The sequence below is a fragment of the Aequorivita sediminis genome (genome assembly GCF_032080575.2).
GTDB lineage: Bacteria > Bacteroidota > Bacteroidia > Flavobacteriales > Flavobacteriaceae > Aequorivita > Aequorivita sediminis.
In genome coordinates, this window is the sequence record NZ_JAVLSO020000003.1 from 288,357 (window position 1) to 346,027 (window position 57,671).

The window sequence follows — 57,671 nt, forward strand, 5'->3', positions numbered from 1 at the left end:
TTGCCTTGGCCTGAATTTCAGAAAGCTTGAAAGCTTCAATAAGTTTTTCTCTTGCTTCATCTGCATTAGAAGACGCACGGATTAATCTAATTACTTCATCGATATTATCAGATGCAATAATTAAACCTTCCAAAATATGTGCGCGCTCCTCAGCTTTGCGAAGTAAGTATTCTGTACGTCGTACCACCACCTCGTGACGGTGTTCAACGAAATAATGAATTAATTCTTTTAAATTTAATAATTGTGGTCTTCCTTTTACTAGTGCAATATTGTTAACACTAAAGCTAGATTGCAAGGCTGTATACTTATATAATGTATTAAGAACGATATTTGGAATAGCATCCCGTTTCAATATATATACAATGCGCATTCCTTTTCTGTCACTCTCGTCACGAATATTGGCTATACCCTCAATTTTCTTTTCGTTCACCATATCAGCGGTTTTCTTAATCATATCCGCTTTATTTACCTGGTAAGGAATTTCAGTGACAATTATACACTCTCTACCATTAACTTCCTCAAAAGTTGCTTTTGCACGCATAACTACACGTCCGCGACCAGTATGGAAAGCTTCACGAACCCCTTCGTATCCGTAAATTATTCCTCCTGTCGGGAAGTCTGGTGCTTTAATATGTTGCATCAACCCATCGATGTCTATATCGTTATTGTTTATATAGGCAATAGTTCCGTCTACAACTTCAGTTAAGTTATGTGGAGGCATATTTGTTGCCATACCTACAGCAATTCCAGAGGCACCATTAATTAACAGTCCAGGAACTCGTGTAGGTAAAACAGTAGGTTCTTTTAATGTATCGTCAAAGTTTAATTGATGATCTACAGTTTCTTTATCGATATCAGCAAGCATATCTTCAGAAATTTTCTGCATTCTTGCTTCTGTATAACGCATTGCAGCTGGACTATCACCATCTACAGATCCGAAGTTACCTTGACCGTCTACCAATAAATAGCGTAAACTCCATTCCTGGGCCATACGCACCATTGCATCATATACAGAGGTATCACCGTGTGGGTGATATTTACCTAGCACCTCTCCTACAATTCTCGCAGATTTTTTGTGAGCCCCAGTTGCTCTAATACCTAATTCGTGCATACCAAATAAAACCCTTCTGTGAACAGGCTTCATTCCATCACGAACATCTGGCAGTGCACGTGACACTATGACCGACATCGAATAATCGATGTAGGCAGATTTCATTTCATCTTCAATGTTTATAGGGATCACTTTCTCACCTTCCGTCATAAAAAATAGAATTAATTATCGTTATTAAACTAATGCAGCAAGATACGCATTTTCGCAGGTTTAACAGGGGTTTTTGATATGGTTTATTCACGAATTTATTAACAAATTTACGCCTATTAATCGTTAATAAGTATCGTTAATTATCTTTTGAAATTCCCTTTATATTTTGTCCTTTTACTAAAACCATATTAAAGAGGAACAGTATTTGCCTTAATTTGGTTAATTTAGTATCTAAAAGAAGAGAGGATTTAAAATATGGATGATAATTTTTCACCTAGAGTTAAAGATGTAATTGCTTATAGCAAGGAAGAAGCCTTACGTTTAGGCCACGATTTTATTGGCACAGAGCATTTAATGCTTGGGCTTTTAAGAGATGGTAATGGTAAGGCGGTAACTATACTTAATGCACTTACCGTAGATCTTAACCACTTAAGAAGAAAAGTAGAAATATTAAGCCCAGCAAACCCGGGCGTAATTACAAATACTAACGACAAAAAAAACCTTCATCTCACCCGTCAGGCAGAAAGAGCATTGAAGACAACATTTTTAGAAGCCAAGCTTTTTCAAAGCAATTCTATAAATACAGCACATTTGTTACTTTGTATTCTACGGAATGAAAACGACCCTACAACCAAATTATTAAATAAAATGAAAGTTGATTATGACGGGGTTAAAAATCAATTTAAACTTATGATTACAAATGATGACGAATATATAGATACGCCAAGTGCCGATGCATTTCCAAATGAGGATAATGATTCTTCACAGGATGGTGGTAAGGAGAATTTATTTACAGGTTCTTCTGCTAAATCCAATAAAAAGTCGAAAACACCAGTTTTGGACAACTTTGGTAGAGATTTAACCGCTATGGCGGAAGAAGGAAAACTCGACCCTGTTGTAGGCCGTGAAGATGAAATTCAACGCGTTTCACAAATATTGAGTAGAAGAAAGAAAAACAACCCTTTACTTATTGGTGAACCAGGTGTTGGTAAATCTGCTATTGCTGAAGGTTTAGCCCTAAGAATTATACAAAGAAAAGTTTCAAGAATTCTATACGATAAAAGGGTGGTTACTTTAGATTTGGCTAGTCTTGTTGCTGGTACCAAATACCGCGGACAGTTTGAAGAGCGAATGAAAGCTGTAATGAACGAACTTGAAAAGAATGATGACATTATTCTATTCATCGATGAGATTCACACTATTGTGGGTGCAGGGGGAGCAACCGGTTCCTTAGATGCGTCAAATATGTTTAAACCAGCATTAGCTCGTGGAGAGATACAATGCATTGGAGCAACTACATTAGATGAATACAGACAGTATATCGAAAAAGACGGTGCATTAGAAAGACGTTTTCAAAAAGTGTTGGTTGAACCAACTACTGTTGAAGAAACAATCGAAATTCTCGAAAATATTAAAGATAAATACGAGTCGCATCACAATGTAACCTATACTCAAAATGCAATTGAGGCGTGTGTAAAGCTTACTAATAGGTATATGACAGATCGTTTTCTTCCAGATAAAGCAATTGATGCGTTAGATGAGGCTGGGTCACGTGTGCACATTACCAATATTCACGTTCCAGATAGAATCTTAGAACTTGAAAAACAATTAGAAGAAGTTCGCGAACTTAAAAACACTGTAGTTAAAAAACAGAAATATGAAGAAGCGGCAAAACTTCGAGATGACGAAAAAAATCTTGAAAAAGAGCTCGCTACGGAACAAGAAAAGTGGGAAGAAGATTCAAAACTTCACAGAGAAACTGTTTCTGAAGACAATGTTGCTGAAGTAGTTTCTATGATGACTGGTGTACCAGTAAATAGAATTGCACAGACCGAAACAACCAAATTAGCCGCACTACCTGATAGAATTAAAGGTAAAGTTATTGGTCAAGACGAGGCTGTTTCTAAAGTTGTGAAAGCAATTCAAAGAAACCGAGCAGGATTAAAAGATCCAAACAAACCTATTGGGTCATTTATTTTCTTAGGTCAAACTGGAGTTGGTAAAACACAACTTGCAAAAGTATTAGCACGAGAGTTATTCGATTCAGATAATGCTTTGATTCGTATTGACATGAGTGAGTATATGGAGAAATTCGCTATTTCTCGTTTGGTTGGAGCACCTCCAGGATACGTTGGTTACGAAGAAGGTGGTCAGCTTACTGAGAAAATTAGAAGAAAACCTTATGCAGTTGTGCTTTTAGATGAAATTGAAAAAGCGCATCCAGATGTATTCAATATGCTTCTACAGGTTTTAGATGATGGATATTTAACGGACAGCCTTGGTAGAAAAATTGATTTTAGAAACACCATTATTATTATGACTTCTAATGTTGGTGCCCGTCAGATCAAAGATTTTGGTCAAGGTGTTGGTTTTGGTACTTCTGCAAAGAAAAGTCAAGAAGAAGCACATACTAAGAGTGTTATTGAAAATGCTTTAAAGAAAACTTTTGCGCCAGAATTCTTAAACCGTATTGATGATGTTATGGTCTTTAACGCTCTTGAAAGAGAGGATATTCATAAAATCATTGATATTGAACTGAACAAACTATTCCTACGTATTTCAGATTTAGGTTACGACCTAAAATTAACCGATAAAGCCAAGGATTATATTGCTGACAAAGGTTTTGACAAACAATATGGAGCGCGTCCTTTAAACAGAGCGATTCAAAAGTATATAGAAGATGCCCTTGCTGAAGAAATCATCAACAGCAATTTAGATGAAGGCGATTCTATAATTATGGATCTGGATGAAAAGAAAGATGAGCTTACCATAAAAATTAATAAGCAAAAGAAAACGACCGAGTCGTAAAATGATATAGCTTTAAACTAAAAACTCTTCGTTGAATAATCAGCGAAGAGTTTTTTTATGACAAAATCTTTATTGTACTATTTACTTTAATACTTTAAATGACTTCTTAGCATCTCCATACCCATTCGCTAATAGAATGTATAAACCATCTTGATAGGCCGATAAATCTACAGTAACTGAGGCATTTCCGTTGTTATTGATTTTACTCAATAGCTTGCCTGACAGATTAAAAACTTTTACGCTTTCCACTTTCTGAGTGTTACTTAGGATGCAAGTATTACTGTTTAATTGTTTTGTAACAAATACTTCTTCCAAATAATTTTTTGTTATACCTAGATGAATCGGAATACAGTCTTGAATTGAGTCCAAATTGGCATAAAAAACTTCAGTATCTTTAAAAAAACAACTAAGTTCCCCTACTTCATTGATATTTGGTTTACCTCCAGGAGCATTTATTAACGATAAAGATCCTACACCTTCAACCCAAACGGCATTATTGTTACTAGTAGTATTCCCCGGGGCAGGTGAAAAATAATAATGCTTATAATTGTTTCCATCTTCTAAAGGTCTTGCTATAATAGAATCTACTACAAAAAGCCCTCCATCACGTGGAAAAGGAGTGACAGGGTTTTTCATATCAAAAACATCTCCCTCACTCAATGAAAAATCATATAACAGATACTCATCACTAGGTTCAGAAGTTGCAAACTTTATGTAAACTTTTTGGGTGGCTATATCTTCACGAAGTAAGAATGTACGGGATATATAGTGATAGCCGTCCAAAATCTTATAATTTTTACCATTTACAATAGTATCACCATCAGTATAATAAGCATCCGTTAAGCATCCAGAGAAGCAAGTTGTAAAATGCCATTCATTAATATTATCTAACAAAGGTTTATAACTCTGGGCAAATACAGAAATATTTAAAATAAAAATAACTAGAATTGATAATATACTTTTCATAATTCAGTATTTGGTTAAAAGCTTACGTTATTTTAATCGAATATTATTTCAGAATCAACATCTAAGGATTGGATGAATGCAATAGTTGCGTGAATATCGTCTGCCATAATTCTATCGTTTTCAATAAAGGGTACAATAGAACGGTAAGGCTTTAAGAATGATTCAATAAATGGTGACGAAGATTTTGGTTCTCTAAACTTTAAAGCTTGAGAAGCGTTCATCAATTCAATAGCCAAAATAGTTTCAATATTTTCAATTACACGTAAACATTTAGTTGCTCCATTAGCCCCCATACTTACGTGGTCTTCTTGACCATTAGATGAAACAATAGAATCTACTGAAGCTGGAGTTGCCAATTGTTTATTTTGGCTTACTATACTTGCAGCAGTATATTGAGGAATCATAAACCCACTGTTTAATCCTGGGTTATTAACTAAGAAGGCTGGTAAATTTCTTAATCCAGAAACTAATTGGTAGGTTCTTCTTTCAGAAATATTCCCAAGTTCAGACATTGCGATTGCCAAATAATCTAGTGCTAAGGCTAATGGCTGACCGTGAAAATTACCGCCAGAAATAATTAAATCGTCTTTTACAAAAATGTTTGGATTGTCGGTAACTGAGTTTATTTCAGTTTTAAAAGTTTTGTTTACAAAATGAATTGTGTCTTTAGTTGCTCCGTGAACTTGAGGAATACAACGGAAAGAATATGGATCTTGAACGTTTTTCTTTTCAGATACTCCTATTTCACTACCTTCTAGAAAGTCTAAAATTTGCTCCGCAGTTTTTACTTGTCCTCTATGCGGTCTTACTAAATGCACAAGGGCATTATATGGACTCATATTACAATCAAACGCATCTATAGAAATAGCACTAATCAAATCGGCTAAATAGGATAATTTGTAACTTTTAAGTAAACAATACACCCCATAAGCACTCATAAATTGAGTTCCATTTAATAATGCTAAACCTTCTTTAGCTTGTAACTTTATAGGTTGCCAATTAAATTTTTTCAAAATCTTTTCTGTTGTCAAACGCTCTCCTCCATAATAAACTTCTCCTTTCCCTAATAAAGGTAGAGATAGGTGTGCTAATGGTGCTAAATCTCCTGAAGCTCCTAAACTTCCTTGATTGTAAATTACAGGTAAAATATCGTTATTATAAAAATCGATTAACCTTTTAACGGTTTCCAGTTGCACGCCACTATAACCATAACTTAAGGATTGTATTTTCAACAAAAGCATAAGCTTTATAATAGGTTTTGGAACGTATTCCCCAGTACCACAAGCGTGACTCATAACAAGGTTTTCTTGTAATTTCGAAAGATTTTCCGAAGATATCTTTACATTACATAGGGATCCGAATCCAGTATTTATACCGTAAACTGGAGTTTCATTATCCTTTATTTTATTTGCTAAATATTCACGGGATTTGTTAATATTAAGTTGAGCCTCTTCAGAAAGATCAAGCTTTTTGTGATTATCTATTATATCCTTAATTAACTCTAAATCAAGAATTTCAGAGCTTATGTAATGTATGTCTTGCATTATAAATGTTTTGTTTTCACAAAAATACTGATTTTTGCTCTCCTTACCACCTTTTCTATCTTTCAAAAACCCTAATTTTGTAAGTCATAATTTTAAATTATTAAAAATGAAAAAATTAAGTTGGATTGTTATTGTGTTGCTTATCATTTCTTGTAATACTGAAGAAAAGCCCACTTACACCATAATTAATGGTACCGTTACAAATAACACTGGTGAAACAGCATTTGTTCGTGGTAATGGTTTTGAATCAAGAGTGCCAATCTCCGAAACGGGGAGTTTTGTAGATACCTTAGACATTAAAAAAGATGGGTTTTATGAACTTTATGTTGGTCGTGAACGCACTGAAATATACTTAGAAAAAGGCAAAAACTTATCGGTTACTTTAAATGCAGAAGAATTTGATGAAAGCTTGAAATATAGCGGAGATTTAGCTGATATTAATAATTTCTTGGCTGCAAAATATCTGTGGAACGAGCAAAATGTAGATTTAAAAGAGTTATTTTCTAAGGATGAAAAGGCATTTTTAAAACAAATAGACGAAAATCAGAAAAGTTTAGATTCTCTTTTTAGCGAGAGTAAAATTGCTAATGATAATTTTAAGAAAAACTTAGCCGATGAAGACAGATATGCGCGAGCTATTATGATAGAAAATTATAAAAGTGGGCATCGCCATTTTTCTGGAAATCAAGAATTTGAAGTTTCTAAAGAATTCTACAATGAACTTAATGACATAAATTTTAAAGATACCTTAGCGTTTAGAAATTCTACTGCTTATCAAAACTTGCTTCAAGTACATTACAACAGATTAGTTTCAGAAGAAGCTTCACAAAATACAGATGCGAACGAAACTATACTTTTCCTAAATAAAATAAACGAAGCTCTTCCAAACGGATATGCTAAGGACAGAATGATGAGTTCTTATTTACAGTTTGGCCTTAAGGCCGATGAAGGTTTAGAAGAAGCCTATAATATTTATAAAAACAGTAATCCAAATCCTGAAAATTTAGCTAAGCTTACGGAGCAATACAACAAATTAAGAGAAATTACTAAGGGTAAGCCTTCTCCTACGTTTAACTATGAAAATTATAAAGGAGGCACTACATCTCTAGAAAGTTTAAGAGGTAAATATGTTTATGTGGATGTTTGGGCAACTTGGTGCGGACCTTGTTTACGTGAAATTCCTTTCTTAAAAGAAGTTGAGAATGACTACAAAGGAAAAAACATTCAATTTGTAAGTATTTCTATTGATGAACCAAAAGATTACGACAAGTGGAAAAATATGGTAGCTGAGAAAGAATTAGTAGGTATTCAACTGATGGCAGATAACAATTGGAAATCTAAATTTGTTGAGGACTACGCGATTCTTGGAATCCCCAGGTTTATTTTGATAGATACCGAAGGAAATATTGTTTCAGCTGATGCGCCTAGACCTTCAGATCCTGAATTAAGACAAATGTTTGATGAGTTAATCTAAAAAAAGTTTATCTCATTATAATAGACCACGAATACAAGACTCTACTTTTAAGTAAAACTTGAATTCGTGGTTTTTTAATTAATTGTTTTTCACTTCAGCTTGGTCTTTTGCAAATAGCATCATATAAGCTTCACCTATATTATTAACTATATCATTCGCCATAACAGCTTCATATCCCATTTGATTTACAGCTAGATCTCCTGCAAAACCGTGCATATATACTCCAAACACACAAGATGTTAATATATCATATCCCTGAGATAATAATCCTGTAATAACACCGCTAAGCGCATCTCCACTACCTGCTGTAGCCATACCCGGATTCCCTGAGTTGTTAATGTAAAGTGTTTCACCAAATACTATTATGGAATACGATCCCTTTATTACAACCAACACCTCGTGTTTAACTGAGAACTTAATTACTTTCTCGATTTTATCGTAATCATCTTTCCACTTACCAACAAGCCTTTGTAATTCACCAGGGTGTGGCGTAAGAATTGAATTTTTTGGAAGTAGTTTTAGCAACTCTTTATTTTCGGAAATTAAGTTTATTGCATCAGCATCTATCACCATTGGCGATTTGTAGTTTTTAAATAAGCTTTTTAATGCTTCAGCGGTGAGTTTATTTTTCCCCATACCCATTCCAACTCCTATCGCAGCGGGTTCAAAATCAACATTAATTTTACTTATAAAATTTTCTTCTGTATCTGTAGCAACCATTGCTTCGGGGACAGTAGTTTGTAAAATAGGATATCCACATTTAGGGATAAAAGTTGTAACCATACCAGCTCCAATTCTAAAAGTTGCAGTTGTTGAAATAGCAGCAGCTCCAATTTTTCCGTAACTCCCAGCAACAATCAACGCGTGACCGAAATTTCCTTTGTGTGCAAATCGCTCGCGATGTTTGTATAAATTTTGTGCTTCAGGCTTAGAAATTATTTGCGCTATTGGCTTCGTATTTACAAGAAACTCTCTATCTAATCCAATATCTAATATGTCATAACTTGGAGCAAATTGAGCTGTTTCAGGTAAGAAGAAAGCAAACTTAGGAGTTTGAAATGTCAGCGTATGGTTTGCTCTTAAAACAGCCTTTTCATCCTTTAGAGCTTTATTAGGAAACAGACCACTTGGGATATCAATAGCTAATTTAAAAGCAGGACTAGAATTTAAATGTTGAATCAATTTCTTTACCCATCCATCAGGACAACGGTTTAGACCTATTCCAAAAATAGCATCTACAATTATATCCTCAGGATCAACTTCTGGAAAGTCATTTTCATCCTTCATTAATATTGGCCAATCCTTGGTTACATTTTTAATTAAATTATAATTGTAAAGAAAGCCTTTAGATCGTTTATCGCTACAATTAACCACATACACTATAACATTATAGCCTGATTCAATCAATAATCTGCCCAAAACCAAGCCATCCCCACCATTGTTACCAATTCCACAAAAAATACGTATAGGTACCGAAGCACCATCTAAACGTTCGTGTAACCAATTAAAAATTTGAGCGCCGGCACGCTCCATTAATTCTTCGGTGGTAATTTGTTGTTGTTCTAAAGTAATTTTATCTGCTTCGTATAATTGTTCTGCGGAGAATATTTTCATATAATATTATAATTTTCATCTTTATTTTATAAGTTTTTCTAAACCATAAATATAACACCCAAATATAGAGGAGGTCAAAGTTTCTTCAAATATAATAACATTATTTCCTATTGTTGAAAGAACGTTTATAACTAATTGAGAAATGCATCAGTATGGACTTGTTATTTTATAACTTTAAGAAAAACACATTATGGAAACTCGTGATAGTTTACTGCTTTTAATGCGTCCAGAAATTTCTTCGGCTAAAGTCAACCCTCAAATGTCTGACGATGAATGTTTTCAAAACAAAACAATCAGGCCAATTATCAAACTACAAAGCGATTTGTTATTAGCTGTATTTCGCAATTATATTGCCAAGCATAAAAATGTATTTTATGATCTCAACGTCGAGAAAAAACTAGAATACATTGATAATTCCATCAATAAGGATATTAAGTTTCGAAACTCTCTAAAAGGAGTTATTATCGGACAGTTTACCTTAAATGAATATCAAAAATATATTGAAAATTCATCCGCTTTGAATAAACGAATGATGGATATTGTGAAGGAAAGGATAAAAAGTAATATTCAATTATTAGAATTTGAATATGTTTAAATTATTAAACTAATATAATAAAAAAGCGCTTCATTTTGATTTGAAGCGCTTGGAGTAATAATTTATTCAACAATGCGCTTTCTACATTTAAGCATCCTCCATTATTCGTTTCGATTTTCTATATAAATAGTTTGGATATATAGTTCGTTTAGCAAAACGGTTTAATTTATCACTATTTACCATTTTTATATAGATAGATCTAGTTACTCCGAAGAATTCATAAGTGCTACCATCTAAGTAAGTAATTTCTAAAAGCATTCCTTTGTGTTGGAAATCATCAATTCCAGCATTTGTAAATGTTTGGGTAAATTCATTAAGATTTGCAGCCTTAGTTTCTGGTGCTATACTTACTAAAAAATGATATCCGTCAATAATTTTACGGGAATTTAACTCTGCTTCTTCACGTAGCGGATCACCTTCTTGAAATTTATCTGGGTGCCACTCTTTTACTAGATTGCGGTAACTAGTTTTTAAAGCTTTTAATTCTATTTCTTTTTCAACTCCAAAGAGTTTTTTGTATTCTTTTATGCGTTTCATATCCTCGCTATTTTTGCGGCCGCGAAAGTACGTCTTAATATCTTATAATTAGCATTTTATAAAATTTCATTTTATAAATCTATTATTGAGAAGAAATGACTAAGGTTAATATCTATTAATTAAAGAATATATATTCTTACTTTTTTCTTTTTAAGTCGGCTGTTGTTTAATTTTTTCACCAAATCATTTGCTAACTCTAAGGGCACAGCTACAAAGGCACAGTCTTGTTTTAATTCAATATTCCCCAACTGTTCTTGACTTATATTTCCTTGTTTTATAAATAAGCCGGCAATATCGCTTTTAGATATTTTGTCTTTTCTTCCTCCTGAAATAAAAAGCGTTTCCAGTTGCTGTTGAACTTGTGGGGTAACTCTAGGGATTTTTATAGTATCTATTTTTTCGATAAAATCGGGCAAACGCTGATTTTTCCATTTTAGCACATATGCTGTACCTTTTTCGTTAACTCTAGCTGTTCTTCCGTTTCTATGCGTAAACTCTACAGCCGAATGAGGAAGCTCGTAATGAATTATATATTTTAATTCAGGGATATCAATTCCTCTGGCAGCAAGATCGGTAGATACCAGTATCTGACTGGTACCATTTCTAAATTTTATAAGTGCTCTTTCTCTATCCTTTTGTTCCATACCCCCTGAAAAACAAGTATGACCTACCCTATTATCATTTAGAAAATCACTAACCATATCGATACTTTCGCGAAAATTGCAAAAAATAATTCCTGGCTGATTTCCCAAATATTCTACAAGATTCAATAAGGTTTGGAGCTTGTTTTTTTCTTCTGAAACCACAGTTTTAATTAACAGCTTTGGGTTTGTAGTTTCAGTTAAAAAATCTAAAACAATTGGATTGGTTAAATTCACAAATTTTGGAACCCCAACTCCTTGTGTTGCAGATGTTAGAATGCGTTTACTTAAATTATTTAATTCACTTAAAATTTCACTCATCTCACTTTCAAATCCTATCTCTAGGGACTTGTCAAACTCGTCTAAAACTAGAGTATTTATACTTGTTTTAGAAAAGCGGTCATCGTCAAAATGATCTAAAATTCTACCAGGTGTACCAATCAATATTGCAGGGGTATGTTTAAGTTCTATTTTATCTTTACTCTTCGACCTACCTCCGTAAACTGCGTTTACTTTAAACCCTGACCCCATATTTCTGACCACCTGCTCAATTTGAATAGCCAATTCTCGTGTAGGAACCACAATTAATGCTTGAATTTCTGAATTATCTACATCTAAACTATCTAAAATAGGCAACAAGAAAGCCAAGGTTTTCCCTGTACCCGTTGGGGATAAGAGGATTGTATTTGAATTGTTCTTTATTGTTTTAATAGCTTTCTCCTGCATAGGATTTAAGGCTGAAATGTTCAGCTTTGCCAGAATATCCTGTCGGTCTTTTATTTCGTTTGCCATTATTTCTTTTTCTTCTTTTTCTTTGTTGTTGCTTCTTCCTTTGGCGCTGCAATAGTAGTTTGAGCCAGTTGATGGGCAAGAATTTTATCAATTAATTCCTCTTTGGTCAAATGATGAAATACAGTTCCTATTTTCTCTCTAAATTCAGATGATATTGTTCGGTTTGGTTTTGTTTTAAAAATTTTCTTGGCCCATAATAAAGTGTTGTTTTCTTCAGTGCTTTGGGCATCAGGCTTTTTCATTTCGTCAAAAACAATTCCTAATTCTTCTTCAAACTCAGGAATTTCAAACGCTTCTTCTTGTTGTAAAATAGTAACTGAAAGCCCCTTTGCTCCCGCTCTAGCTGTTCTACCACTTCTATGAACGTAAGTTTCATAAGTATCGGGTAAGTGATAATTTACTACGTAACTAATTTCTTTTACATCAAGTCCTCGTGCCACAAGATCTGTTGCAACAAGTATATCGATATGTCCTTCTCTAAACTGCCCTATTACTCGATCTCGAATAGGTTGGGAAAGACTTCCATGTATGGCTCCTGACGAAAATTTATTTAGGGCTAAATTCTTTGCTAGTTTATTTACGGCAGCTTTAGTTTTACAAAATATAATTCCTCGTTCTCCTTCTTTCGAACTTAAAAAGTGAAGCAGAATATCAAGCTTTTCTATTGGCTCTACTACTAAAAACTGATGCTCTATTCCTTGATGTCCTACGGTTTCCATTTCTGCCTCAATATGAACTACATTTTTGTTCATATAATTTTGAACTAACTGTTTAACAGTTCCAGGCATGGTAGCGGTAAACAATAATGTTCTTCTATTCTTTGGAATTTTCTGAATGATTAAATCCAAATCGGTTTTAAGTGCACTTACCATCTCATCCGCTTCATCTAAAACTAAATACGAAGTATTTGTTAGGTCAATGGCTTTTCTATTTATTAAGTCAACCAAACGTCCTGGAGTGGCAACAACAATATGAGTTGGGCTTTTTAAGCGCTCTATCTGTGGTTTTATAGGGATACCACCACATACTGAGGCAATACTAATTTCAGGGCTATGTGAGCTAAAAGAAACTAAATTAGTGCGTATTTGTTGACCTAGTTCTCGAGTAGGTGCAAGAATAACTACTTGAATATAATTTTTTTTACAATCTATAAGTTGCAAAAGTGGTAATCCAAATGCAGCAGTTTTTCCAGTTCCCGTTTTTGCTAGGGCAACAACGTCTTTTTCTTGACTCAGGATTATTGGAATTGTTTTTTGTTGAATATCTGTTGGTAGCTTAATGTTTAATTCAGCTAGACTTTGATGTAGGGTAGAATTTATTCCTAAATCGGAAAATGTATTGGGCATATAATTATTTTCGGCAAAGATACTTAGGGTTTTCTTGGTAAGCGGTAATTCTTGTATTAAGTTAACAGTTTAATAGTGAATTACTTTATTTTACAAAAAGCCTTTCAAAGGCAACTTTCTCTATTCCGCAGTCGGTCTCGAAATACTTAATTGGTTTAAAACCAAATTTATCATAGAGTTTTGTTGCAGGTTTATTATTAACTGCTGTTTCAACTTTAAAAGAATTAAATTTATAATTTTCAAATACAAAATCCAATAACGCTCCGGCAATCCCAAGTCTAAAAAAAGTTGGATGAACCACTAAGCTATTGATGTCAATAAATTTTTCTAAAACTTCCAATTCAATAACGCCGGCTAGCTTTTTATTTTTAAAGTACCCGAAAAATAAAATCTTACTATTTTGATAACTACCTAAGGTTCTTTTTAAAGGAGGAAAATCATCTACTTTTAAAAGTTCTGCCTCAACAGCATAAGATTGGTGAAAAATATTTTGAATTAGCTCAGCTACCTCTAAATTATTGTTATTTAACCTCTTTATCATTTATAAAGTTAGTTAAATTATAACATCTAAATGTTTCTGCTTTTTAAATATACTGATAAAGAGACTTCAGAATCTACTCTAAATCCATCTTAAAATACTTATCGCGCAACCAAAATGAAACACGAACTAATAATATTAAAACAGGAACTTCCACTAAGGGGCCTATAACTCCAGCAAAGGCTTGTCCTGAATTCAAACCGAAAACCGCTATAGCAACTGCAATAGCCAATTCAAAATTATTTCCAGCTGCAGTAAAAGCTACTGAAGCAGTCTTGTCATAACTCGCTCCAAATGCTCGAGTAAAGAAGAATGAAATAATAAACATCAAGGAAAAATACAATAATAAGGGAACAGCTATTATAAGTACATCCATCGGTATTTCTACAATTAATTCACCTTTCAATGAGAACATAATTACAATTGTAAATAATAAAGCAATTAGTGTGATTGGTGAAATTGCGGGTATAAATTTCTTGGAATACCATTCTTCACCTTTTGCTTTTACTAAAATAAAACGGCTTAAAATCCCTAAAACAAATGGAATCCCCAGATAAATTGCTACACTTTCGGCTATTGTCGCAATTGATATATCTACGATTGCGCCTTCAAATCCAAAATAAGGAGGTAGAATGGTTATAAATATCCAAGCGTAAAAACTATAGGCAAACACTTGGAAAATACTGTTTAAAGCGACTAATCCTGCTCCATATTCACTACTACCTTCTGCAAGATCATTCCAAACTAAAACCATTGCTATACAACGAGCCAAACCAATCAAAATAACTCCTACCATATATTCAGGATAATCTTTTAAAAAAGTAATGGCAAGAAAGAACATCAGTACGGGGGCGATAATCCAATTCAGAAATAAAGATATAGACAGAATTTTAGTATTCTTAAATACCTTCGGGAGTAATGCATAGTTCACCTTTGCTAAAGGTGGATACATCATTAGAATTAAACCTATAGCAATAGGAATATTAGTGGTTCCGCTACTAAATGAATTAATAATATCTGGAAATGATGGAAAAAAATATCCCAAACCGACACCAAAAGCCATAGCTGCGAATATCCACAATGTTAGGTTTCGGTCTAAAAAACTCATTTTTTTTGATGCCATTCCTTTATAATTTTATTTGAGTAAAAATGTAAAATAATTCAGTCGCAATTTGCAAACTCCTTTCTCTGTATTTTTCAGATGCTAATGGAGTATTATCATAGGCTTTAGGATCCTCAAAAGTAATTGGAATTCGAATTTCAGCACCTGACACAAACGGACAAGCTTCGTTAGCTGAGTCGCAAGTCATAATTGCTGCAAATTTAGATTTTGGATTGAAATTATCTTCTAATGTTTTCGAAAAACCAATAACTGGATGATGATTCACCCCGTACTTAATGCTATAAATAGGATTCTCTCCTTCTGATATTACATGAATTTGAAAACCTGAAGTTTTTAATGTTTCTACTACCTTAGGGAAAAGTGCTGTGGCCTCAGTTCCCGCTGAATAACTGATAAATTTATTTACGTTAAAATAACAGGCAATTGCTTGTGCCCAAATTTGAGCAAAATGGCTTCTGCGTGAGTTATGGGTGCAGATAAAATTAAAACGAATTATTTCGTTATTTAAAACTTTTAATTGAATATAGTCAACTAAAGGTTGTAACCTTGATTTTTGCTCTTTACTAATACTATTTGTATCTAAAGAGCTAATTGTTTTATCAATTTCTGAAAACAACATTACATTATTGTTCATTTTTTAAGGTAAGTTTATAGGTAGAAAAACTCGAAATAAGACACTTAACAAATATTTCATTTTCCTATTTATTAATACATCGCAATATTACGATTAATAAATAAGTGAAAAAAGAAATTTTTAAAGTTAAGTAAATTTTATTTGAATGTAATTTAGCCTAAATGAGTTCGAAAAGAGATTTTTTTCTAAGTTTTAGGGCTATATATTCTTGACTTTGAGATTTCGTATCCCCTCATAAACGACTATTCCTACTGCATTAGCAAGATTTAAACTTCGAATATGCGGGCTGTAAATTGGTATATTATAGAGTAAATCCTGATTTTCTGAAATAACTTTTTCAGGTAAACCTGTTGATTCCCTTCCGAAAATCAAGAACATATTGTCTATAAAATCTATATCGCAGTAGTCTTTGGTTCCGTGACTAGAAAAATAAACAAAGTTCTCACCCATATTTTTTGAATAAAAGTCATCGATACTTTCATAAATATGAACGGTGATATGCTTCCAATAATCAAGTCCAGCTCTTTTTAAACGCTTATCGTCTATTTCAAATCCAAATGGTTTTACTAAATGTAAATTTGATCCAGAACCCAAGCTTAAGCGTCCAATATTACCAGTATTTGTAGGTATTTCAGGTTCAAATAAAACAATGTTAAATCCCATTCTTAAAGTTACTTTAGATAATAAAAGGGTAAAAATAGGTTTACTAGACGATTTATAATTATTTGAAGAAACTATTTTTATCTACCTACCCAAAATTCCATTGTCTGAGGTTTATTTTGTGAATTCGAATTGAATATTTTTAGGCATAATATGAAGTGCTTGAAAGTCTTGAATAACTATAATTTGATGCCAAATGTTTTGCGGTATGATTAAACTATCCCCCTGTTTTAAATAATATTCCTTTTCTGAAAAAACAATATTGCACTCTCCTTTTCTTACTACCACAATTGATTCGTCTGTAGCTTGATGTTTTGGTAATAATTGCCCATCATTTGCAGACATCTGCTTTATTATAAATTTTTCACCTTCTTCAACAACTTTTACTAAAGGATTACTTACATTAGACATAATCTATTGGTTTTTGTATAAATTACATATCTTAAAGATAGTTAATTTAAACTGCTTCAACTAAAATCTATTATACCTATAAAGAATTTTGTAACAATTAAATAGAATTGTAAATGCAAGTATTTATTGTTACAATCTAAAATAATTTATAAAGTGTTGTAACTATAACTCCTGAACTGCCTTTTAATGGAATAGCTAATAATTGCTTTTCATCATTTACTTTCATGTTAAATGGCGGCAGCAGTAAATTAATTCCACTCTGTTTTTTTAACCTAATTCCCTGGCCTGATATTATATCTTTATTAGGTTTAAATTTTCTTTGTGGTAGATGTTCTGTTAAAACAACATATTTATAAGTGCCTAGCTTATTTACAATTTGTTGTACTTCCGAATTCGATAAATGCTGTAGTACTTGCCTAAGTAACACACAATCACCAAAAGGTAAATTATCAACGGCAGCGTCTAAGCAATAAAATTCTAAGTTTTCTGCTTTAAAAAGTGATTTGTTACGTGCTATTAAAGCATCAACTATATCTACTCCAATATATTTTTCAGTGTGTTTAAATAGTTCTTTCCCTATATTAAAATCACCGCAACCTAAATCACAAACGGTTATAGGTTTTTCAAATGAATTTAGAAATGAAGTTACCACATCAATATACGGATTTACTAAATCAAGGTGATGCGAACCTTCTCCTGAATAAAAATCTGTATTATTATCTCCCCAAAGCTTCTTTTCATATACCTGTGCCATGGCTGCTTTGGTGGGCCATGGTTTTTTTATTTTATTATTTTCCTTCTTCAAAATAGAGAGATTAATTCCGCATATTACTTTTTAAAACTCCAATTTAATCTATAAAATTTGATTTGTAAGCAGTTCAAAGTTTCTATATTAAGGTTTAAAAGAATTTGGCCTACACAATAAAAAAAAGCGCCATCAACAAAATTACAATGGTATTTAACAGTGCAATTCATTTTATTGATGGCGCTAATAGCTATCTTACTTCGGGTTTCTATATATCTAGAAGGATTAAGTCCCGCTATTCAAAATTTAATCGGCGTGGTTATTTTTTGATAAACTTTTTTGTAACAGGTCCATTTTGAGTATCCAACTGCAACAAATAAATTCCATTTTTCAAATGACTTACATCAATTTGGTTTGTGAATTCATTGTATTGCTCCAACTTCTTACCTGAAATATCAAAAATTGTTAAGCTATTTGTTTCTTCCAATCCTTTCAAGTTTAATATATTTTGCACTGGATTAGGATAAATACTCCATGAAGTAGTACTCACATCTTGAACTCCTAGAGGAGCATAGTTTATTGAAATATCGTCGAAAAATGCACTTCCGGAAAAATTGTCGTGTGCAAATCTTAAATCGTCAATATTATACAATAATGCACCTTGGTATTTTAGCTCTCCATTCAAGTAGTAAGATACCACTTCTCCCTCTCCAGAAATTGCAACATCATACCAAGTATCTTCTTGCCAATTCCCAATTTCTGTAACAATAAATTCATTTCCTGCATTCTCTAACACTAAAATTCTTCCGTCATAAGAAAAATATATTTCTAGTACTAATTTTTCGTCCACAATACTTCCACATTCTAATGCAAAAACAGATGAGTTAGCTCCTGGTGGATTCGCAACATTTATACTATAACTCATAGAAAAATTTGTTTTATCCATGGGTGTGTCTAAAGCGTAGAATGCTCCCATATTAGGTAGAGGTTGCGATGAAGCTTGTGGATCGTAATTAATCTTTAAAGATCTTTCTCCAACTTTGGCCAATTCATCTGTAATTACCTGTAGTTCTGTTCTTTCACCATTCCCTAGACCTGTAGTTATCCATTCTTGCTGTCCATCAATATTACCTAAAGTATACCCCTCTTCAGCCTCGAAGGAAAAGTATTCTTGAGCGTTAATTAGAGAGACGTTGAGTAATGATATTAATGCTAATAATGTGTAAATTTTTGCCATAATATTTTTTTTGATTTAGGTGCCAAACTTAATATTTTTTAATTTGCTCTTAAAATTGTTAGAAGGGATATTTCACCTTTTAACAGTATTCAAATAAGTTTGTTTAATTAAAGTTTTAGATTTCTAGATTAAGAATTTGATTTAAATAATAAGGTGTGTAAATAAGTCTTTATTTCCATTTAGATATTGATAGGTATATTTTTTGGAATTTAGTTTTTCTTCAATGCGTAATAAGTCTTTCTTATTTTGCAATTCAATTCCTACTACCACCGGTCCAGTTTCTTTGTTGTTTTTTTTCGAATATTGAAAATAGGCTATATCATCATTAGGGCCTAAAATATGATTCATAAATTCTCTTAAAGCTCCTGGACGTTGTGGAAATTGTAATAGGAAATAATGCTTCAAGCCTTCGTGTAATAGTGAACGCTCCTTTATCTCCTCGGTTCTTGTAATATCGTTATTGCTACCGCTTATCACACAAACCACATTTTTCCCTTTAATTTTATCTTTATAAAAATCAAGAGCAGAAATAGTTAATGCCCCAGCAGGTTCTACAATTATAGCCTCCTCATTATACAGTCGCAGTATAGTTGTGCAAATTTTCCCTTCAGGAACAAGGATAATATCGTCTAAAGTGTCTTTACAAATTCTAAAAGTTTTATCGCCTACACGTTTAACCGAAGCCCCATCAACAAATTTATCTATCTCTTCTAGGGTTGTATTCGTGTTATTTTCAATGGAATTTTTCATAGAAGGAGCTCCAGCAGGTTCTACTCCTATAATTTTTGTTTGCGGACTCAATTTTTTAAAAACTGTGCTAACACCAGCAGCGAGTCCTCCACCTCCAATAGGTAGAAATAAATAATCTATATCGCTTTTTGAGTCATCCAATAATTCTAAACCGATTGTGCCCTGCCCTGCCATTACTTTTTTATCATCAAACGGATGAATAAAAATGGCATTGTTCATTGTACAATAACGACTTGCTTCCTCAAAAGATTCATCAAAAGTATCGCCTTTTAATACTATTGTAACTTTATCTTTTCCAAATAGTTTTACTTGTTTAGTTTTTTGAAGAGGCGTTGTAACAGGCATAAAAATCGTTGCTCCTATATTTAGCTTATCACAAGCATAAGCCACTCCCTGTGCATGATTTCCGGCACTTGCACAAACTACTCCTTTTAATTTTTCCTTTTCTGCTAACGAAACTATTTTGTTGTATGCTCCTCTCAATTTGTACGAACGCACAGCTTGCAAATCTTCTCGTTTTAAGAAAACCTGAGCAAAAAATTCATCGCTCAAGTTTTCATTTTTCATTAATGGGGTGTGAACCGCAATGTTTTTTATACGCTCTCTGGCTTCGTATATTTTTTCTAATAGCTCCATTATTGTTTTGGTCTTAATTTTCTTACTTCTAATCCGGTTTGCCACAACTCGCTGTTTTTTATCACGTTTAATTCTTCTTCCAATTTTTTGCGATAATCAGGTTTGCTATTGGCTTCAATAACTATCTCAGCTTCTTTTCCTGAAACAACACTGTCATACAATTCATTTAAAACTGGTTCAGTGGCTTCGCGAAACTTTCCTTTCCAATCCAACGCACCACGTTGGGCAGTAGTGGAGCAATTTGCAAACATCCAATCCATGCCGTTATCAGCGATTAGAGGCATTAAACTTTGAGTGAATTCTTCTACCGTTTCATTAAAAGCTTCACTTGGGGAATGTCCGCGCTGACGAAGAACATTATACTGTGCTTCAAAAATTCCAGCCACAGCTCCCATAAGTACTCCACGCTCTCCAGTTAAGTCACTATAAACTTCTTTCTGAAAAGTAGTTTCAAATAAATACCCAGAACCAATTGCAATTCCTAAAGCTAAAGCTCTCTCTTTCGCCCTTCCTGTTGCATCTTGAAATATTGCAAAGCTTGAGTTTAAGCCCTGCCCGTTTAAAAACAAACTTCTAAGTGAAGTTCCTGAGCCTTTTGGTGCGACTAAAACCACATCCACATCTTTGGGTGGTACTATGCCAGTTTTCTCGTGAAATGTTACACCAAATCCATGAGAAAAATATAACGCTTTACCTTTAGTTAAATGTTTTTTTATCCCTTCCCAAGCCTGGATTTGTCCAGCATCAGAAAGTAAATTCATTACAACAGTTGCCCTTTCACAAGCTTCTTCAACTTCAAATAATGTTTTGCCTTCTTCCCAGCCATCTACTAAGGCTTTTTTCCAACTCCCAGTACCTCTACGTTGTCCTACAATTACGTTTACTCCATTATCTTTTAAATTTAGTGCTTGTCCTGGACCTTGTACCCCATACCCAATTACCGCTACCCTTTCATTTTTTAATACTTCTCTTGCCTTATCAAGTGGAAATTCATCTCTTTTTACTACGTTTTCTTGTACTCCTCCAAAATTTATTTTTGCCATTTTTTCTGTATTTGTTATTTGTTAATTGTTATTTATATCTCCTCGAGCGGAGTCGAGAGGTCATTTGGGGCTCAACTTTAGTTTATCTTGAGCGAAGTCGAAAAGCTCGACCTGACAATTTTATTTTTGCTACTACTATTATTTATTTTTATTAAACATTCTTTCTAGCTATTCGATTCCTCCAATTCTTTTAGATATGTACTAAACTCTTTCATCGGTTTAGTAACTGCCACTCTTCCAGAACGAGCAAACTCAAGTACTCCATAAGGTTTCAAATTTTCAAATAGCAGTTGTGTTTCTGTTACGTGCCCAGTTTTTTCAATAACCATAAAGTGTGGATCAACAGTTAGTATTCTAGCATGATGTTCGCGAATTACCTTTTCAACATCACCATTGGTTAAGCTTGCTGTTTTAATTTTGTACAAGGCAATTTCTTGATGTACTACTTCCGAATCTTCGTGTACAAAGGCTTTAAACACATCGATTAATTTTTCCAACTGCCCAATAACTTTATCTATTTGCTCTCTAGTTGTTCTTAAAACTATGGTATATCGAAAAACTCCTTTTACCTCCGATTCTGAAGCTGTAATACTATCGATGTTTAAATGTCTACGCGTAAAAATTATCGTGACACGATTCATCATCCCGATACTATTCTCTGTAAATACTGATACTGTATAAGTTTTTTCCATTTCTTTTTAGTTTAATCGCACTTCTGAAACTGAGGCACCAGTGGTCATCATTGGAAAGACATTTTCTTCTTTTGCGACAATTACTTCCAATAAGTAAGATCCGTTGTGATTTAGCATTTTTAATAATTCTGTTTTTAAACTTTCTCTAGCTTCAACTTTACTCGCTTTAATACTATAAGCCTGAGAAAGTGCTACAAAGTCTGGACTTATCATATTTGTGAAGGAATAGCGTTTTTCAAAAAACATTTGTTGCCATTGCCGCACCATTCCTAAAAAACGATTGTTTAAAATGATTACTTTTAGATTGACATCACTTTGCATAATGGTACCTAATTCTTGTAACGTCATTTGAAAACCACCATCCCCGATTATCGCTACCACGTGTTTAGCCGGTGCGCCAAATTTTGCTCCTATAGCCGCAGGAAGGGCAAAGCCCATAGTTCCTAATCCACCAGAGGTTACGTTGCTTTTAGTTTTATTGTATTGATAATACCTAGCCGTCATCATTTGATGTTGCCCGACATCGGTAACTATAACTGCTTCTCCATTGGTTAATTCTGATAGCATTTTAACCACTTCATCCATTTTTAATTCTTCTGAGTGAAGTTCTTTAGCACTTTCCTTAAGCGTTTCCACTTCTACTTTTTTGGCATCTTTAAACTCTTGTAACCAAGATGTATGTTGTTTTGCGACAACCAAATCGGTTAATATACTTAAGGCTTCTTTAGCATCGGAATGTACAGCTACATCTGCTTTTATGATTTTATTCAACTCGGCGGCATCGATATCTACATGAACAACTTTGGCTTGCTTAGCATACCTTGACACATCGCCAGTAACTCTATCGTCGAAGCGCATTCCGATAGCAATTAACACATCGCATTCATTTGTTTTAATATTAGGAGCATAATCACCGTGCATCCCTAAAAATCCGACGTATTGTGGATGATTGTTAGGAAATGCTCCTAACCCCAAAAGAGTGGACGCCACTGGAATTCCAGACTTTTCAGCAAATTCCAGCAATTCTTCTTCTGCATTAGACAACATAATTCCTTGACCGACAAGTAAATAAGGTTTTTTGGCTTCATTTATTAGTTTTGCGGCTTTTATAGCAATTGATTTATTTAACTTGGGCCTAGGATAATAGCTACGAATATTTGTACATTTTTTATAGTTAAAGTCTGTTTCGCTAAACTGCGCATCCTTGGTTATATCTATTAATACAGGACCATGACGGCCAGATTGGGCGATATAAAATGCTTTGGCAATTGCCGCAGGAATGTCTTCGGCTTTAGTTACTTGGCAATTCCATTTGGTTATTGGCATTGAGATACCCACTACATCAGTTTCTTGAAACGCATCCGTTCCCAAAAGATGTGAAGCCACTTGTCCTGTAATACAAACCAAAGGAGTTGAGTCTATCATTGCATCGGCTAATCCTGTTATTAAATTGGTAGCTCCAGGTCCAGATGTTGCGAAAACAACACCTGTTTTTCCTGAGGTTCGTGCGTATCCTTGTGCTGCGTGAATTGCGCCTTGTTCGTGACGCACTAAAATATGATTCACCGTACCTTCATAATCATACAAAGCATCATATATCGGCATAATAGCTCCTCCTGGATAACCGAAAATCGTATCAACTTGCTCGGCTAGTAACGATTTTATTACAGCCTGCGCCCCTGTTAATTTTGTTAAATTCATTTTTCTTAATTTATTAATTAGAAATCCGTTACACATCCTGTTGAAGCACATGAAACACATTTGGCATATTTGTATAAAACTCCTTTAGTTGCTTTTAGGTTTGGACGTTTCCATTCTGCCATTCGTTTAGATAACTCCTCTTCACTTACTTTTAAAAAAAGTGTATTATTTTTTGTATCAATAGTAATAGTGTCTCCATCCATTATTAAAGCAATAGTTCCTCCATCATAGGCTTCAGGGGTTATATGGCCAACTACAAATCCATGTGTGCCTCCTGAAAATCTTCCGTCGGTAATTAATGCCACATCTTTTCCTAATCCTGCACCCATAATAGCAGAAGTTGGTTTTAACATCTCAGGCATACCAGGACCACCCTTTGGACCGCAAAAACGGATTACTACTACATTACCACTTTCTACTTCTCCCATTTTTATACCTGTAATAGCTGCATATTCATCGTCATAAACTTTGGCTGTTCCTTCAAAATAATCCCCTTCATTCCCGCTGATTTTTGCTACAGATCCTTGCGATGCGAGATTTCCGAAAAGAATTTGTAAGTGTCCCGTAGGCTTTAAGGGATTAGTTAAGGAATGAAAAACATCCTGACCCGAAGTTAAATCTGAAACATCCGCTAGATTTTCAGCGACTGTTTTTCCTGTAACAGTCAAGCAATCGCCGTGCAATAAATTATTTGCCAATAAATATTTCATCACTGCTGGTACCCCTCCCACAGCATGTAAATCCTCCATTAAATATTTCCCACTTGGTTTTAAATCAGCCAAAACTGGAATTTTATCACTTATTCTCTGAAAATCATTTAAGGTTAGTTCGATATCTACTGAATGTGCCATAGCTATCAAATGAAGAACGGCATTGGTAGAGCCACCGAGCACAGTTACCATTGTTATTGCATTTTCGAATGCTTTTTTGGTCATTATATCTCTTGGTTTGATATCTTTTTCTAGTAAAATTCTAATCGCTTTTCCCGCATCTAAGCACTCTTGGTTTTTTTCTTCACTTAAAGCAGGGTTTGATGAACTATAGGGCAAACTCATTCCCAAAGCCTCTATAGCCGAAGCCATAGTGTTGGCAGTGTACATCCCACCACAGGCTCCAGCTCCCGGACAAGCATTTTGTATTACACCTTTAAAGTCTTCTGGAGTTATGGTGTTATTAAATTTCTTTCCTAATGCTTCAAATGCTGAAACTATATTTAAAGATTCGCCCTTCCATTTCCCTGAATGAATACTTCCACCGTAAATCATTATAGATGGACGATTCAATCTTCCCATTGCCATAACAGAACCTGGCATATTTTTATCACATCCTACAACAGCTAAGACTGCGTCGTACCATTGTGCACTCACCACCGTTTCTATTGAATCTGCTATAACGTCTCGTGAAACCAAAGAGAATCGCATCCCGTCTGTTCCATTTGAAATCCCATCACTTACGCCAATAGTATTGAAAATTAATCCGACTAAATTCTCTGCTTTAACTCCAAATTTCACGGCTTTTGCAAGATCGTTTAGATGCATATTGCAAGTATTACCCTCATACCCGGTACTTACAATCCCTACTTGAGCTTTTTGCATATCTTCCTCTGTAAGTCCGATACCGTAGAGCATTGCTTGTGCAGCAGGTTGCGACTCGTCTTGCGTTATGGTTTTGCTGTATTTGTTAAGTGTATTCATTAGTAAACTGAACTTAAAGTTTTATGAGATGTCCTTACCAATTTTGAATAGGCTTCTTGTAATTTTTTACCAAGTGAATCATTCCAATTCAGTGGAAACTCTCTCTCATCAACCGAAGCAATCCCTATTACTTCAGCTGCAGTTCCACAATAAAAAGCACTATCTGCTTCAGCCAATACTTCAGGAGTAAAGAGTCCTAGTTTCACTTCAATTCCTAAATCTTCTGCTAATTCCAATACGGTTGCACGTGTAATTCCCGGAAGAATATTTCCTAATTGAGGGGTGTATAAAACACCATCTTTTTCGAAGAATAAATTAGCTCCAGGTCCTTCAGCTAAATAACCATCGCTATCTAATAATAATGCTTCATCGAATCCCTTGTCTTTTGCTTCGTTGGTTGCAAGAATTGAGTTTACGTAATGTCCGCAAACTTTAGCATCAATTTTTATAGATCGTGGATGCGGACGACAATAAGAGGATACTGTTAAACGCAATTGTTTATCTCCTAAATAAGCTCCCCACTCCCAAGCGCAAATCATAACTGAAACTTTATTAGGTCTAGCGAGTGACATATTCGGATCACAAAAAACTAATGGTCGAACATAAGCATCGGTTAAATTATTTTTTTCTAATAAATCATAAGTGGCATCTATTAAATCTTGAACTTCATGATTAAAAGGAATATTAATTAATTCTGCTGAATTTTTTAATCGGTCATAATGCTCTTTTGCCTTGAAAATACTTGTGCCATCTGCTGTGGCATATGCGCGAATACCTTCAAAAACACCATAACCATAGTGCATTGTTTGACTGTATAAGTCGGTTGAAGCTTCATTGACCTTTACGAATTGTTCATCTAGATAAATAACTGTGTTTTCGTTGTAATACATTTTATGTGATTTTTAATTTTAATTTTTGGTAAAAAAAAAAGCCTTTCTCAAAGTGAATGAGAAAGGCTTAGAAATAGGTAAAGCAGCATTTCTCACTCCGTGGAGCAAATAATAATAATGCTGATAATAATATTAGTTAAGGTTGTCATGCTGTGTGTTGAAATTTGGTTCTGTGTATTTTTAAATTTTAGTTTTCTTATATATTGTTATGCGTTAAAACAAAAAAAGCCTTTCTCAAATGAATGAGAAAGGCTTAGTATTTTAGATACCAGCAATTCTCACTCTCGAGAGCGAATAATAATGCTGAAAATAATAATGTTTGTATGTGTTGTCATTTCGTTTTAAGTAATAAAAAAAGCCTCCTGATTTCTCGAGAGGCTTTTTAAATATAATGAATGTATATTATAACCTTCCCGTTGCAGATGTGATATTCACATTTCCAATAATAATAGAAGAAATAATATTTAGATTGTTCATAGTTGCTTTTTAATTGCGTGACAAATGTAGATAAATATTTCAGTTTTCAAAATTTATATTTGTAAAAATGTTTCAAACAAAAAAAAAGGAGACCATATAAATGATCTCCCTTTGTACTTAATTATTCTATCGTTAAGATAGTATATAAATTTTAGTCTAAAACTTCTACGTTAATGGCGTTTAAACCTTTTCTTCCTTCTTGTGTATCAAAAGAAACTTTATCGTTTTCTCTAATTTCGTGAGTTAAACCTGAATTGTGAACAAAAATTTCTTCACCTGATTCTAATGTAATAAATCCGAATCCTTTAATCTCGTCGAAAAATTTTACTGTACCTTCTTGCATTTTAATTTAATTTTAAATTGTTATTAATTTTTACAATAAACATCCTGATAAAACTTGTGTTAACTAAAATGCACTCTGCATTTTGGATAAGTAAACACTATTAAAAAGTAATTGTAAAAATTTAATTGGAAAGAAGAGTAAAAACTCGAAATATACTAATTGCTCTAAATACTAAAACTATGTAGGTGTTTTATTGAGCTGCAAAAATACCCCCCTTTTCCACACCCACCTAATTATTTATCAATTATATATATTTATTTTGATTTAGTTAAATTATATTTCTCTTTATAATATGCTATAATTGGAGGAAAGGCTCCAAATTTATGTTGCTCTGGTGAAAAATCATTGGCTCACGGTCCATAAGGTGTAGATACTGGTTTTAATTTTACATCAGGGAAATCATTTTCTTTATTACTCTTAGCTGGTCGGGGCTTACTATTTATGTACCAAGCAACATGATATGCTTCTTTATCACTTAGTTTTGGATTATCTCTTGAAGCTTCTTCAAAAGGCATATTTGCCTTTATAAAACCTGCCGCGGTTAATACACGATGCATTCCTGCTACATCGTTATAACTATCATCACCCCACAATGGAGGGAATTCATAACCCAAACTAAAATCAGCTTTTTTCACTTCTTAACCATTCCCTTGAAGACAAACCATGCATTGCTTATTATAAATTTCCTTTCCGTATTCTAAGTCAACGGCTTCATTTGGAATTTCAATTGTAGTATAACCTTTGTAATCATCCATTATATTCTTAGGCATCCCCTCTCCGAGCCAATCCACGTAGGCAACCATTGCTTTCATTTCTCGTGTTTCTTTATCTAACTTTTTACCATTCATACTACGCTCGAAGCATCCGTTAATTCTATCTTCAATAGTTCCAACCGCGTTTGACCGACCACGAAAAGTGGGGTAACGACTAGTAACTCCAGCCCATGATGCAGATCTAGCTTGATTTCCAGACTGTAGGTGACAACTTGTACAGGAAAGATTGTTACTTGAAATTCTCATAGTTGAATCTTCAGCCTGAGGTCCTAAATGCTTTTGAGTTTCTGATAAAAGTTGATATCCATATTGTATTTCCTTAGAAATAAACCCAAGGTCCATTTCTTTATCTACATCTTTAGGTTGCCATTTTAATTCTTCGTTATTTAAAAATGAAAAGACCTCTGGTTTATTAACGTAAACTAAAACACCTGTAAATACCAATAAAATAGCTACAATAAAGAATAAAAGAGATTTAGAGAGCGTGCCTAACTGTCGTTTTATTTCTTTTCTTTTTAATTATTGTTTATTGTAATTAGTCGTTTTTCTCAAAAGGTTAAGGATTTAAAGTTTGGTTATATTTTGATAAGGTAACGTTCTACTAAATTTTTAAATCAAATAAGTTTAATTCTCGCTTAGTGCTATTATCTTAAAGGATAATTTATCATCTTCTAACAAGGAGTATTCTAAAATAGCCTTCCCGTACACGTGTCCATCTTCAAAATCTGCAATTATCCATTTGTCTCCTAAGAGTTGAATATTATTATAATGCATAGTCCCTCCTAATACTGCATCCATTGGAATTAGATCTTTATTTTCTCTAAGCGCATTTTTAATGTAATTTCTGGGATCCTCTACCCCTTGCTCTAAAAGTTTTCTCGAATCTGTTTCTGGATAATACCATTGTGGCGAATCAGTGCTATCTGTATCATCTTTGCGCGCTGTTAGTACCTCCATTAATGAGTCATTTTGAAACTGTAAACTGTCAATTCGATTTTGTGAAATTGTATCAGAACTTCTATTATTATTACATGCCATTAAAGTTAATAGCAGAAATGGTAATACTATTATTTTCGCCTTCATTACTTTATTTTATGTTTGATTTGTTTAAAAAAGGTTAAATCTTATATCAAAAGAAACCTTTATTGATTTCGAACTAATTTACAAGGAATTAAACTATCAAAGTGATTCATTTAAAAAGTATTAACAAAAGAATTAAATAACTCACTATATCAGAAAATATGCAATCTTTCTGACAGTGTCTACAAGGAAGTTGAATATTACTTTTAATTGAATTGTGAATTAGTTATAAGATAAATATTTAAGAATTGGCATTATACTTCTAATGAAAAATTAGATAGCTTGAACGAGGGTCATATTAAGACATCGATTCATTTAAATTTTTATCCGCCTGAAGAAGGGTGTAAAAATTTAAAATTCTAAAAGCTATTATTTAATATCAAAATAGTTATAACTACATAAAAATTAAAAGGGTAATTCCTACAACTAAAATAATATTTGTTATCAAAAATGAAATCAAATAGAGTTCTAATTTATCATCTTTAATCCATTTTAAAACGAGTAAAATCACACTTGTAATTCCCGTCATAAATGAGAGAGTTATAAATGTTGTTAGTAAGTTGATCTCTCTATAGGTATCAGTTAAGAAATGATTACCACGAAGTCTAAAATCTAAAAGTAAGTTCAATGTGATTATTAAAACAAATAATGTAAATAGGTAAAAGAGGATTTTAAGGATTTTTACTGGCAATATGTGTGAATTTATTTAATTAAATTTTAAAAAAATTTGGTATTACTTTCTAAATATAGCATTTAATTTTTTGAGAGAATCCTGAGGTTTTCCTAATTGTAGAAAGAATTCAAAAAACACTTAATTTACCTTTCTTTTGGATTAATAGATTAAGAAACACCCCCACTTCGCACTCATTATCAACAAGTAGAAATTATAATGAATAATGATGCAGTATGTTCTATTTATATCGGTTCTAAATTATTATATTTGCACTTCGAAAAAAAAACCTATGAAAAAAATACTTTTAGCAGTAGCAACTATTTCCTTGCTAGTTGCCTGTGGAAACGACAACAAAAAGAATGAAAATTCTGCAACAAAAGAATCTTTAAAAGATCAAGTTGTAAATGTTTACACCCATCGTCATTATGAGCCGGACCAAGATATCTTCAAAATGTTCGAAGAAAAAACGGGCATTAAGGTAAAGGTGATTAATGCAAGTGCAGATGAGCTAATTCAGAAAATGAAGATGGAAGGAAAGCAATCTCCTGCCGATGTATTAATAACTGTGGATGCCGGGAGATTAAGTCGTGCTAAAGGGGAAGGTTTGCTTCAGAGTATTGATTCTGAAATTCTAGAAAATACAATTCCGGCGCATTTACAAGATGTCGATAATCAGTGGTTCGGACTAACCAAGAGAGCGAGAATTATTGCGTATGCCAAAGATAGAGTGAAACCTGAAGATCTTTCTACTTACGAGGATTTAGTAAATAAAAAATGGAAAGGAAAAATATTGGTTAGATCTTCATCAAACATTTACAACCAGTCTTTATTAGCATCTCTAATAGCTAATAACGGTGAAGAAGCTGCACAAACTTGGGCCGAAGGAATTGTTGCAAATATGGCACGTTCTCCAAAAGGATCAGATAGAGATCAAGTGAAAGCTGTAGTGGCTGGGGAAGGCGATTTAGCTATAGTAAACTCATATTATATTGGTAAAATGCTAAACTCTCCTGATGCAGAAGAAGTTAAAACAGCGCAGCAAATTGGTTTATTTTTTCCAAATCAAAGCGATAGAGGAACACATATAAACGTAAGCGGTGCTGGAGTTGCTAAATATGCCCCAAATAAAGAAAATGCAGTTAAGTTTATCGAGTTTCTAATTAGCCAGGATGCGCAACAAGTGTTTACTGAGGCCAATTATGAATATCCAGTATTAGAAAGCGTAGAGCCTGTTAATGATATTAAAGCTTGGGGAGATTTTAAAGAAGATAATTTAAGCTTAAATAAACTAGGTGAAAACAACAAAAAAGCGGTATTGATCTTTGATGCAGCAGGGTGGAAATAATAACGAAGCTTTCTCTTTAAGAACGAGAATTAAAAGGCTAAAAAGAGATGTAAACAAATGGTCAGTATTTACACTGGCCATTGTTTTTTTCTTGGCCTTACCCATTATATTCATTGGTGTAGAGCTATTTTCTGGTCCTGGGGAAACTTGGGGACATATAGTAGAATACCTTTTACCCGACTATATATGGAACTCTTTGTATCTCGTAGTTATATGTAGCATTCTAGTTTTGACTTTTGGAGTTTCGTCAGCGTGGTTTGTTTCGCGTTACGATTTTTTTTTCCGAAAGCAAATGGAATGGTTGCTTATATTACCGTTGGCGATTCCTTCTTATATTGTGGGTTATGCTTACGCTGGCATTTTCGACTATGGTGGAAGTTTGGATTTGTTATTCCGCCAACTTGGTTTGGAGTTTATCCGTATCGATATTATGAACAGAGCTGGGCTTGCTTTTGTATTGAGTATTTCCTTATTTCCGTACGTTTACGTAAGCGCACGGGCTTTTTTCTTAAACCAAGCTAACAACCTATTAGAAGCCTCTAAAATGCTAGGGGTTGGAGAGCGTAAAACATTTTTCAAATTGATGCTACCCCTCGCCCGCCCTGCTATAGTTGCTGGTTTAGTTTTAGTATTAATGGAGGTGCTCAATGATTATGGGGCAGCCAAATACTATGGTGTAAATACCTTTACCACTGGTATATTTAGATCTTGGTTTTCGTTGGAAGAACCCCAGACAGCAGTCTACTTATCGGCTTTATTAATATGTTTTATTTTCGCATTAATTCTTTTTGAAAAATGGCAGGTAAGAAAGATAAAATTTACATCTTCAAAAACTAATAGCACTCAAATTCAGCGAAACAAGGCCAAAGGAGCAGTACAGTGGTTGATATTTTTTGTTGTGTTTCTCCCTATTCTTTTAGGTTTTATCTTACCAGTAGCCCAATTGATATATTGGGCGATTATTACAGCTTCTACAGTATTTAACATGGAATTCGTTATGATTTCGCTTCAAAGCTTTGCTATTGCTTTTACCTCGGCTATAATTACTGTTTTATTTGCTTTAATTCTTATTTATTTTTCAAAATGGAGTACGCTTAGTACAATTAAAAATGTTTCTAGAATTGGAGTTTTAGGCTATGCTATTCCAGGTGCGGTAATTGCTATAGGAATAATGATTCCAACTTTAGCTTTAGACAAATGGTTAGTTAATATATTGGGTAAATTTGGAATAGATACTGGACTAATCATCAACGGTACATTGCTTGCGTTACTATACGCTTATGCAGTTCGTTTCTTAGCCGTTGCCTATAATCCGATAGATTCAACAGCGTTAAAGGTTGATAATTCCATTCCAGATTCATCAAAAGTTTTAGGCGTTGGAAACATAAGAACCTTTTTTAAAATTGATTTTCCTTTGATAAAGACGGGAGTCTTTAGCGCTATAATATTGGTTTTTATAGATGTAATGAAAGAGTTACCTTTAACATTAATACTAAAACCCTATCATATAGACACTTTAGCGGTAAAAGCTTTTGAATACGCTAGTGATGAGATGGTGATGGAGGCCTCTATCCCTTCTCTTTTCATTATCTTTACAGCTATGATTCCTGTGATTTTTTTAAATAAATTACTGATTAAAAAATAAACATGCTAACAATAAACTCTCTTTCTAAAAGCTTTGACAAAGGTAAATCTTATGCCCTTGAGAATGTTTCTTTCAATTTGAAAGCTGGACAGGTATGCGCCATAGTTGGAGAGAGCGGAAGTGGTAAAACTACCTTAGTGCGGTTAATTGCAGGTCTTGAAAGACCAGACCACGGGAGTATAGCAATGAATGATAAAATCATTGCTTCTCTAAATAAGTTTGTACAACCCGAGAAAAGAAAAATTGGATTGGTATTCCAAGAATATGCACTGTTTCCACACTTAACAATATTGGAAAATGTTTTATACGGCATTTCCAAAGTAAGAAACAAAAAGAAGAAAGCACAAGAGATGCTCGATTTGGTCGGTTTAAGTGATATGGGGAAACGTTACCCGCATCAATTATCTGGAGGACAACAGCAGCGTGTAGCTTTAGCAAGAGCACTAGCGCCAGAACCTTCGTTGTTAATATTAGACGAGCCTTTTAGTAATCTCGATACCATGTTGCGTACTCAATTGAGAAACGAGGTATTTGAAATTATTAAAAAAACAGAAGTGACAGTGTTATTTGTTACCCACGATACCCAAGATGCCCTTTCGGTTGCTGATGAGATTTTAATTCTTCAGAAGGGAAAAGTAATTCAAAAAGATGTAGCGTCAAATTTATATGTTAAACCTAGTACGCTATACGTAGCATCTTTGTTTGGAAGTACTGTACATATCAATAAGAATTTACAGAATGCTTTCCGGTGTCCTTTAAAACAAGATTGCTGTCACGCTATTCGCAACGAGAAAATTATAGTAAGCCCCTCCTCTGCCGAAGCCGATTGTGAATACATTACAGCTGCCCAAGTAATCAAAAAAATTCAATTAGGTGATTCCACACAATTGGTTTTAAAACTTGATTCGGGGGAGCAACTAACTGTAATGACTCAAGATAAAAATGTTGCAGATACTATTTATGTAGGATTTAATTCTAAAGATATTTTAGAATTTGAACAGGAGTAATTATAATGTTCTTCGAGTTTAAATCAATTATTTTTAAATTCCTATTTTGGGGTTTCTCATAGAGTGTCTTAATAGTATTTGTTAAACACAAAAACGGTCTGAGTTAAACTCAAACCGTTTTTTAGTTATACTCTAGAAGAGAATTTAATTTAATTCTTAAAAACAGTTTCACCGTTTTTAGTTAATTCCAATTTTTCACCTTTCCCTCTCAATTCATAAGTGTCGTTTTTATACCAAATTCCAGATGCTGCTTTCTCGGCAACTAGGTCGATTTGTTCTCCACCATTAAGGTAAGCTTTAGCCGTTCCTTCGGTATTGTTGAAAGTTAAATCTAATGTCTGGCCTTTATCATCCTTTAAAGAAGAATGTACGATATCATCTTGGTGTTCGAAAACAACTTCATCCCCTTTTTTTAATTGGATATCATTACCTTTTCCTCTTAACTCATAGTTTTCATTTTTGTACCAAAATCCAGATGCCGATTTTTCTTGTTGAAATTCAATCGTTTCTCCATCAAAAACAAGAGTTGCCGTTCCTTTTGTATTATTAAATACAATTTCTAATTCCTCACCATCTTTGTTTACAGTCGTTGTAGTAACAAAATCATCCGAAACTTGCTCAACGGTGTCATTTACTTCAACATTATCCTGTTGACGCGTGTCTTTACAAGAGCTTAAAACCAATGCTGAAAGCATGGTGATTGTTAAAATATTCTTAGTCATTTTATATTTAATTTTTAGAATTAAGTTTTATTTCTGCTAATATAGGTTGCAAATACTCTGCAAAAACAACGCAATTCTATAATGTATTTTTGATAAAATAAAAAACGGTCAGAGTTTGATACCTGACCGTTTAGGTTAACTTAATTAATATTTAATCTATTTATAATTTAAGATTGTTTTGTAAATTGTACATCTACAACCATCTTTACTTTGTCAGAAACAACAATACTTCCCGCTTCAGTAACAGCGCTCCAAGTTAAATTGAAATCTTTTCTGTTAATAGTACCAGTCATTTCAAATCCAGCTTTTGTTTGTCCGTAAGGATCTACAGCGACACCATTTAAATCTGCATCCAGAACAACTTCTTTTGTAACGTCTCTTATAGTTAAATCACCTACTAATTTATCACCATCAAATGATTTTGAAACGAATTTCAACTCTGGAAATTCCTCAGAATTGAAGAAATCGTCCGATCTTAAATGTGTATCTCTATCTTTATTTTTTGTGTTGATAGATGCTGTTTTTGCTGTAAATGTAAATTCTGCATTTTTAAAGTCGTCACCATCCGTTTTAGCAGTTGCTTCAAAATCTTCGAAGTGTCCTGTCACGGTTGAAATCATCATATGCTTAACTTTAAAAGCTATTTCTGAATGTGCGTTGTCTAAAGACCAATTTGTGTTCTTACTCATATTATTATATTTTAAAATTATTAATTCATTTTGGTTAATCTGTTCACTTTTTCGATATCCAGTGATCTAACGAATACTTCCCTGCGCCGATTAATGCTATGGATATATATATTGCAGCATAAAGAAGAGGCAACTCTTGTCTACCGAAGCCATCATTAGCATGTACTATAAATGCTGCAACGAACATGGTAATAGCTAATGGGATTGCTGCAAGTCTAGTACCTAATCCAATCATTAATGGAATAGCACATAATACCTCTGCAAAAACGGCTAGTGCTAGGGATGCCGATGCTCCTATACCTATAGGATCTCTGAATTGAATTGGTTCTCCACTAAAAAAAGCTTCAAACTTTCCTAAACCATGTGTTAACATAAAAGCACCTCCTACTACTCTTAGTACTAATAATGCTATACTGATATTTGTATTAGTAAATCCTGAATTTAATGATTTTTTAAAAATTGCCTGCATCTTTTATAATTATCTTAATACGTCCTGAATATCTTCTATCTTCTTAAACATTGCTGCAGCAAATGGACACAAAGGCGTAATTTTTATGTTTTTCTCCCTAGCCATTTTTACAATATTATGGAGCAACTGCTTACCTATGTTTTTTCCTTTAAACTTTGGATCCACTTCGGTATGGTCGATGATAATGTGATTTTCTCCTGCTACAGAATACGTCATCAATCCAGCTCTTTCATCACCTTCTCGAGCCATAGCATAACCCTTATTTTCTAATTCTTTAATTGTAATTTCCATGCTTTTAAAATCTAGACAGTTAGTTATTACATTGTCATTGGTACGTCCATAAGCAATACACGGGTATCCTCTGTTGCTTTTACATTAATGCCGTCTGTATCCCAAACTCCCATTCCATCTCTTTTAGAAAGTTTTTCACCATTAATTTCTACTTCACCTTCTAAAATGAAGGCATAAACACCATTTCCTTCTCTTTTAATCTTGTACTCTTTAGATTTTCCTTTTTCAAATTTTCCAATGTGGAACCAAGCATCTTGATTGATCCAAACTCCTTGGTCGTCTTTATTAGGTGAAAGTACTTGGTAAAATTCATTCTCCTTTGCAATATCTCTAGTTGAAATTTGATCATATCTAGGTTTTACTTCCCTTTCTTTTGGGAAAACCCAAATCTGAAGAAACTTTACCTCCTTATCTTTATTCTTATTGTTTTCAGAGTGGGTGATTCCAGTTCCAGCACTTAATACTTGAACATCTCCTTCTTTAATTACCGCCACGTTCCCCATACTGTCTTTATGCTCTAAATCACCTTCTAATGGTATAGATATAATTTCCATATTGTCATGCGGGTGAGTTCCAAATCCCATTCCAGCTGCTACGGTATCATCGTTTAAAACGCGTAAGACACCAAAGTGCATTCTTTCTGGATTGTGATAGTTTGCGAAGCTAAAGGTATGGTGTGAGTTCAACCAACCGTGATTAGCGTGTCCTCTTGTTTCTGCTTTGTGAATTACTGTATTCATAGTATATATATTTTTATTTGGTAAATGATTAAATCCTACTTGTTGCATCAATTTATCGTAAGTCGATTTTATATTATTGTTTTCATCTGCTTTAAGTGCTTGAGGAGCAATCGCACCAAGGACACTTGTTAACAGAACATTTTTTATAAACTTTTTACGATTCATAGTATTTGCTTTAAGTATGGTACAAAGATATAACCCTTTATAAGTGTGGGGAATATGAAAAAAAGGGATAGACTTATGAAAATCCGATATTTACCTTAAAAAGACAAAAACAAAATTGTAATGGCACTATTTGACAAATACTATGGTCTATTTACTACAAATTACAACTTTCAGATAGGATAGGAAAGTGCTATAAGAATCTCTTAACAAACTAATATTTAATTTTGATTAAGCTTAAAGTCTGAAGGAGATACTTTGGTGTTCTTTTTAAAGAATGCACTGAAATTTGCAGGAGCATTAAACCCTAACTCGTATGCAATTTCTTTAGTTGTTAAATCGGTAAAACAAAGTAATCTTTTTGCCTCTGTAATTATTCTAGCTTGAATATACTCTTTAGCTGTTTTACCAATTCTAGATTTAATGGTACGATTTAAATGATCTGGAGTTATATGTAGTTCATTAGCATAAAATGTAGTTGAGTGCTCTTTTTTATAACTTTTCTCCACTCCTTTTTTAAATGCTCTTATCAAATTATCTCCTGTGCTATCAACATCAGATTCTATTGGATTAATAGAACAGATATTGTTACACTCTATAAGTAACAGTTTCACAAAAGCTCCAATAGACAACAGTTTCATGTTTTTCTCACTGTTAAATAACTTAAAAATTTGATTGGTATAGTTCGTTATTGTTTCAAATTGTTCTTCAGTTGGAATTAGTGGTGGACTTTGACCGTAATTATTAAAGAGGTTTAAGCTATCTATAAAAGATAGTTGAATTAAGTTTTCAACTAAAAATTGATTTGAAAACGTCATCGCATAACCATACGATTTTTCAGTTTCTACAACTTGATGTACTTGACCTGGAGCAACAAAGAATAATTGCTTATCGCCTAAGTCGTAAGTATTAAAATCGATTATATGGCTTCCCTTAGCTTTCTTTACAATTAATACAGTATAGTAATTATGTCTATGCGGCGCGTCCACTTCTCCATTTCTTTTTGTGTAAATATCTTCCATTTTTGATATCCCAAAACTCACGCTATGCTGATTGATATTTACGTTCTGATATGTTTTTACGCTATCCATTATAATTATTTCTACACAAATTTAATTTTAGGAGCTTTATTCAAAAGTACAACTTTGTATCAAGTCTATACTATGGAATTATTTTTTTAGAGGTTTTTTATATTTCTTTTTACTAGCAAGATTCCCCAAGTGGTTAAAACAAATGGTGCGGTAAGCGTTATTATTCCTGTTGCACCTAACCCAATATTTATTAATGTAGAGAAAATAATAGCTATTGAAATCCAAATAAAATCACACCATTTTATGCCAAATAGCGCAATTGCACAAAGTATGGCGTTATACCCCATAAGTCCGGCGTTAATGCTAATTGCTGATTCTAAAAATATCAATGCTGTTAAGGAACTTAAAATAGCGGCGTACAGTGCATAGGCTGCCATCCATTTATTGTTTACCAAAATTGCTAATAGAAAAAACAGTCCTGTTATTGTGTTTTCTTGAAACATTACTTGCCCAAAACTATTGCTTACGGCTGTAACAAGGTTAAATGTGGTTTCGCTTATTGCAGAATTTGAAATCAACGGAAATTGAAAAACTAATATCAGTAAATAAATAAGAATCCAAGTTATAATTACAAATGGTGATGTAAATGGAGGAATGCGTTTTTTTAAGAAATACATTAATAAAGTCGATAAAACCGAACCCAACAGAAGAGCAATAGTAGTAATTAAATTGAACTCAAATAGGCATAGTACTGCAATTCCTGTAAGCGTTCCATTAAATCCGTAAAGTCCATTTTTAATATCATCTTCGGAGTATTTTAAAGATTGCGCTGTGATAGTGCTCATAATTGTCCCCATAAGGGCTGCTAACCCCAATACCCAGGAATTGTAAAAGATTCCAATTATGAATAAGATTCCAGAGTAAATATTATTTTGAAATATTACCTGACCTATACCCCGTAGAATTGAATCTATAAACCTCATTTATAATTGCCGTATTTACTTTTATAGACGAATATAGCTTTATAACTAAAATTTTGATTGTTTTTTTAAGAATACTAATGTGAGTTTAATAAACTCAATTTTTAAAAAATTGAAAAGTAATAGACTATATACAAAAAAACTCTTAAGATAATTTTGCTAAATTTTGCTAGCATAAATTTTCTTTGAATGTATTATTACACTCTAACGCAATGGATGTTAATCAAAAGATATTAACTCTCTTTGTATTATAAAAAGTAATACTATAATAATAATAGAGGTAAATAGTATTCTAGTTTTCAAAAGTCGTGGAACAAAGTACGAGTAATGGAGAAGAAGAATATAATAAAGATAAATTTCTTTAAAATAATTTTTACAATTATATCTTTAGACCTTTATAAAATCGATTTATATCATCAAAAAAACCCTATGAATAAAGCTGAACGAATTAAAAATTCAACAACTACAATCTTTAAAGCTGTTTTTCCTAATACAACAAATCACTACGATACACTTTTTGGTGGAACCGCGATGCAAATGATGGATGAAACCGCATTTATAGCCGCTACCCGTTTTAGCAGACAACAGATGGTAACAGTAAGCAGTGATAAAATAGATTTTAAAAAGGCAATTCCAGCAGGAACTATAGTGGAATTAGTTGGATATATTACCCATGTGGGAAACACTAGCCTAAAGGTAAGAGTAGATATTTATGTTGAAGAAATGTATTCAGATTATAGAGAAAAAGCGGTCTCTGGAGAATTTACCTTTGTGGCAATAGATGAAAATAAAAAACCTGTGAAAGTAATTTAGACTTCAGAATACTATCTGGCACTATAACCATTTTTGTTCGTTTGATTAGAATGGAATACTAAAGGATTGAAGTGAATTGCTCCAAAGAGCGTACATGTCAAAAAATCCTTTTTATGCTTATACAATCTTCATTTCGTTGTTGATTGGTTGAGCGACTGCTTGTATGTATTTTACAGGGATTAAAGCTTTCAATTCAGCCTTATAAATTATAGAATGAACTACCATTGTTATTGCTCACCGTTTGAGTACGATAAAAAAAGCAGATCAAATTTTAGGAAATGAAGTTGTACATATTGTTGAGCGTGGTACTTACGAACAACTAATTGCCAAAGAAGGTCGATATTATGAATTGTTTACCTACCAAGCAAAGATTAAAGAGTTTTAAATTAAGAGTTTAGGTAAGAAGGTAATTGCATAATCTATAGCGATATACTAGGAAATATAATCTAATTAAACCCCAAAAAGTCAAATTGCTAATGGGGTTTAATTAATTGAGGAGATAAAAGCCTAAGCTTAATGTCAAATATAATAATTAATTTCAATTATCCTAAAAAAAAATCTCTCCTTCCTATATATCAACTTATTTTTACAACATTTTAATCTCTTCTTGACCTAAAAAACCCCTATAAAAAAATCAGAAATTTTAAAAAGATTATTAGAAGTTAGGATTTAGCATTATAAATGTGTTTTTGCATCTACTTACCTACCTTATTTCAATTCATAAAAATTTCGCTTTCCCATTTTAATTTTGGTTTCACTTTTTAAGTCAATACTCATAAAAGGATCAGTCATTTTTTGTTCATTAATTTGAACAGCTCCGCTAATAATAAGTCTTCTAATATTCGATTTACTCAACTCTTTATTTAACTCTGAACATAAATCAAGTAAATTAATCGTGCCATTTTCAGTTTGAAATTTATTTAAGTCAACAGGCCCGAATACCTTTTCTTGAAAATTTTTATTTTGAAATTGATTACTAAAAAAAGCTTCTGCCTCTTCTGCTGCAACTTCATTGTGGTATTGTGTAATAATATTTTTAGCAATCAACTTTTTAATGTTCATCGGGTTCTCCCCTTCCTCCATGCTTTTCATAAAAGATTCTATCTCTTCTACAGAAAAGTCTGTGGCTAATTCTAAAAACTCATTAATCAAATCGTCTGAAATTGACATCGTTTTTCCAAACATATCGTTGGGAGAGTCAGTGAGCCCGATGATATTATTTAGAGATTTACTCATCTTCTCATTTCCGTCTAGTCCTGTTAATAAAGGCATACACATTACGGTTTGAGGACTCATTTGGAATGTTTCTTGCAATTGCCTTCCCATAGTACAATTAAAAAGCTGGTCTGTTCCTCCCATTTCGATATCTGCTTTAATTTTCACCGAATCGAAGCCTTGTAGTATTGGGTAAACAAGTTCGTTCATTGCAATAGGAGTATTTTCAGAAAAACGCTTATTGAAATCATTTCTGTGCATTAATTGAGCAACGGTAACCTTAGATAGTATCTGAATTACTTCTGTAAACTCAAGCTTATCTAACCACTCTGAATTAAAAACTATTTTAGTTTTTTCAATGTCCATAATTTTGGATAACTGATTGAGGTAGGTTTCAGCATTTTGTTGCACTTCATCAACGCTCAGTGGCATTCTACTTTTATTTTTCCCCGTTGGATCTCCAATACGGGCAGTAAAACTTCCTACCAAAATCACAATTTGGTGTCCTAAATCTTGAAATTCTCTTAGTTTTTTTAATACCACGGCGTGTCCCAAATGCAAATCTGGAGCAGTGGGGTCGAAACCAAGCTTAATTATTAACTTGCGATTTTCCTTTTCGGCTTGTTTTAATTTTTCCTCCAATCCATTTTCTGGGAGAATAATTTCAACATTTTGTTTTAGTCTTTCAATAGTTTCCATTTTTTCTTAAATAAAAAAGCCCGAGCATTTGCTCGGGCTTTAGATTATAATATAGTGTTTTTAACTTCTTAAATTTTATTTAAAACATATATATAGCCATTCCGAGCAGATATTATTTGGTAATAATAAGTGCTGAAATAAGGCAGACGTAATATGTTATTTAAAGTTTTCATTCTCGACTACAAAATTAAGTCTTAATATTATGCTGAACAAATAAATTTAGCTAGACCAATAATTATGTGCTACTTACATTATTAGTAATCTCTACTAATTATTTCATCCATACAGTATTCTGCAACTGCAGTAATAGTTAGAAAAGGATTTACTCCAATGCTTGCAGGAACTAGAGCGCCATCGGTTATATACAAGTTTTCATAACCTTTAACTCGACCATATAGATCGGTTGTTTTACCTAATACAGCACCACCTAGTGGATGATAACAAATATCTGGACCATAACCACCTTTCCATAACAAACCAGAAGGAGTTCCACCGTTTGCTTTATTCATCTTTTTTATAAAATACTTGGCGTTTTTTACAGTATGCTTGTAATTTTTAATTTCCCAATTAATTATGATGTCATTAATCTCTGGATTATATGAAATACTTCCTGGTGTTGGCACTTTGTTAATTATTAAATACAGAGCCGTATATACCTCCATTCCCATTGGTAAAGGAGAAATTTCAGCAAAAAATGAATGTTTTTCATCTTCCCAATTGTCAATCCCCGAAACTGGAATTGTAGATTGTTTAACCCCCGTTCCTGGTCGGAAATTGCTATAGGTAGCCTCATTTTTTACTCTATTAAAGAGCGTATTTACCATATTTCTTCCAGTCATCACATTTCCATTATTCCCCCAATATTCTCCTAAACTAGGGTCAAAATTGTTCATTTTGCCTTTGTATTTTGAAGCTAATAATAGTTTTGTAGTACCAAGACTTCCTGCGTTTAGGAATAGTTTTTTACAGTTTATAGTTTTCTTTTCAACCACTTCGCCTTCGGTATTAAGAACATTTACATATACAACATATCCTTTCTCCGTTTTCTGAAAGTAATCAACCTGATGAAGATCATGGATACTCAGCAATCCAGTATTTAGGGCTTTTTTTAAATACGTTTTTTCAAGGCTTTGTTTCCCGTGGTTATTTCCGTAAATCACTTCTTTTGCAAGGGCAGACTTTGGTACTTCTCCTGCTTCTTCTTTCTTCATATAATCGAAAGAGTAAACATTAGGAACTCGTATAGTCTTAAATCCAGCTTTCCTTGCTTCACTTTCACCTACTCTCGCAAATTTATAATAGGGAGTTTCATTGTTATATTCATCCGAAATTTGATTTACATCTAATTCTTTTTATGCTAATGGGAAATAAGTATTCCAAAATTCTTCGACATCTAAATCTGGAAATATTTCTTTAAAATATTCTTTTTTAGGTTGTATGGCCATTCCTCCATTTACCAATGAGCCTCCTCCTACGCCTCGACCAGCATAAACCTTAACATTTTCAAAATCCATACAATCCAGAACACCGGTAAATTTTTTATTAAATCTAGAAATGTTCATCATTGGGGCTTGAGTGGATTTTCTAAGCCAAGTAGAATTGTTTTTGGGAGTAATTAAGTTTGAAAATGGCTTGTATTTACCTCCCTCTTTTTCCCAATTTAATCCCATTTCTAACATCACTACCTTTTTCCCTGCTTGGGTAAGGCGCAACGCAGCTACTGCTCCTCCATATCCTGAACCAATCACTAGGTTTTCGATATATTCGTTTGTATTTGTTGTCATTAATTCACATGCTAAAACACTAGGAACCATAAGCCCCATACTTAACCCTGAGGTTAGTTTTACAAAATTTCTTCTCTTCATTATAATTCAACCGATTTCTAGTGGTATTAATTTTTATGTTTTCTGAGCGGTTGCCAACGCTTAATATGCCATTAATATACAAATGATAAAAAGGCTAAGAGATAAGAAAATTCTGAAAATATTCTTAATTATTTCTTGAGGACGGAAATTATAGACTTTTAAAGAAAACGTTTTTGATCATTAAGAAGAATAATAAAAGGTATGTCCCATAATCCACCACTCAACTTCTTTACTAGTTATAAAAAAACCTAACAGAATTTTCACCTTCACTGTTTTGCAATAGTCAAGAAATGAAACCTGTTAGGTTATAATAATTTTATTGATTGAAAATGAAGTAATTAAGAAGACTATCTTATTTGTGAAATAGATTTAATTTCTAAAACTAAACTTCAGTCTAATCACAAGTACCATCCGTGCTACAGCTTTGACCTTGTGTAACTTCTAATTTTGTTTCTGGATTAAGTTTTCTCCATTCGTCAAATGCAACTTCCAGATTTTCTAAAAATGCCTGAGGTGGCTGCGCTCCAGAAACTCCATATTTTCTGTCAAGTACAAAAAACGGAACTCCCTGAACTCCTAGCTGTCTAGCTTCTTGAATGTCTTGATTAAATAAAGAAGCATATTTCTCATCGTTTAAAGCTGCATTTACGTCTGCTTCACCTAGCTCTAATTCCTTTCCTATTTGAACTAAAGTATCAATATCAGCTATATTTTTACCCTCTGTGAAAAATGCAAGAAATAATTTTTCTTCTGCTTGATCTCCTAAACCTTTAGTTTTGGCAAATTGAATAAACTTATGAGCGTTTAATGAATTCACCATTACTGCTTTATCAAAATTGTATTCTAAGCCAACCTTTTTCGCGGAAAGGGTAACGTTATCTAACATTCCTTTTACTTGCTCTTGGCTCATTCCTTTATTTTTAACAAGATAGTCTTGGTAGCTATCTTTTGGTTCCTCAGGAATTCTAGAGTCTAATTGGTAACTTTTCCAAACTACCTCAAGTTCATTTTTATGCTCGAATTGTTCGAGTGCTATTTCAAAATTTCTCTTCCCGATATAGCAAAAAGGACACATTACATCACTCCAAATTTCTATTTTCATTTTGTTTTCCATAATTTATTTAAGATTTTAATTCACTTATTTCTTTCTTACTCCTTCGCAATAACTTAGCCTAAAGCTTTCAATAAAGCAATAAGTTCTAATAAAAGCCTATATGTCGGTTCAACTAATACTTCATTACAAAAGTATCTGCCAAAAGCATAGCCAATTATTAGAAGTGCTTTAATACCTGGGCAGTACCAATACCTAATTCATGTTTATAACCATTTCGCTTTAAAGCAGTTTCAATAGCACCTACAGTTGCGAGTAAATCTGCTTTGTTTACTGAGCCCATATGGCCAATTCTAAAGTAAATGTTTTTTAATTCTGGCAATAGACCTCCTGCTAATACTATACCATTATCACCCACTATTTGTAAAAATGCTTTAGCATCCATATTCTTGGGATATAATGGAGCTGTTAATGTGTTTGCTGCTGTTTCATCATTCTTAGACAATAACTCCAAGCCTAAAGCTTTGATAGCTTCACGCATAGCTTTTCCTGCTCGTTTATGACGATTAAAACGATTTTCTAATCCCTCGTTTAAAATTAACTTCAAACTTTTTTCTAAAGCAATGATAAGGTTTACCGGAGGCGTCCCAAAATATGAGGCCTGCCTGTTTTCGTAAGCTTGCATTATGGGTAACCAGTTTGTCCAATCGGAATAATAGTTTGAAACTGGACTTTTACGATTTTCAAAAGTTTTGATAGCATTTTGAGATGCTACCACAAGAGCAAGTCCAGGAGGAATTCCTACTGCTTTTTGAGATGCGGTTACAACAACATCTATTCCCCATTCTTCTTGCTTAATTTCCTCACCCGCTACCGAGCAAACTCCATCGAGAATTGTCAATACATTGTATTTTTTTCCTAATGCTCCTATGCTTTTAGCATCGTTTAATACGGCAGTGGAAGTATCGACGTGAGTAAATGCTAGAATTTTATAATTATTGGATTTTATTTACTTCTCAATATCATCTATAGGGACAATATGGCCCACTTCGGATTCAAGAATATCTACATCGGCTCCATAGCGTTTTAAAATCTCAGCATATCGAAGCCCAAAGTATCCTGTAGAAACTACTAGCACTTTATCGCCAGCTTCAACTAAATTGGCTGCCGCCATATCCATAGCAAGTGTCCCTGTTCCAGCTACAATAAATCCTTGTCCAGAAGGACACTGACAAACATCTTTTAACAACTTTAAACTGTTTTCAAATACAGCTATAAAATCAGGGTCAATATGACTAAGTGTAGGAATAGCCATAGATTGTAAAACTTCATTTTCAAACTCTATTGGCCCCGGAATCATTAATAACTTCCTTGAATTCATATACTTTGTTTAATTTTTTTTCTGTAATTAATATAAAATAATTTACATGATGAGGTATACCATTAAGTAATTATTAACCTTATATACCCTGAAGGAAACAACATAGAATTTCTTGATTTACGATGTACGGTTTTGGATTCAGAATGAAAATTAGAAATAAACCAATAATCACAGCAAGTTCAAAAGAAATTCTATTGAATGTCGTTAGTATAAATCAATAGAATAAACATATTCTTTTCCTCTTCAAATAATAATGTAAGCAAGGGTTCTTAAAACCTATTTCAACTCATACCGCAATAATCTCAAGGCATTTAATACAACTACCAAAGTTGATCCTTCGTGGAAGACAACTGCTGGTCCAATGGCTATGGTTCCCATAATTGTTAATGGAACTAATATAACCACCATTCCCAAACTGATTATTAAGTTTTGTTTAATGATGCTTTTTGCTTTTCTACTTAAGCCAATTGCAAAAGGAAGATTATCTAATTTATCCGCCATTAGTGCTATATCTGCGGTTTCTAAGGCTACATCAGACCCTGCAGCTCCCATGGCAATTCCTACTGTACTTTTTGCCATTGCAGGGGCGTCATTCACACCATCTCCAACCATAGCCACACCTCCACTTTCTTCTTCTTTAAGTTTTTCTATTGCTGTTACTTTATCTTCAGGAAGTAAACTCCCCAACGGATCGGTTATTCCTATAATTTTTGCAACTGCATTAGCTACTTTTTGATTATCGCCCGTAAGCATAACCATTCGCTTAATACCTATTCCTTTTAAAGCGGTTAAGGTTGAAATCGCTTCAGGGCGGGCCACGTCCATGGCCGCAATAATACCTAAGTACTCATTCCCTTGATGAACAATCATAGCTGTATTTCCTTCTAATTCAAGTTCAGCCATTTTTTGATCTATTTCCTTAGGTACTGCATTTCCTGTTAATTCTTCAAATAGTCTGCGGTTACCAATATGAACAAGACCACCATTCCAATCGGCTTGAATTCCTCTTGCGGTTAAGGCTTTTAAATTTTCAGCTTTCGGAATATCAATATCTCCTAATTCTTTATTTCCTCCATCAACTATAGCTGCCGCTAATGGATGATCACTCAGTGCTTCTACAGCCACAGAAACTTTTAATAACTGTTCTCTACTTATATTACCAAAAGGAATAGCGTGTGTTAGTTTAGGCCTACCTTCGGTGAGGGTTCCTGTTTTATCAAATGCAATTGCACTAACTCCGCCTAAGTCTTCAAGAGGACGACCCCCTTTAATCAATACTCCTTGACGAGCAGCTCTCGCAATTCCTGCCAATACAGCGCTTGGTGTTGAAATAGCCAAGGCACACGGTGAAGCGGCAATTAAAACTGACATTGCTCTGTAAAAACTCTGCTCGAAAGTTTCGTCTATTACAACAAAAGCAAATAGTAAAATAATAACTAAAATTAATACCGAAGGCACATAGTATTTTTCAAAATTATCTGTAAGATGTTGTGTAGGCGATTTTTGAGTTTCGGCCTCTTTCACCAAATAAATTAATCGCGAAAGTGTACTGTCTTTAGACTCCTTAAGAACTTTAATTTCTAGAGCTCCACTGCCGTTAATTGTACCTGCGAAAACTCGATATTCAGGCAATAAGTTTTTAATTTCGATGTCATCTTTCCAGCTATCGCTTGGGAGTTTGGTTATTGGCATACTTTCTCCTGTAATTGAAGCCTGATTTACTGCACTCGTTCCTTTTGCTACTACTCCATCAGCCGCGATAGTTGAATTTGGTTTTACCACAATTATGTCTCCAACCTTCAGCTCTTCAATGTGGACTTCTTTCAGTTCACCATTTTGTTTTAAAAGTGCGGTTGGAGGCGCTAAATCGGAAAGAGCAGAAATAGACTTTCGCGCTCTTTTCATAGCGTAATGTTCAAGAGCGTGTCCTAAACTAAACAGGAATAGCAATAAGGCACTCTCGCTCCACTTTCCCAATGCAGCAGCACCAATAGCTGCAAAAAGCATCAAAAAGTCAATTTCAAATTTTCCTTTTGATAAACCAAAAATGGCAGAAGAGAAGGTAAAAACACCACCGAATATAGCTCCGATAATAAAAATCGGAGTTACAATGGATTCAGAAACGCTAGAGATAAATGATAAGACAACCCCTGTAACCCAAAATACTCCACTGATTATTGCGAAATAGAGTTCGGTGTTTTCTCCTAAAAAATTGAGGTTAGAATGACCGTGCTCACTTTTTTCCTGATGTGAATTCTTCCTGGCATCTTTCATATTACTTTTGATTTCCTAGTTTTTATAAACTTAAATATACCTTTTTAAATTTCCTTATGCTGTAAAAAAGTATAATGACTGTTGATTATAAGGTTTTAAATGGTAAAACTTTAGTTTTATCAAGCTATTGCTGTTTCTCTTAAGAAAGAAATTAGTTTTGTGTTTCTTAATTAGTTTTTGAAGTTGTATGTTCCTCGAGATAATAATTATCCTCAGAATTTATTGGTCTAAAATCCTGATTACTGAAAGGAGAAGTTTCAGGAAGTTTTACAACATTAAATTCAAATCCCACTGCTATATGGCATTTATTACACGTATTTGTAAGTGAGATAAAATTTCTTTTAAAAGCTTCTGAATCCTTTTCATCAATAGCTTTTTCAATGTTTTCTAAAGGTGCATTTAACATCCCTATCATTTCACTTTCTTTTCGACCAGCTTGATACTTCTGAATGTCTTCAATAGCTTCTTCTAATTCGTGGATTTCAAAATCGGCGAGATCCCAGTTTTCATTTTGTCCTGCAAACCACAATTTAGCGTGATGTGTTTGTATAGAACCCATAAAATCTCCAAAACCTGGTTTATAAGCGTCTGCAAGTTTACTTTCTAAATTGTTTATGCGCTCTTCCAATTCTTTTGTATTATCTGCTTGCTGATTACAGGCTAATAAAGATAAACTCAATCCAATTAAAAGTAAATGTTTCATTTATAGAAGTTTTATTTATTGTTATCAAAATGATTTTAGTAATCTATTTCCCTTAGAAATTACTCTTAGTTCAAATTACATCATTTTGATATATAATCAAATTTTAAGCATCTAGAAATCTACTAAATAGATTGATTTTAAATATGAAAGAGATGGGGATAAAAAATATACTCTTCCTCTTTAAAAATTAGTCAATTTTATTGTTAAACTGCCTACGATAATTTGCGAGTTATTCGATGAGAAATTCGAATGAATTGACTATTTAACCATTATTTCCTAGGAGTACCTATAAAATCAATTTTTTATTTCTTGTTGAGAATTAATATCCTAATCGCGAAAAAAATTGGAGTTGCAATTAACAATATTGGAAATAAAGGTGTGAGACAGTTGTCGAGGTTATTTTCTATTTCAAGTCCGTCTAATAGAGACAATACTGTGACTGTAAAACATAAAAGCGCTATCAATAATCCTACTATTCGAAGCATTAGTGTTGCTTGCTTATAGTTATACCTAGCATTTTTATCATTAATTTCAGTGGGATAATTAAAAATCCAAGGATATTGATTGAGTTTAAATACTGCGATAGTGATGATACCACAAATTATCGGACTCGTCCAAAGCAAATTTTTTGCTCCAAATCCATTTTCATCTTTTGAGGGCCAATTAAAGTGAATAGGAATCTTTTCAGGTAGTTGATTGTAAAAATATCCTATTAAAATTGCTGACCCTATTATTAGCAGAAATGTAAAAACTTCAATAGACTTATCAATTGTAGTTTTCTCGATTTTAATTTTTGGACGCGTCATTTAAATAATTCAATTTAAAAAAAAGCTTTGATTGCATGAATTTGATATGTGTTTACAAAGCTTTTAAGAATAGTAAGAGTTGTAGTTTTTGTTTAACTTCTTACTAATTTATTACTAAAATAACATTTTATGGAGTAAATTAAATTTAACTTTATAGAAATCGCTTTAAATAATTAAAAAAATAAAATGGAAAAGTTGTTTAGTATATCTAATTCCGAAGTTATTAAAATTGTAATAAGTGCCATAGCTGTTTATGTAGCTGTTATCATTTATACTAGAGTTTTTGGAAAGCGGAGTTTTAGTAAAATGTCAAGTTTTGATTTTGCAATGACGGTAGCCATTGGTTCTTTAATTGCTTCTACAATTCTTACTTCTAGTATTTCTATTTCTGAAGGAGTTTTAGGACTATTGGTAGTTTATTTATTACAATTAACGGCAGCTTATTTTCGGAGATTTGAGTTTTTTGCCAAAACTATAGACAACACTCCTTTACTGCTAATGGATGGTTCTAATATACTTCATAAAAATTTAGCAAAGGCTAGAGTAACAGAGGGAGATTTACGAGCAAAACTTCGCGAAGCAAATGTGCTGGAATTATCTCAAGTGCGAGCTGTAATATTTGAAACTACAGGGGATATAGCTGTGTTACATACCGATAAAGAATCACAAGAAGTTGAGTCTTGGCTTTTAAAAGATGTGATGAAATAAATTTCACGATAAATTTTTGTTTGAAAATACAACCGATTAATATGAATGTTAATTTATTTTTTTGAAACTATAATGACTCTAGCTGTTAGTTTTTCAGTAACCAAATTGTATTTGTCGGTTATATATTCAATAGTTTTAGAAGTATATATAAAAATGTGTGTGGGATCATTCCGGTAATACCAATTAGCGAAGTCTATATCTATGGTATACAAATATGTCATTATATAAAGTCGGCCTCCTGGCTTTAGAATTTTTAAAAGCATTTCAATTTCTTGCTTAGGATTGTAAAAATGTTCGAAAACTTCACAACTAAAAATGTAGTCATAACTATACTTGACGAAATCTTTATTAGGATTAAAGTACGGGTCGTGAAGGATTACCTTATACCCTTTATTAATTAATTGTTTTGAAATTACAGGGCCCGTTCCAGAGCCGTAGTCTAAACCAAGTTGTTCTGGAATTTGATTCTCTAAAATAGCATTTGTAATTGGCGAAGTAAATTTTTGGTAACCAGGATTATCTATATCGTTATTGTGTTCTTGATATCGTTTCTTTTCTGCATCACTGTTTAAATAATATCTTTTATGTTTAACATAGGCGCCACAACCATCACAAATGAAATAAAATTCATCTACCTTATTATGTAGTATTGTATTACAAAGTGTGCATTCCATTTAGCAAATTTTATTATTAACTAAATCTTCAGATATTCAATAACTGAATTTGAAATTCAACAATTTACATAATTATTATCACACATTATAGATGAAAATTAAGCACAGTACAATCTGATACAAGCTTTAAGAGTAATGAGCTCGATATCTTTAACAATTTGATAATTATGCAATTTGAGTAGCAATTTTATTCAGCTATTTTCTTTCCTATGTGAATCATTACTTATCCCTAGTTTTTTGAAGTGCTAATTTCTATTTCTTTTAAATTTTCTTGAGTAATTACAATTCGTCTATTCGGTAAATAATAAACATCATTTACCAAAAACATTTCCTCATTACCATTATAATATTTCACAAAAAACTTGCGGTCTGATTCCTCAGATAAAAACGGACAATTTCATACCTGTTCTTAATTTTCCAAAATAGACTAATATAATTGGAGTATTCACTCTGAAGCAAATAAGGAATTTCAATGATGACCTTTTTATAGTTTTTCGATAATTGGATGTAATGGATAATTATTAATTACCATTTTCTGTTTAAACCAATTTTTAACCCATAAACTTAATCACTATGAAAAATCAAGCCAATTTTCTTTTAATACGTCATATGGCTGGCTCTAAAAAGGGTCAAGTAGAAAGTTTCACCATTTCTAAAAATCTAGAAGTTAAAATAGGTCGAGGATTAGAAAACGATGTAAGTTTTGATCCTGTTAAGGAAGATACAATTAGTCGAAATCATTGTCGCATATCTCAGGACAGTGAAAATACAGAACGTTTCTTCATTTCTGATAGTGACAGTAAAAATGGGACATATGTAAATGAAGTTCTCATTACCGATAAGATTGAACTATTTGCTGGAGATATTATAAAGCTTGGAAAAGAAGGTCCTTCATTTGAATTCGACCTTGACCCTCGTCCAAAACTACATGTAAAAAGCACTCGAATTATAGATTCAAACATAGCAAAAGAAACCAAAGTTCACACTGCTACTAATTTGCCAAAGGCTACATCAGAAAAAATACAGCCAAAAAAAGATGGTATTGGAAAAAACACAATGCAGCATATGATTCGCAAATCTGAAAAGAAAAATAAGACGGGTCTTTTAATCACACTAACTGCAATTTTACTGTTATTTTCTACTGGTGGATATTTATTATATCAAAAACAGAGCGTTAAAGAAATTGTTCATGTAAGAGAACCAAAAACCACCTTCACTCCTACCGAAATTGCAAAAGCAAATAAAGAGAAAGTAGTATATATAGAATTTGCTTGGAAACTTACAAATACTGAATCTAGTGAAGAAATGTATCACGTTTTTTATCCGGTTATTAAGGATAAGCAAATTATTGGACACAGAGGTGCATATTTTCAAAATCAACAAAGACAAATTGAGCCATTATTAGTTACAAAAGGTGACTATTTAAAAGGTTTTGGAAATACTCAAGGCATAGAACTTGACATTATTGCGAGTTCAGGTATGGGCAGTGGCTTTGTTATAGACGAACGCGGTTTTATTGCCACAAATCGACACGTAGCAACTAGTTGGCTAACAAGGTTTCAATTTCAAGAATACGCCTTCCCGGGAGTACTAATGGAGACAGATAAAAACGGACAATTCGCACCATCTTGGGACAAACAAGTAACAAGAGAAATGGTAGGTAGTTGGGTTCCTGGAAATGACAGAAAATACACTGGGGTAAATACATATTTAGATGTAACATTTGCCAATAACTCACAAAGAACTCCAGCTCAGATTGTCCGAATCTCCTCTACTCACGACATTGCAATGATTAAAATTGATCTACCTGAATCCTTACCTAAAGTAGAACTTTATGATAATTATAATGAAATTCAACCTGGTGACCCTACAATTGTTATGGGATATCCAGGGCTTGCTCCTAACCAATTAGTACTTAAGCACTCGCAAGATTTCTTTAACTCCAATCCAAATATTTCAACAGTACCCGTTCCCACCATTAGTACAGGAAATGTAGGAAGAATGGTTCGTGGAAGTGAAAGAAACGAAAAAATTCATGATTATCGCTCTTCCTTAGGTGACTATTACCAACTTACTATCAACTCTACAGGAGGAGGAAATAGCGGTGGACCTATGTTTGATGATAAAGGACGTGTGGTAGGTGTATATAGTGCTGGAACAACCGATGGAAGAGGAAATGCTATTAGTTTTTCAGTACCTATCAAATACGTAATGGAGTTAATGGGCCGTCAGCAGGTTATTAAATAACTTGTTCGACACGCCAAGCATTAGGTAATTACTTTCACATTTTCACAAATTCTATTTAAAATGGTGAAAGCACGTAACTGGCAATTAAAAAAATAATTATGAGGTTTTTCTTTTCAAATAATAAAAACAAGGTTGCTAATTCCACGGTAAAAAAAAGTAGAAATAGTGGAAGTTTTTGCAATGTCTATGCTGTTTCAGAAACTGGGCCTGTACGCGACCACAACGAAGACTACATTGCATATTCTTATCCAGAAAACAACCAAAGAAACCTAATAGCCATAGTAGCAGATGGTATGGGCGGACATAATGCAGGTGAAGTTGCTAGCAAGATGGCGTGTGATATATTGCTTGAATATTGTTTAAAGTATTGGGCGAAACATGCCCCGCTAAAACTGTTGCAAAAAGCATTTTATAATGCACATAAAGAAATAGTTGAAACTGGTGAAAGGAATACAGAACAACAAGGAATGGGTACTACTGCTACTTCAGTAATAATACAGCAGAATATTTGTTATATCGGCCATATTGGTGATAGTCGTATTTATTTTTTTCGGAATGGAAGTTTAACACAAATAAGTAAAGATCACACATTGGTTAATCAGATGTTTGAAGATGGCGATATAACAAAACAAGAACGGGATAATCATCCGATGAAAAATGTCCTGTTGCAGGCATTAGGAACTAAAACAAACATTCAACCTCAAATTACATCCAAAAGATATAAAGTATTGGAAGGAGATCGGATTTTTTTGTGCTCTGATGGCGTAACAGATGTATTTAGTGATGACGACATTAAGGATCTACTTTCGATGCATCAAGCAGAGTTTGTGTTAGAATGTCTTAGTTGTACAGCCATAACTAGAAATGTTTCAGATAATTTTTCCGCATTGCTCATAGAGGTCTCTTCTATAAATAAAAGAAATCCTTCAAAAACCAAAGAACAAAATGTAATATTATGAGCATACTAGGCAGTCAATATGAAGTTATCCAAAAGCTTGGTGAAGGCGGAATGGGTGTTGTTTATCTCGCAAGAGATACTATGATTCAAAGATTAGTTGCCATTAAGCAGCTTCATCGCGATGGAGGTTCAGAGGACGAAAGTTTAGGTGAACGATTTCAAGCCGAAGCGCTAGCGTTAGCAAAACTAAATCACCCTAATATTACTCATCTCTATTCATTTATTCCAAAGGAAGATACCTATTGGATGATTATGGAATATGTTGAGGGAAAGACCCTGGAAGATTGGTTAAAAATTCATCAAAAAATCACACATCAACTCGCAGCTAGTATTGCGGTGCAAATTCTTGATGGTTTAGAACACGCACATCGCAAGGGAATTATTCACCGAGATATAAAACCTGCTAATGTGATGATTAATGAAGATGGAGAAGTTAAAATCATGGATTTTGGAATTGCCAGAATCCGTAATGCCCAACGAATTACCAGTCACGGTAAGTCTGTAGGAACCTTAGAGTATATGGCTCCAGAACAAATTCAAGGCCACGAGGGAGATGAACGTATTGACGTTTATGCTGTAGGTAATATTTTATACGAAATGTTAAGCGGTAGTACACCGTTCCAAAGTGACACCGATTATCGATTGATGAAAGATAAGTTAGAAAAACAAGCTGAATCCATAATACAATATAATCCTACAGTCCCTGTCCCCTTTGAAAAGATCATTTTTAAAGCCCTTCAACGCAATCCTAATAAGAGATACAAATCGGCATTGGAAATGAAAATTGCCATTGAAAAAAATCTTGGTTCCTCTCTTTTAGATCAATCTACACTTACCGAAGTGCTACAAGCATCTCAGGTTTTTACTGAACCTCAAAAAGGAAGTGAAATAATATCTGTAAATAATATTTTAGCTCGTGCAAAATCCATCTCAGGAAGGTTTAAGGTGCCAAAGGCAACCAAAGTAAACAAGTCATTATTATTACTGGGAGTCTCTGTTTTATTTTGTGCAATTTTATTGATTTGGGGTGGTGGTACAGATAAGGAAATAATTGCAGAAGAAACTCCTGAGGCGTCTGAAGTAACCTGGACAGAACCTGAGGAAAGCCCTCAAGAAGTGGTATTAAACCAAGCTTCTAGCGAATTTGAAGAAACACCAAATGATATGTACAAGCGTATTATTAAAAATACAGAAGTAATTCCTGAAGCTAAAGAAGAAATAAAAAAAGATATCAGCCAACCAACGAATCGTAAACCATCAAATCCGCCAAAAAAAAAGAGTGAACCAAAACCATCAACTATTCCTGAAAAAACAGAGAAGAAAGAAAGCAAGGTTGAAAAACCAGTAATTCCAAACACTCCCGTTGATGTTCCTGCAGGAAAAATTATTAGTATTACCTTAAAAGAAGATTTAAGTTCGGAAGAAAAAGAGCGAGATGGAAAACAAATCCGACTGATTTGCAATGAAAATGTAGTTGCCGAAAATAGAGTAATAATTAAAAAAGGAGCCGAAGTTACAGGAAAGATTGTCGATGTTGTTGAATCGACACATAGTAGAAAAAAAGCTTTAATTGGTTTTGTAATTCAATATGTAGTAGCCGTTGATGGTAGTAAAGTTAAATTAAAATCTAGACGCTATCGTTTATATGCCGATACCCCTGGGATTCCTGTGAAATATAAAACTGGTGAAACTTTTGAAGCAAAATTAAGAGGTGGCAGAGTGCAATAGATAAATTAAAAGCACAATCTTTATGTCTATGTCGTTACCAATTCCAATGCATATTATTGGTGTTTAAAACATTTGTGCTTTGTTTGTTTCTTAAGCTCCTTCTTTAAAAAGTGTGTTTGTTACTATTACTGCACCACCTCTAAAATGGAATACCCCAAACTCCCCTTCTCCAATTTAATCTGGGTTGTTATCCTTTCTTTTAAGGCACTTACGTGTGAAATTACTCCAACCGACTTATCGCCTTCATTTTGCATTTTCTCAAGAATCGTAATGGCTTGATCTAAGGTTTCAGGATCTAAAGTTCCAAAACCTTCGTCTATAAACAAGGATTCAATTTTTACGTTTCTAGCAGCTATATCAGACAAAGCAAAGGCCATTGCCAAGCTCACTAAAAAGGTTTCTCCTCCTGATAAAGTGCGAACAGAACGACGCGCATTCCCCATATATTTATCAAAAACTTTAAGTGTATCACTTTTTTCTGCTTCTTCAGGTGTTGGAATATCTAGTAAATAACGATCACTAAAATCTGAAAGACGCTTGTTGGCAAAACCTATAAGCTGCTCTAAAGTGAGATCCTGAACAAAATTTGAAAACTTGTTTCCAGTTGCATCCCCAATTAAATCGTTCATAGATTTCCAAAGCGCTAGATCTTTCTTTAAAAGGTTTAATTCGTCAATTACTTTTTGCTGACGCTTCTTGTTGTTTTCATCGTCTTCCAAGCTTTGGGTTAACTTCCCAATACTAACAGAAAGTGTATCCCAATGATTTTTAGACTCTTCAAACAAGGAAGTTAAAGCTTCGAATGAAAGTTTAGTATTATCTTTATCAGTCAATTCTTTTATCCTTTTTACCAACTCACTTTCTTTTACAGAAATACTTGTGTGGCGTTCTTTAAGCTCATTTTCTCGTTTTCTAATCTTATTAGCACGATCTTCTTGTATAATGGATTTTCGCAGTACTTCGAGATTTTCTAAGCTTTCCTTTACAAGTATTTGTTTTAAATCTGCTTCTCTCTTAGATTTCTCTAAAGTTGTGTTTTTTATTTTGTCATTATTTTCCTGAAGCTGTTTAGCAATTGCCGATATGTTGGAAACAGCTTGCGTGAGTTGAGTTGATAAAGTATTGGATTCTTTATTGATATCCTGTCCTTTATAAAGTAAGCTTCGCTCCTTATGTAAATTTAAATATTGTTCTAAAGCAGTTTCCCACTGATTAAAACTCGTTCCTATATCTTTTAAAACCTCGGCTGCCTGAAAATCCTTTTTCGATGATTCCATTTGCTTAATGGTTTTAGCTAATGCCATTCGTTTGCTTTGAAGAATTTCTAGATTGTCTTTAGAACTCCAATCCAAATTTTCTGCGAGATTTGAGAGTATTTTTATATTGGTTGTTTCTTCCTTCTTTAAAACTTCTATATCATTGTTGACATTTGTAATTTCCTTTAAATGATATTTATTCTTTTCGTTTAAAGCAATTAATAAATCAGATTTGGTTTTAAGTGAATCCTTTTTTTGCTTTAGAAGTTCTTCTTTGGCATCAAAGTATGGCTCCTCAGATGCGTATGGGTGGTGTATTGAGCCACAGAGTGGGCATGGTTCTTCTGGGTTCAATTGGAGTCGATATTCCTCTAAACTTTGATGTTTGCGCTGTTGCTCTAATTTTTTCTCTAAAATTTCAACATCTTTTTTTAAATCAATTACATGCTTTTTTTGAGAAATTATTGCATCGCTATCTTGCTCCAATTTTTCCTCTATCGATTTAAGTTTGTCATTCTGACTTTTGATATTAGT

At 33.4% G+C, this 57,671-nt stretch carries 54 protein-coding genes (2 of these 54 cut by a window edge); 12 read left to right on the forward strand and 42 right to left on the reverse strand.

Annotated features, from left to right (window positions below; all coding sequences use genetic code 11):
• Positions 1-1,261 carry the beginning of a DNA gyrase subunit A gene (gene gyrA, locus RT250_RS07395; RefSeq protein ID WP_313113541.1) on the reverse strand. The gene continues 1,265 nt to the left of window position 1, outside the view, so only the first 1,261 of its 2,526 coding nucleotides appear in the window; the start codon lies at positions 1,259-1,261; its stop codon lies off the left edge, out of view.
• A 255-nt stretch (positions 1,262-1,516) separates the two neighbouring features.
• Between gyrA and RT250_RS07400 the strand changes: the two genes are divergently transcribed.
• Entirely contained in the window at positions 1,517-4,069 is a 2,553-nt protein-coding gene (locus RT250_RS07400; protein WP_313113543.1) for an ATP-dependent Clp protease ATP-binding subunit, read from the forward strand.
• A gap of 81 nt (positions 4,070-4,150) precedes the next feature.
• Here the strand turns inward: RT250_RS07400 and RT250_RS07405 are convergent, their stop codons facing one another.
• Both RT250_RS07405 and hutH read right to left on the reverse strand, forming a co-directional pair.
• Positions 4,151-5,035 carry a T9SS type A sorting domain-containing protein gene (locus RT250_RS07405; RefSeq protein WP_313113546.1) on the reverse strand — a complete coding sequence of 295 codons (885 nt, stop codon included), beginning with the start codon at positions 5,033-5,035 and terminating at the stop codon, positions 4,151-4,153.
• Positions 5,036-5,067: 32 nt separating this feature from the next.
• Positions 5,068-6,579, reverse strand: a complete 1,512-nt coding sequence (gene hutH / locus RT250_RS07410) for a histidine ammonia-lyase (RefSeq protein ID WP_313113911.1) — start codon at positions 6,577-6,579, stop codon at positions 5,068-5,070.
• Positions 6,580-6,685: 106 nt separating this feature from the next.
• Here hutH and RT250_RS07415 point away from each other — a divergent pair, with 106 nt between their 5' ends.
• The gene (locus RT250_RS07415; RefSeq protein ID WP_313113547.1) at positions 6,686-8,053 is read left to right on the forward strand and encodes a TlpA family protein disulfide reductase; all 1,368 of its coding nucleotides are present in this window, start codon (positions 6,686-6,688) and stop codon (positions 8,051-8,053) included.
• Between the two features lie 78 nt (positions 8,054-8,131).
• Here the strand turns inward: RT250_RS07415 and RT250_RS07420 are convergent, their stop codons facing one another.
• Positions 8,132-9,667, reverse strand: a complete 1,536-nt coding sequence (locus RT250_RS07420; RefSeq protein WP_313113549.1) for an NAD(P)H-hydrate dehydratase — start codon at positions 9,665-9,667, stop codon at positions 8,132-8,134.
• Between the two features lie 190 nt (positions 9,668-9,857).
• On the opposite strand from RT250_RS07420, the gene RT250_RS07425 reads away from it, so the two are divergent.
• A complete protein-coding gene (locus RT250_RS07425; protein WP_313113551.1) occupies positions 9,858-10,262 on the forward strand; it encodes a glyoxalase in 405 nt (134 codons plus the stop codon).
• Between the two features lie 87 nt (positions 10,263-10,349).
• Here the strand turns inward: RT250_RS07425 and RT250_RS07430 are convergent, their stop codons facing one another.
• The 20 genes from RT250_RS07430 to RT250_RS07525 all read right to left on the reverse strand — a co-directional run bounded on the left by RT250_RS07430 (position 10,350) and on the right by RT250_RS07525 (position 29,008).
• Complete coding sequence (locus RT250_RS07430; protein ID WP_313113553.1) at positions 10,350-10,799, reverse strand: KTSC domain-containing protein; 450 nt, start codon at positions 10,797-10,799, stop codon at positions 10,350-10,352.
• A 119-nt stretch (positions 10,800-10,918) separates the two neighbouring features.
• A complete protein-coding gene (locus RT250_RS07435; protein WP_313113554.1) occupies positions 10,919-12,232 on the reverse strand; it encodes a DEAD/DEAH box helicase in 1,314 nt (437 codons plus the stop codon).
• On the reverse strand, positions 12,232-13,578 hold the full coding sequence (locus RT250_RS07440) for a DEAD/DEAH box helicase (protein WP_313113557.1): 1,347 nt from the start codon (positions 13,576-13,578) through the stop codon (positions 12,232-12,234). Before RT250_RS07440 ends, RT250_RS07435 begins: the two co-directional genes overlap by 1 nt.
• Before the next feature lie 85 nt (positions 13,579-13,663).
• Entirely contained in the window at positions 13,664-14,119 is a 456-nt protein-coding gene (locus RT250_RS07445) for a GNAT family N-acetyltransferase (RefSeq protein WP_313113559.1), read from the reverse strand.
• Between the two features lie 73 nt (positions 14,120-14,192).
• Positions 14,193-15,239: an ACR3 family arsenite efflux transporter gene (gene arsB, locus RT250_RS07450; RefSeq protein WP_313113560.1), complete on the reverse strand. Its 1,047-nt coding sequence runs from the start codon at positions 15,237-15,239 to the stop codon at positions 14,193-14,195.
• 4 nt (positions 15,240-15,243) lie between these two features.
• Positions 15,244-15,873 (reverse strand): low molecular weight phosphatase family protein, encoded by a 630-nt coding sequence (locus RT250_RS07455; protein WP_313113562.1) that lies wholly within the window; start codon positions 15,871-15,873, stop codon positions 15,244-15,246.
• Positions 15,874-16,071: 198 nt separating this feature from the next.
• Positions 16,072-16,536, reverse strand: a complete 465-nt coding sequence (locus RT250_RS07460; protein WP_313113563.1) for a tRNA (cytidine(34)-2'-O)-methyltransferase — start codon at positions 16,534-16,536, stop codon at positions 16,072-16,074.
• Positions 16,537-16,647: 111 nt separating this feature from the next.
• Entirely contained in the window at positions 16,648-16,944 is a 297-nt protein-coding gene (locus tag RT250_RS07465; RefSeq protein ID WP_313113565.1) for a cupin domain-containing protein, read from the reverse strand.
• A 136-nt stretch (positions 16,945-17,080) separates the two neighbouring features.
• Complete coding sequence (locus RT250_RS07470) at positions 17,081-17,749, reverse strand: class I SAM-dependent methyltransferase (RefSeq protein WP_313113568.1); 669 nt, start codon at positions 17,747-17,749, stop codon at positions 17,081-17,083.
• Between the two features lie 259 nt (positions 17,750-18,008).
• Positions 18,009-18,926: a T9SS type A sorting domain-containing protein gene (locus RT250_RS07475; protein WP_313113569.1), complete on the reverse strand. Its 918-nt coding sequence runs from the start codon at positions 18,924-18,926 to the stop codon at positions 18,009-18,011.
• Between the two features lie 141 nt (positions 18,927-19,067).
• Positions 19,068-20,312: a threonine ammonia-lyase IlvA gene (gene ilvA / locus RT250_RS07480; RefSeq protein ID WP_313113571.1), complete on the reverse strand. Its 1,245-nt coding sequence runs from the start codon at positions 20,310-20,312 to the stop codon at positions 19,068-19,070.
• Entirely contained in the window at positions 20,312-21,355 is a 1,044-nt protein-coding gene (gene ilvC / locus RT250_RS07485) for a ketol-acid reductoisomerase (RefSeq protein ID WP_313113572.1), read from the reverse strand. The genes ilvA and ilvC overlap by 1 nt, the downstream gene beginning before the upstream one ends.
• Positions 21,356-21,519: 164 nt before the next feature.
• The gene (gene ilvN / locus RT250_RS07490; RefSeq protein WP_313113575.1) at positions 21,520-22,047 is read right to left on the reverse strand and encodes an acetolactate synthase small subunit; all 528 of its coding nucleotides are present in this window, start codon (positions 22,045-22,047) and stop codon (positions 21,520-21,522) included.
• A 6-nt stretch (positions 22,048-22,053) separates the two neighbouring features.
• Positions 22,054-23,748 (reverse strand): biosynthetic-type acetolactate synthase large subunit, encoded by a 1,695-nt coding sequence (gene ilvB / locus RT250_RS07495; RefSeq protein ID WP_313113577.1) that lies wholly within the window; start codon positions 23,746-23,748, stop codon positions 22,054-22,056.
• A gap of 17 nt (positions 23,749-23,765) precedes the next feature.
• The gene (gene ilvD / locus RT250_RS07500) at positions 23,766-25,442 is read right to left on the reverse strand and encodes a dihydroxy-acid dehydratase (RefSeq protein ID WP_313113579.1); all 1,677 of its coding nucleotides are present in this window, start codon (positions 25,440-25,442) and stop codon (positions 23,766-23,768) included.
• Entirely contained in the window at positions 25,442-26,332 is an 891-nt protein-coding gene (locus RT250_RS07505) for a branched-chain amino acid transaminase (protein WP_313113582.1), read from the reverse strand. The genes ilvD and RT250_RS07505 overlap by 1 nt, the downstream gene beginning before the upstream one ends.
• A gap of 628 nt (positions 26,333-26,960) precedes the next feature.
• Entirely contained in the window at positions 26,961-27,152 is a 192-nt protein-coding gene (locus RT250_RS07510) for a cold-shock protein (protein WP_139854717.1), read from the reverse strand.
• Between the two features lie 350 nt (positions 27,153-27,502).
• The gene (locus RT250_RS07515; protein ID WP_313113586.1) at positions 27,503-27,787 is read right to left on the reverse strand and encodes a c-type cytochrome; all 285 of its coding nucleotides are present in this window, start codon (positions 27,785-27,787) and stop codon (positions 27,503-27,505) included.
• A gap of 3 nt (positions 27,788-27,790) precedes the next feature.
• Positions 27,791-28,369, reverse strand: a complete 579-nt coding sequence (locus RT250_RS07520; protein ID WP_313113589.1) for a c-type cytochrome — start codon at positions 28,367-28,369, stop codon at positions 27,791-27,793.
• A 180-nt stretch (positions 28,370-28,549) separates the two neighbouring features.
• A complete protein-coding gene (locus tag RT250_RS07525) occupies positions 28,550-29,008 on the reverse strand; it encodes a hypothetical protein (protein ID WP_313113592.1) in 459 nt (152 codons plus the stop codon).
• A 959-nt stretch (positions 29,009-29,967) separates the two neighbouring features.
• Between RT250_RS07525 and RT250_RS07530 the strand changes: the two genes are divergently transcribed.
• From RT250_RS07530 to RT250_RS07540, 3 genes are read left to right on the forward strand one after another with little or no spacing between them, the layout of a single operon-like run.
• Complete coding sequence (locus tag RT250_RS07530; protein WP_313113593.1) at positions 29,968-31,023, forward strand: Fe(3+) ABC transporter substrate-binding protein; 1,056 nt, start codon at positions 29,968-29,970, stop codon at positions 31,021-31,023.
• A complete protein-coding gene (locus tag RT250_RS07535) occupies positions 31,004-32,668 on the forward strand; it encodes an ABC transporter permease (protein ID WP_313113913.1) in 1,665 nt (554 codons plus the stop codon). Before RT250_RS07530 ends, RT250_RS07535 begins: the two co-directional genes overlap by 20 nt.
• A 2-nt stretch (positions 32,669-32,670) precedes the next feature.
• Complete coding sequence (locus RT250_RS07540; protein ID WP_313113595.1) at positions 32,671-33,675, forward strand: ABC transporter ATP-binding protein; 1,005 nt, start codon at positions 32,671-32,673, stop codon at positions 33,673-33,675.
• A gap of 149 nt (positions 33,676-33,824) precedes the next feature.
• Here RT250_RS07540 and RT250_RS07545 read toward each other — a convergent pair whose 3' ends face one another.
• The 7 genes from RT250_RS07545 to RT250_RS07575 form a co-directional block, all read right to left on the reverse strand.
• Positions 33,825-34,397 (reverse strand): MliC family protein, encoded by a 573-nt coding sequence (locus RT250_RS07545; protein ID WP_313113597.1) that lies wholly within the window; start codon positions 34,395-34,397, stop codon positions 33,825-33,827.
• Positions 34,398-34,564: 167 nt separating this feature from the next.
• Positions 34,565-35,086: a YceI family protein gene (locus RT250_RS07550; RefSeq protein ID WP_313113599.1), complete on the reverse strand. Its 522-nt coding sequence runs from the start codon at positions 35,084-35,086 to the stop codon at positions 34,565-34,567.
• A gap of 43 nt (positions 35,087-35,129) precedes the next feature.
• Positions 35,130-35,555, reverse strand: a complete 426-nt coding sequence (locus RT250_RS07555) for a DoxX family protein (RefSeq protein WP_313113601.1) — start codon at positions 35,553-35,555, stop codon at positions 35,130-35,132.
• 9 nt (positions 35,556-35,564) lie between these two features.
• Positions 35,565-35,846: a GNAT family N-acetyltransferase gene (locus tag RT250_RS07560; protein ID WP_313113603.1), complete on the reverse strand. Its 282-nt coding sequence runs from the start codon at positions 35,844-35,846 to the stop codon at positions 35,565-35,567.
• Positions 35,847-35,872: 26 nt separating this feature from the next.
• A complete protein-coding gene (locus tag RT250_RS07565) occupies positions 35,873-36,586 on the reverse strand; it encodes a pirin family protein (protein WP_313113916.1) in 714 nt (237 codons plus the stop codon).
• Between the two features lie 383 nt (positions 36,587-36,969).
• A complete protein-coding gene (locus RT250_RS07570; protein ID WP_313113605.1) occupies positions 36,970-37,839 on the reverse strand; it encodes an AraC family transcriptional regulator in 870 nt (289 codons plus the stop codon).
• Positions 37,840-37,925: 86 nt separating this feature from the next.
• A complete protein-coding gene (locus RT250_RS07575) occupies positions 37,926-38,762 on the reverse strand; it encodes an urea transporter (protein ID WP_313113606.1) in 837 nt (278 codons plus the stop codon).
• A gap of 426 nt (positions 38,763-39,188) precedes the next feature.
• Here RT250_RS07575 and RT250_RS07580 point away from each other — a divergent pair, with 426 nt between their 5' ends.
• Together RT250_RS07580 and RT250_RS07585 are read left to right on the forward strand one after the other, a co-directional pair.
• The gene (locus RT250_RS07580) at positions 39,189-39,572 is read left to right on the forward strand and encodes an acyl-CoA thioesterase (protein WP_139854731.1); all 384 of its coding nucleotides are present in this window, start codon (positions 39,189-39,191) and stop codon (positions 39,570-39,572) included.
• A gap of 241 nt (positions 39,573-39,813) precedes the next feature.
• Complete coding sequence (locus RT250_RS07585; protein WP_313113609.1) at positions 39,814-39,957, forward strand: hypothetical protein; 144 nt, start codon at positions 39,814-39,816, stop codon at positions 39,955-39,957.
• Positions 39,958-40,280: 323 nt separating this feature from the next.
• Here RT250_RS07585 and tyrS read toward each other — a convergent pair whose 3' ends face one another.
• The 9 genes from tyrS to RT250_RS07630 all read right to left on the reverse strand — a co-directional run bounded on the left by tyrS (position 40,281) and on the right by RT250_RS07630 (position 49,566).
• On the reverse strand, positions 40,281-41,486 hold the full coding sequence (tyrS, locus tag RT250_RS07590) for a tyrosine--tRNA ligase (protein WP_313113612.1): 1,206 nt from the start codon (positions 41,484-41,486) through the stop codon (positions 40,281-40,283).
• A 254-nt stretch (positions 41,487-41,740) separates the two neighbouring features.
• The gene (locus RT250_RS07595) at positions 41,741-42,697 is read right to left on the reverse strand and encodes a GMC oxidoreductase (protein WP_313113614.1); all 957 of its coding nucleotides are present in this window, start codon (positions 42,695-42,697) and stop codon (positions 41,741-41,743) included.
• A 141-nt stretch (positions 42,698-42,838) separates the two neighbouring features.
• Positions 42,839-43,351, reverse strand: a complete 513-nt coding sequence (locus RT250_RS07600; protein ID WP_313113616.1) for an NAD(P)-binding protein — start codon at positions 43,349-43,351, stop codon at positions 42,839-42,841.
• A 394-nt stretch (positions 43,352-43,745) separates the two neighbouring features.
• Positions 43,746-44,453 (reverse strand): DsbA family oxidoreductase, encoded by a 708-nt coding sequence (locus tag RT250_RS07605; protein WP_313113618.1) that lies wholly within the window; start codon positions 44,451-44,453, stop codon positions 43,746-43,748.
• A 169-nt stretch (positions 44,454-44,622) separates the two neighbouring features.
• A complete protein-coding gene (locus tag RT250_RS07610; RefSeq protein WP_313113918.1) occupies positions 44,623-45,411 on the reverse strand; it encodes a pyridoxal-phosphate-dependent aminotransferase family protein in 789 nt (262 codons plus the stop codon).
• Complete coding sequence (locus RT250_RS07615) at positions 45,412-45,783, reverse strand: pyridoxal-phosphate-dependent aminotransferase family protein (RefSeq protein ID WP_313113619.1); 372 nt, start codon at positions 45,781-45,783, stop codon at positions 45,412-45,414.
• A gap of 276 nt (positions 45,784-46,059) precedes the next feature.
• Positions 46,060-48,057 (reverse strand): heavy metal translocating P-type ATPase, encoded by a 1,998-nt coding sequence (locus tag RT250_RS07620; protein WP_313113621.1) that lies wholly within the window; start codon positions 48,055-48,057, stop codon positions 46,060-46,062.
• Positions 48,058-48,223: 166 nt separating this feature from the next.
• Positions 48,224-48,760, reverse strand: a complete 537-nt coding sequence (locus RT250_RS07625; RefSeq protein ID WP_313113623.1) for a hypothetical protein — start codon at positions 48,758-48,760, stop codon at positions 48,224-48,226.
• A gap of 302 nt (positions 48,761-49,062) precedes the next feature.
• The gene (locus RT250_RS07630; protein WP_313113626.1) at positions 49,063-49,566 is read right to left on the reverse strand and encodes a DUF1648 domain-containing protein; all 504 of its coding nucleotides are present in this window, start codon (positions 49,564-49,566) and stop codon (positions 49,063-49,065) included.
• A 186-nt stretch (positions 49,567-49,752) separates the two neighbouring features.
• Here RT250_RS07630 and RT250_RS07635 point away from each other — a divergent pair, with 186 nt between their 5' ends.
• Positions 49,753-50,274 (forward strand): DUF421 domain-containing protein, encoded by a 522-nt coding sequence (locus tag RT250_RS07635; protein ID WP_313113627.1) that lies wholly within the window; start codon positions 49,753-49,755, stop codon positions 50,272-50,274.
• 53 nt (positions 50,275-50,327) lie between these two features.
• On the opposite strand, the gene RT250_RS07640 is transcribed toward RT250_RS07635, so the two are convergent.
• The gene (locus RT250_RS07640; protein ID WP_313113629.1) at positions 50,328-50,948 is read right to left on the reverse strand and encodes a class I SAM-dependent methyltransferase; all 621 of its coding nucleotides are present in this window, start codon (positions 50,946-50,948) and stop codon (positions 50,328-50,330) included.
• A gap of 573 nt (positions 50,949-51,521) precedes the next feature.
• On the opposite strand from RT250_RS07640, the gene RT250_RS07645 reads away from it, so the two are divergent.
• From RT250_RS07645 to RT250_RS07655, 3 genes are all read left to right on the forward strand, one after another.
• Positions 51,522-53,195, forward strand: coding sequence for a trypsin-like peptidase domain-containing protein (locus tag RT250_RS07645; protein ID WP_313113631.1), 1,674 nt, complete (start codon positions 51,522-51,524; stop codon positions 53,193-53,195).
• 98 nt (positions 53,196-53,293) lie between these two features.
• Positions 53,294-54,154: a PP2C family protein-serine/threonine phosphatase gene (locus RT250_RS07650; RefSeq protein ID WP_313113633.1), complete on the forward strand. Its 861-nt coding sequence runs from the start codon at positions 53,294-53,296 to the stop codon at positions 54,152-54,154.
• On the forward strand, positions 54,151-55,881 hold the full coding sequence (locus tag RT250_RS07655; protein ID WP_313113636.1) for a serine/threonine protein kinase: 1,731 nt from the start codon (positions 54,151-54,153) through the stop codon (positions 55,879-55,881). The genes RT250_RS07650 and RT250_RS07655 overlap by 4 nt, the downstream gene beginning before the upstream one ends.
• 125 nt (positions 55,882-56,006) lie before the next feature.
• On the opposite strand, the gene RT250_RS07660 is transcribed toward RT250_RS07655, so the two are convergent.
• Positions 56,007-57,671, reverse strand: partial view of an SbcC/MukB-like Walker B domain-containing protein gene (locus RT250_RS07660; protein ID WP_313113639.1) — the 3' portion only. It continues 1,371 nt past the right edge of the window; only the last 1,665 of its 3,036 coding nucleotides appear in the window; its start codon lies beyond the right edge, outside the window; its stop codon occupies positions 56,007-56,009.

What these genes read in the sequence shown, in the direction of transcription:
- RT250_RS07535 (WP_313113913.1), top strand. Translation starts at nt 31,004, where the DNA reads ATGCAGCAGGGTGGAAATAATAACGAAGCTTTCTCTTTAAGAACGAGA.
- ilvC (WP_313113572.1), bottom strand. Translation starts at nt 21,355, where the DNA reads ATGGCAAAAATAAATTTTGGAGGAGTACAAGAAAACGTAGTAAAAAGA.
- ilvA (WP_313113571.1), bottom strand. Translation starts at nt 20,312, where the DNA reads ATGGAGCTATTAGAAAAAATATACGAAGCCAGAGAGCGTATAAAAAAC.
- RT250_RS07465 (WP_313113565.1), bottom strand. Translation starts at nt 16,944, where the DNA reads ATGTCTAATGTAAGTAATCCTTTAGTAAAAGTTGTTGAAGAAGGTGAA.
- RT250_RS07620 (WP_313113621.1), bottom strand. Translation starts at nt 48,057, where the DNA reads ATGAAAGATGCCAGGAAGAATTCACATCAGGAAAAAAGTGAGCACGGT.
- RT250_RS07655 (WP_313113636.1), top strand. Translation starts at nt 54,151, where the DNA reads ATGAGCATACTAGGCAGTCAATATGAAGTTATCCAAAAGCTTGGTGAA.
- RT250_RS07600 (WP_313113616.1), bottom strand. Translation starts at nt 43,351, where the DNA reads ATGAAGAGAAGAAATTTTGTAAAACTAACCTCAGGGTTAAGTATGGGG.
- RT250_RS07420 (WP_313113549.1), bottom strand. Translation starts at nt 9,667, where the DNA reads ATGAAAATATTCTCCGCAGAACAATTATACGAAGCAGATAAAATTACT.
- RT250_RS07405 (WP_313113546.1), bottom strand. Translation starts at nt 5,035, where the DNA reads ATGAAAAGTATATTATCAATTCTAGTTATTTTTATTTTAAATATTTCT.
- ilvD (WP_313113579.1), bottom strand. Translation starts at nt 25,442, where the DNA reads ATGAATACACTTAACAAATACAGCAAAACCATAACGCAAGACGAGTCG.
- RT250_RS07545 (WP_313113597.1), bottom strand. Translation starts at nt 34,397, where the DNA reads ATGACTAAGAATATTTTAACAATCACCATGCTTTCAGCATTGGTTTTA.
- RT250_RS07560 (WP_313113603.1), bottom strand. Translation starts at nt 35,846, where the DNA reads ATGGAAATTACAATTAAAGAATTAGAAAATAAGGGTTATGCTATGGCT.
- RT250_RS07475 (WP_313113569.1), bottom strand. Translation starts at nt 18,926, where the DNA reads ATGGCAAAAATTTACACATTATTAGCATTAATATCATTACTCAACGTC.
- RT250_RS07425 (WP_313113551.1), top strand. Translation starts at nt 9,858, where the DNA reads ATGGAAACTCGTGATAGTTTACTGCTTTTAATGCGTCCAGAAATTTCT.
- ilvB (WP_313113577.1), bottom strand. Translation starts at nt 23,748, where the DNA reads ATGAATTTAACAAAATTAACAGGGGCGCAGGCTGTAATAAAATCGTTA.
- RT250_RS07580 (WP_139854731.1), top strand. Translation starts at nt 39,189, where the DNA reads ATGAATAAAGCTGAACGAATTAAAAATTCAACAACTACAATCTTTAAA.
- RT250_RS07440 (WP_313113557.1), bottom strand. Translation starts at nt 13,578, where the DNA reads ATGCCCAATACATTTTCCGATTTAGGAATAAATTCTACCCTACATCAA.
- RT250_RS07460 (WP_313113563.1), bottom strand. Translation starts at nt 16,536, where the DNA reads ATGGGATTTAACATTGTTTTATTTGAACCTGAAATACCTACAAATACT.
- RT250_RS07540 (WP_313113595.1), top strand. Translation starts at nt 32,671, where the DNA reads ATGCTAACAATAAACTCTCTTTCTAAAAGCTTTGACAAAGGTAAATCT.
- hutH (WP_313113911.1), bottom strand. Translation starts at nt 6,579, where the DNA reads ATGCAAGACATACATTACATAAGCTCTGAAATTCTTGATTTAGAGTTA.
- RT250_RS07565 (WP_313113916.1), bottom strand. Translation starts at nt 36,586, where the DNA reads ATGAATACAGTAATTCACAAAGCAGAAACAAGAGGACACGCTAATCAC.
- ilvN (WP_313113575.1), bottom strand. Translation starts at nt 22,047, where the DNA reads ATGGAAAAAACTTATACAGTATCAGTATTTACAGAGAATAGTATCGGG.
- RT250_RS07595 (WP_313113614.1), bottom strand. Translation starts at nt 42,697, where the DNA reads ATGAAGAAAGAAGAAGCAGGAGAAGTACCAAAGTCTGCCCTTGCAAAA.
- RT250_RS07550 (WP_313113599.1), bottom strand. Translation starts at nt 35,086, where the DNA reads ATGAGTAAGAACACAAATTGGTCTTTAGACAACGCACATTCAGAAATA.
- RT250_RS07615 (WP_313113619.1), bottom strand. Translation starts at nt 45,783, where the DNA reads ATGAATTCAAGGAAGTTATTAATGATTCCGGGGCCAATAGAGTTTGAA.
- RT250_RS07575 (WP_313113606.1), bottom strand. Translation starts at nt 38,762, where the DNA reads ATGAGGTTTATAGATTCAATTCTACGGGGTATAGGTCAGGTAATATTT.
- RT250_RS07640 (WP_313113629.1), bottom strand. Translation starts at nt 50,948, where the DNA reads ATGGAATGCACACTTTGTAATACAATACTACATAATAAGGTAGATGAA.
- RT250_RS07505 (WP_313113582.1), bottom strand. Translation starts at nt 26,332, where the DNA reads ATGTATTACAACGAAAACACAGTTATTTATCTAGATGAACAATTCGTA.
- RT250_RS07530 (WP_313113593.1), top strand. Translation starts at nt 29,968, where the DNA reads ATGAAAAAAATACTTTTAGCAGTAGCAACTATTTCCTTGCTAGTTGCC.
- RT250_RS07525 (WP_313113592.1), bottom strand. Translation starts at nt 29,008, where the DNA reads ATGAAGGCGAAAATAATAGTATTACCATTTCTGCTATTAACTTTAATG.
- RT250_RS07625 (WP_313113623.1), bottom strand. Translation starts at nt 48,760, where the DNA reads ATGAAACATTTACTTTTAATTGGATTGAGTTTATCTTTATTAGCCTGT.
- RT250_RS07605 (WP_313113618.1), bottom strand. Translation starts at nt 44,453, where the DNA reads ATGAAAATAGAAATTTGGAGTGATGTAATGTGTCCTTTTTGCTATATC.
- RT250_RS07555 (WP_313113601.1), bottom strand. Translation starts at nt 35,555, where the DNA reads ATGCAGGCAATTTTTAAAAAATCATTAAATTCAGGATTTACTAATACA.
- tyrS (WP_313113612.1), bottom strand. Translation starts at nt 41,486, where the DNA reads ATGGAAACTATTGAAAGACTAAAACAAAATGTTGAAATTATTCTCCCA.
- RT250_RS07645 (WP_313113631.1), top strand. Translation starts at nt 51,522, where the DNA reads ATGAAAAATCAAGCCAATTTTCTTTTAATACGTCATATGGCTGGCTCT.
- arsB (WP_313113560.1), bottom strand. Translation starts at nt 15,239, where the DNA reads ATGGCATCAAAAAAAATGAGTTTTTTAGACCGAAACCTAACATTGTGG.
- RT250_RS07400 (WP_313113543.1), top strand. Translation starts at nt 1,517, where the DNA reads ATGGATGATAATTTTTCACCTAGAGTTAAAGATGTAATTGCTTATAGC.
- RT250_RS07635 (WP_313113627.1), top strand. Translation starts at nt 49,753, where the DNA reads ATGGAAAAGTTGTTTAGTATATCTAATTCCGAAGTTATTAAAATTGTA.
- RT250_RS07650 (WP_313113633.1), top strand. Translation starts at nt 53,294, where the DNA reads ATGAGGTTTTTCTTTTCAAATAATAAAAACAAGGTTGCTAATTCCACG.
- RT250_RS07445 (WP_313113559.1), bottom strand. Translation starts at nt 14,119, where the DNA reads ATGATAAAGAGGTTAAATAACAATAATTTAGAGGTAGCTGAGCTAATT.
- RT250_RS07570 (WP_313113605.1), bottom strand. Translation starts at nt 37,839, where the DNA reads ATGGATAGCGTAAAAACATATCAGAACGTAAATATCAATCAGCATAGC.
- RT250_RS07430 (WP_313113553.1), bottom strand. Translation starts at nt 10,799, where the DNA reads ATGAAACGCATAAAAGAATACAAAAAACTCTTTGGAGTTGAAAAAGAA.
- RT250_RS07415 (WP_313113547.1), top strand. Translation starts at nt 6,686, where the DNA reads ATGAAAAAATTAAGTTGGATTGTTATTGTGTTGCTTATCATTTCTTGT.
- RT250_RS07510 (WP_139854717.1), bottom strand. Translation starts at nt 27,152, where the DNA reads ATGCAAGAAGGTACAGTAAAATTTTTCGACGAGATTAAAGGATTCGGA.
- RT250_RS07455 (WP_313113562.1), bottom strand. Translation starts at nt 15,873, where the DNA reads ATGAACAATAATGTAATGTTGTTTTCAGAAATTGATAAAACAATTAGC.
- RT250_RS07435 (WP_313113554.1), bottom strand. Translation starts at nt 12,232, where the DNA reads ATGGCAAACGAAATAAAAGACCGACAGGATATTCTGGCAAAGCTGAAC.
- RT250_RS07630 (WP_313113626.1), bottom strand. Translation starts at nt 49,566, where the DNA reads ATGACGCGTCCAAAAATTAAAATCGAGAAAACTACAATTGATAAGTCT.